Source organism: Rathayibacter sp. AY1B6 (assembly GCF_002932755.1).
GTDB lineage: Bacteria > Actinomycetota > Actinomycetes > Actinomycetales > Microbacteriaceae > Rathayibacter.
The window spans coordinates 55,763-113,433 of record NZ_PSWL01000011.1; the positions used below are offsets into that span (position 1 = coordinate 55,763).

Consider the following 57,671-nt stretch of genomic DNA (forward strand, 5'->3'; position numbering starts at 1 on the left):
CGTGGTCTCGCCGTAGTCCTTCCTCCGCTCCCGCTCCAGCCCCGAGGGCCAGCGCGGCTCAGGGCTGCGGGAGCTCCGCTCCACGACGACCACCGCGTCCTCGCGCAGCAGCGGCAGCACGCCGGCGAGGTCGGCGGCGAGGTCGTCCTCGCCGAGGTCGTAGGGCGGGTCGAGGAAGACCGTGTCGGTGTTGAGGGCCGGAGAGCCGTCGAGGAAGGAGCGGACGGAGCCGGTCACCACCTCGATCCGCGGGGCGGGCCGCTTGTTCTTGGCCGCCGCGGCCGTGATCGCCCGGGCGTTCTCGCCCGCGGTCCGCGCGGCCTTCGGGTCGCGCTCGACCAGGACGACCGCGCTCGCCCCACGGCTCGCCGACTCGAGCCCGAGGGCGCCGGAGCCGGCGTAGAGGTCGACCACCGTCGCGCCGTCGAGGGCGTCCCGGGCCTCGAGGGCCGAGAAGACGGCCTCGCGCACGCGGTCGCTGGTGGGGCGGGTGCCCGCGCGCGGGACCCGGAGGGTGAGCGAGCCGGCGAATCCGGCGATGATCCTGGTCACCGGACCGAGCATAGGGCGGCACCCCTGCCCACGGCGTCCTGCGGCCGCCGAGCGGCTCCCGCCTGGCGGCACACTGCGAACTCGCGGAACCTGGACCCTTTTCCCGTCAGGACTGCGAGAATCCGTAGCTATGACGTCGCTCGAAGACACCCGCTCCGCTGTCGGCCGCCGAGCTGTACCCGAGACGCCCCTGACCCGCGAGGAGTTCACGGCGCACTGCGGCGCCGTCCTCGGGAACCTCACCCGCGTGATCGACGGCAAAGCGGCCGAGGTCTCGATGGCGCTGACGGTGTTCCTCGCCGGCGGGCACCTCCTGATGGAGGACGTCCCCGGCACCGGCAAGACGGTCCTGGCGAAGTCGCTGGCGGCCTCGGTCGGCGGCAGCGTGGCGCGCATCCAGTTCACGCCCGACCTCCTCCCCTCCGACGTCACGGGGGTCTCGGTCTACAACCAGGCGACCCGCGACTTCGAGTTCAAGCCGGGCCCGGTCTTCGCGAACATCCTGATCGGCGACGAGATCAACCGGGCCTCGCCCAAGACGCAGTCGGCGCTGCTGGAGTGCATGGAGGAGCGTCAGGTCTCGGTCGACGGCACCACCCACCTCCTCCCGCGCCCCTTCGCCGTGATCGCGACGCAGAACCCGGTCGAGATGGAGGGCACCTACTCGCTGCCCGAGGCCCAGCGCGACCGCTTCATGGCCCGCCTCTCGCTCGGCTACCCCGACGAGCGCGCCGAGCTCGAGATGATCCGCACCCGCGACTCGGCCAGCCCGCTCGAGGAGCTGCGGCCCGTCGTCGGCCTCGCCGAGCTCGAGCGGATGATGGCCTACGTGCGCTCCGTGTACGTCGCACCGCCCGTGCAGGAGTACGTGGTGGCGATCATGCAGGCGACCCGCGTCGACCCCGAGCTGCGGCTCGGGGGGAGCCCTCGCGCCACGCTCCAGCTGATCGCCGCCGCGAAAGCGCTCGCCGCCCTCAGCGACCGCGACTTCGTCGTGCCGGACGACGTCGACGCGCTCGCCGTCACCGTCCTCGGCCACCGCCTCCTGCCCGCGACGCGCCTCCCCGGCCGCTCCGGCGCCGGATCCTCGCACTCGGTCACCGAGATCGTGCAGCGCATCGTCGCGGCCACCCCCGTCCCCTTCGGCAACCGTGGCGACTGAGGCCCGCCCGACCGAGACGCCGTCGTCCCGTCTCGGCGGACTGCCCGCGCTCCGCGGGGTCGCGCTGACGCTGCGCGGCTGGGCGCTCGTGCTGCTGGGCGTCGCGGGAGTGGTGATCGCGCCGCTGTCGGAGTTCCGCGAGCTGCTGTTCGTCGGCCTGGTGCTGCTGGGCCTGCCCCTGGGCGCACTCGTCTCCCTGCTCCTGGCGCCGGCGTCGTTCCGGGTGCAGCGCCGCTTCGCTCCCCAGACCGTCGCGGCCGGTGACGTGGTGGAGGTCGACGTGCTGCTCGAGAACCGCGGCCGCGCCGTCCGCAGCGGCGCCCGCGCCCACGACCGCCTCGAGCGCGTGGAGCGCGGGGTGGTCGTCGGCCGGCCGGTCGCCGAGGGGGTCTTCGGGCTCCCGGGCGTCCCGTCGGGCGGGCGTGTGCGCGCCCGCTACCGTCTGCTCGCCGAGCGGCGCGGGATCCACCGCATCGGCCCGCTGCGCCTGGTGCGCGGCGACGGCCTCGGGCTCGCGCTCCGGGAGAGCGTCGTGGGGGCGGTGCAGCCGTTCGTCGTGACTCCGCGGGTCGTGCCGCTCCAGAGCGACGTGCTGGACGCGCACGGAGCAGGCGGATCGAGCCCGGTCGCGCACGCGACGGCCGGCGCCGGCACGGACGACGTGATCCCGCGCGACTACCGCCCGGGCGACGCGATGCGCCGGGTGCACTGGCGGGCGAGCGCCCGCTCCGGCGAGCTCATGGTCCGCCAGGACGAGCAGAACACGGATCCCCACGCGTGGATCCTCCTCGAGACCCGCGCCGAGCGCGTTCTCGAGCGGCGCGGTGACGACCGGCTCGAGTGGGCGGTGTCGATGACGGCCTCCCTCGCGGTCCACCTGCTCGACCGCGGCTTCGAGACCCACCTCGTCGAGACGGGTGCGGACGGCGAGCCGGAGCACTCGGAGGACGAGCGCGAGGTGGCGCACGACGTGCTGCTGCGCCTGGCCGAGCTGGCGCCCTCGCGCGAGTCGGTCGACGCGGTGACCCGGATCTCGGCCGACATGCGCGACACCGGGGGAGTGCGCCCGGTCTTCGCCGTGCTCACCCGCCTCCTCGAGTCGGACCTCGACGCCCTCTCCTCCCTGGCGGCGCAGTCGCGCCCGGCGATCGCCTTCGTCGTCGCCGGCACCGTCGAGGAGGAGGCGGCTCTCGCCTCGCTCGGCTGGTACGCGGTGTCCGTCGACCCGAGCGCCTCCGTCGAGGAGGCGTGGGCGCAGGCTCTCGCTCTGCGGGTGGTGGCGTGAGCCGCCGCGTCGAGAGCGATCCGCGCGCCGGGTCGGCTCCTCTGAGCGGTCTGCTCTTCCTCGCGATCACGGCCGCCGCCGCCGGGATCGGGCGGCTCCTCGTCGGCGTCGACTGGCTGGTGCTCCTCGCGAGCGCGGTCGCCGTGGTGCTCGGCGTCCCGGCCGCCGCCCGGGCTCTGCGCGTGCACCCCGTCGTCCCGCCGATCCTCGGCACGCTGACGATGGTCGGCGTGCTGACCGCGATGTTCGTGCCCGGTCGGGCCCTGCTGTTCGTGATCCCCACGCCCGGCGCCGTCGCGCAGGCGGAGGCGCTCGCGCAGGGCGGCTTCCAGTCCATCGCCCAGCAGGGGCTCCCGGCCGTCGCCGACGACGGCATCTCGTTCCTCCTGATCGGCGGGGTGGTCGTGCTCGCCTGGGCGGCCGACCTGTTCGCCTTCTCCGTCCGCCTCCCCGCCCTGGCCGGGCTGTTCCCCGCGGCTCTGCTGGCGGTGCCGGCGATCGTGGACCCCTCCGAGGTGTCCTGGGCGAGCCTCGTCGTCACCGCGCTCGCCTACGCGGGCGTGCTCGCCGCCACTGCCGCCCCGCGCCGCTCGAGCGGCCCGAGCGCGGCCTCGGCCGTGCTGCCCGCCTTCGCGGCCGTGACCGTCGTCGTCCTGGGCGCGGGAGTCGTCGCCGGGTCGGCGGCAGGCTACGCGCGCACCACCGCCCCCTCGGGCGTCTCCGGCAGCCTCTTCAACGGCGCGATCGACCCGGTGGTCGCTCTCGGCGCGGACCTGCGCCGCCCGAACCCCGTGACCGTGCTGCGCTACGCCACCGACTCCGACCTGCCCGTCTACCTCCGTGTGCTGACCGTCTCGGACTTCGACGGTGACGACTGGGCGCCGAGCGAGACGGAGCAGACCGCTCCGATCGAGGCGCCGATCGCGCCCGAGGGGCTCTCCGAGAGCGTGCCGCGCGAGGCGGAGGAGGTCGACGTCTCGGTGGAGACGCTGCGGAGCCAGTGGCTCCCCGTGCCGTATCCGGTCTCGTCGCTGACGGGCGTCGGCGACGGCTGGCTCCAGGACGTGCAGGACGGTTCGATCCGCGGCGACGCGACGACCCGCTCCGGAGACGACTACCAGGTGCAGGCGCTGCGGCTCGAGCCCGACCCGCAGCAGCTGCTCGCCGCGCCCGCGCCGTCCGGAGTCGACCGGTACCTCTCGCTCCCCGACGACGTGCCCGAGATCGTCCGCACCACCGCCGAGGAGGTCACGGCGGAGGCTCCGACCGCCTACGACCGGGCGCGCGCGCTGCAGACGTACTTCCGCTCGTCCGAGTTCCGCTACTCCGAGGACACCCCGGTGGAGGAGGGCTACGACGGCGACGGAGTCGGCGTGCTCTCGGCCTTCCTGACGACGAAGGAGGGCTACTGCGTCCACTTCGCCTCGGCGATGGCGGTGATGGCGCGCGAGCTCGGGATCCCGTCGCGGCTCGCCATCGGCTACCAGCCCGGCTCCGTCGTGCCCTCCGGCGGCAGCGACCTGACCACCTACCGCGTCCTCTCCTCCGACCTGCACGCCTGGCCCGAGCTCTACTTCGAGGGGGTCGGCTGGCTGCCCTTCGAGCCGACGCCCAGCCGCGGGGCCCCGGCCTCGTACACCCTGCCGAGCGCCACGGCGTCCTTGGGCCCCACCGCCCCGGGCTCGACCGCGACCACCGCGCCCGGTGCGACCAGCGCTCCCGCCGCGACGCCCACTCCGACCGCCGCGTCGGCCACGCCGACCCCCGGCGCCGTCGGCGCCTCCAGCACCACGGCTGCTCCCGCGGCGACGCTCTGGGTGCTCCTCCTGCTGCTCGTGCTCGTCCCCTGGCTGATGCGCGCCGTCCAGCGGGCGCTGCGGCGCCGGTCCGCGCGCTCCGGCTCCGTCGAGGCCGCATGGGCCGAGCTGCTGGCGACCGCCCGCGACCTGGGCGTCCCCGTGGAGGACACGGAGTCGCCGCGCGCGCAGGAGGCCCGCATGGCTCCCGCCCTCGACCCCGGAGCAGCGGCACGTCTGCAGGGGCTACGGGAGCGCGTCGAGCGCCGGCGCTACTCGCCGTCCGCGAGCGAGTCGGAGGCGTGGGACGACGCGACCGCTGTGGCCGCCGCTCTCCGCGGCTCCGCGGGTCCCGGTCGGCGGCTGCTCGCAACGGTCGTGCCCCGCTCGGCGCTGGACCCGGTCGCCCGGCTCGCGCGTCCGAGGTCCGACCTATGATCGCTAGGTGATCCCGGACCCTCTCGACGCCTCGCTCGCGCCGCTGATCGGGCCGCGCACGGCGAGCGCGGTCGAGAAGGCCTTCGGGTACCGCACGGTCGGCGAGCTCCTGGGCCACTACCCGCGCCGCTACGCGAAGCGGGGCGAGCTGACGGCGCTCTCGCGCCTCCCGGTGGGCGAGAGCGTGACGATCGTGGCAGAGGTGCGCGAGGTGCGCGAGCGCCCGATGCGCAACCGGCGCGGCACCCTGCTCGAGGTCGTCATCTCGGACGGCTCGGGCACGCTCTCGCTGACGTTCTTCGGACAGCCCTGGCGCGCGGCCAAGCTGCACCGCGGTGTGCGCGGGATCTTCGCGGGCACGGTCTCGATGTTCCGCGACACCCCGCAGCTCACTCATCCCGACTACCGCCTGTTCGACGACGAGGAGGCCGCCGCGACGGAGACGGGAGGCGGTGAGCTCGCGAAGGACTGGGCGGAGCGGCCGATCCCGATCTACCCGGCGACCAGCGCGATCTCGAGCTGGCAGCTCCAGGCCGCGATCGGCGTGCTGCTGGACGGCCTGCGCGACGTGCCGGACCCGATGCCCGAGCAGGTGCGCGCCGGGCGCTCGCTGCTGGGCCTCGGCGAGGCGCTGGAGCTGATCCACCGCCCGCAGCGGGAGGGCGAGGAGTCGCAGGCGCGCGAGACGCTGCGCTTCCACGAGGCGTTCCTCCTGCAGCTCGCGCTGCTCGAGCGCCGGGCGTCGGCGCGGAGCAGCCCTGCCACCGCCCGCGTGCCCGGCCCCGGCGGGCTGCTCGAGCGCTTCGACGCGGCGCTGCCGTTCGCCCTCACCGGCGACCAGACCGCGGTGGGGCACGAGATCGCCGTCGACCTGGCCGCCGAGAGCCCGATGACGCGGCTGGTGCAGGGCGAGGTGGGCTCCGGCAAGACCCTCGTCGCGCTCCGGGCGATGCTCGCCACGGCCGAGAGCGGAGGTCAGGCGGCGCTGCTCGCTCCCACCGAGGTGCTCGCGGGGCAGCACCTCCGCTCGATCGCGAGGACGCTCGGTCCGGAGCTCGCGGCCGAGCTGGTGCCGACCCTCCTCACCGGCGGACTGGGGGCGGCGCAGCGACGCGCGGCCCTCCTCCGGATCGTCTCGGGCACGGCGAAGATCGTCGTCGGCACGCACGCCCTCCTCGGCGACGCGGTCTCCTTCTACGACCTGGGCCTCGTCGTGATCGACGAGCAGCACCGCTTCGGCGTCGACCAGCGCGACGCCCTGCGCCGGAAGGGCGCCACCCCGCCGCACGTGCTGGTGCTGACGGCCACGCCCATCCCGCGCACCGTGGCCATGACGGTCTTCGGCGATCTCGACACCTCGACCATCCGCGAGCTCCCCGCGGGGCGCCCCGGCATCACGAGCCACGTGGTGCCGCTCGCCGACCATCCCGCGTGGATCGCGCGGGCGTGGGAGCGCGCCGAGGAGGAGATCCGCTCGGGCCACCAGGTCTACCTCGTCTGCCCGGCGATCGAGCCGGGGGAGCCCGCCGAGGGCGCGCAGCCGCCCGAGGAGGACGCCGCCGCGCCGCTCACGACCGTCGCGGCGACGCTGGAGGGCGTGCGCGCGCATCCGCTGCTCGGGAAGCGGCGGTCGGCCGCGCTGCACGGGCGGATGACGACGGAGGAGAAGGACGCCGTGATGCGCTCCTTCGCCGCGGGGGAGATCGACGTCCTGGTGTCGACGACGGTCATCGAGGTCGGCGTGGACGTGCCGAACGCCTCGATGATGGTCGTGCTCGACGCGGAGCGGTTCGGGGTCTCGCAGCTGCACCAGCTCCGCGGGCGCATCGGGCGCGGCGGCGTCGCGGGGGTGTGCCTGTTCGTGACGGCGGCGGAGGCGGGGACGGTCGCGCGCGAGCGGGTGGAGGCGGTCGCCGCGACGCTCGACGGCTTCGCGCTCGCCGAGGTCGACCTGGAGCTGCGCCGCGAGGGCGACGTGCTGGGCGACTCGCAGTCCGGCGGGCGATCGTCGCTCCGCCTGCTGCGGGTGGTGCAGGACGCCGACGTCATCGTGGAGGCGCGGGCGCTGGCCGAGCGGCTCCTCGCGGAGGACCCGTCGCTCGCCGCGCACGACCGGCTCCGTGCCGCGCTCGAGCGCCGCGTGCAGGACCGCGACCGGGAGTTCCTCGCCAAGAGCTAGGCGGTGCGCGCCCGCTACTCTGTCGGCATGGCCCGCATCGCCGTCGTCCCCGGCTCCTTCGACCCCGTGACCCTCGGTCATCTCGACGTGATCGAGCGGGCCGCGCGCCTGGTCGACGAGCTGCACGTGGTGGTGGTGCACAACCCCGCCAAGACGGCGCTGCTGCCGATCGCCCAGCGCGTCTCGCTCATCGAGCAGTCGATCGCGGAGGCGGGGGTCGAGGGGCGGATCGTCGTCGCCTCGTGGAGCATGGGACTGCTCGTCGACTACTGCACCGACGTCGGTGCGAGCATCCTGGTGAAGGGCATCCGCTCGCAGGTCGACGTGGCGTACGAGACCCCGATGGCGATCGTGAACCGCAACCTCGCACACGTCGAGACGGTGTTCCTCCTGCCCGATCCCGCGCACGCCCACGTGTCGAGCTCGCTGGTGCGGCAGGTCTCCTCCCTCGGCGGCGACGTAGCCCCCTACGTGCCGCCCGCGGTCGCCGCGTACCTCGCCGCCGGCTGAGGCGCCGCCGATCGTCCACGCGGGCGATCTCGGGCCGTGGACCCGTGCGCCCGCGGCAGCCGGGAGAATGGACCGGTGAGCGAGACGCGCGTGCAGGCCTGGGCCCTCGACGGCATCCCGGAGGTGACTCCCGGCGACGACCTGCTCGAGCTGATCCTCGCGGCCGTCGCCGCCGCCGAGGAGGAGGACCGGCCCGCGGACGGCGACATCCTCGTCGTCACGAGCAAGATCGTCTCGAAGGCGGAGGGGCGCGTCGTCGCCGCGACCGACCGCGAGGACGCGATCACGGCCGAGACCGTCCGCGTCGTCGCCACCCGGGCGCACGGATCCGGCGTCACCCGCATCGTGGAGAACCGACTCGGGATCGTGCAGGCAGCGGCCGGAGTCGACGCCAGCAACGTCGCGGAGGGGACGGTCCTCCTCCTCCCCGTCGACCCGGACGCCTCGGCGCGGGCCCTCTGCGCGGGCCTCCGGGAGCGGCTCGGCGTGGAGGTGGGCGTGCTGGTCAGCGACACCCTCGGCCGCGCCTGGCGGGTCGGGCAGACCGACGCGGCCATCGGAGCCGCGGGCGTCCTCGTGATCGACGACCTCCGCGGCGGTGTCGACGCCCTGGGGCGCACGCTCGGAGTGACCATGCCGGCCGTGGCGGACGAGATCGCCGCGCTCGGCGACCTGGTGAAGGGCAAGGCGAGCGGTCGACCCGTCGCCGTCGTCCGCGGGCTCGCACGCCTGGTGACGGGGGTCGGGAGCCCCGGCGCCCGCACGCTGACCCGCACGGGTCCCGAGGACATGTTCCGCCTCGGCGCCGACGAGGCCTACGCCGAGGGCTTCGCGGCCGGAGCCGCCGCGCGCGAGGAGCGCGCGTGACCGGCTGGAGTGCGGTCGTCGTCTTCAAGGGGCGCGGCGGCTCGAAGACGCGCCTCGACGTGCCGGGCCGCGCGGCGCTGGCCGAGGCGTTCCTCCTGGACACGCTCGCCGCCGTGGCCGCCGCGGAGCCTGTGGCGAGCCTGCTCCTGGTCACCTCCGACGCCGGTGCGGCCGACCGCGCCCGGGCGGAGCACCCCCAGCTGGTGGTGGTGCCCGACCCGGGGACCCTCGACGCCTCGGTGTCCGCGGGAGCCGAGGCCGCCCTGCACCGCCGGCCCAGCGCCCCGGTGATCGTGCTGACCGGGGACCTGCCCGCCCTGCTGCCGTCGGACCTCTCCGAGGCGCTCGCGACGCGGTCGCTCCCGGCCGTCGTCCCGGACCGCGAGGGGAGCGGCACCACCGCGCTCCTGCTGGCGGCCGGAGCCCTCGTCGCTCCGGCGTTCGGCCCGGGCTCTCTCTCCCGGCACCGCGACGCGGGCTGCACCGTCGTCGTGCTGCCCGGCTCGTCGACGCTGCGGCTGGACGTCGACACGCTCGCCGACCTCGGCGACGCGGAGGAGGCCGGCGTCGGCCCGCACACCTCCCACGCGCTGGCCGCAGCGGCCTGAGGCGCCGGGAGTCCGAGCCGCCGCCGCGGTCAGTCGGCGAGCAGCCCCGCCTCGAACGCCGCTGTCAGGCCGGCGTCGATCGCGAGCGGTGCCCCGTCGACCGAGCGGACGGGGATCGCCCGCCGGGTGCTCGACACCAGCCAGGCCGCATCGGCGCCGGTGAGCGCCGAGACCGGCAGCTCGCGACGCGAGGACGCGAGACCGCGGTGCTCGCCCAGCGCGAGGATCCGCTCGACCGTCGTGCCGGCGAGCACGCTGCCCGAGAGCGGGGTCGTGAGCGCCCCGTCGGCGAGGAGCACCAGGCTGGACGTCGCCCCCTCGAGGAGCAGCCCGTCGCTCGTGCGCCAGAGAACGTCGTCCGCGCCCCGCGAGGCCGCCTCGCGCAGCGCCGCCCGGGTGACGGCGCCCGAGGTCGTCTTGACGCCCGGGAGCAGCCACGGCGCGAGCGGACCGCTCGCGTAGCCGCGGTCGAGCACGACGACAGCCGCGCCCTTCTCCCGGAGCGCGCTCGAGTCGGGAGTCGGAGCCGCGCGGACGGTGCACCGGGCGGCGTCGCCCGAGCCGTGCGCGGCGATGAAGCGGATCGTCAGGTCGTCAACCCGGTCGTGCTCCGCCACGGCGAGGTCGACCGCTCGGGACCAGAGCAACGCCTCCGGGATCGCCAGCCCGACGGCCCGGGCCGACCCGGCCAGCCGCTCGAGGTGCTCGGGGAGTGCGCGGGGACGTCCGTCGAGGACCGCGAGGGTCTCGAAGACGCCGTCGCCGCGGAGGTAGCCCGCCTCGTCCACGCGGACGAGCGGACCCTCCGGGTCGCGGAGGACGACGGTACGGGAGGCGATCTCGACGAGGACGGGGGTGCTCATCCGCCCATCCTGCCCCCGGCGGGGTCTCAGCGGGGGAGGAGGCCGCTCGCCACGTCGGACGGCTCCACGAGCTCGCGCCACGGCTCCGGCCGGAGTCCTGCCGCGCCGAGCACGTCGGCCTCGGCGAGGAGGTCCACATCGAGACCGGTCAGCTCGCCGATCGCGGCGACGGGCAGCTGGAACGTCCTGAAGCCGCCGAGCGGCACCAGGCCCTCGCGCACCCGCTCCACGAGCTCGCTCTGATCGAGCAGGTACGCGCTCGTCGCGAGCGTCGATCCGTCCGGGCTCCACGCCGCGATCTTCCAGAAGCGGCGGGGGATGCCCGTGCCGCGGTAGACCGGGTCGTCGTCCGCGAGCACGGGCCCGGTGAAGACGCTCAGGCGGGTGCGCCAGGTCTGCGCGTAGTCGAGCACCAGCGTCTCGAGCCCGAGCCACAGCTCCTGCGACTGGTTGAAGCCGCTCGCCTGGGGCGCGGCGTTCGTGTAGCAGAAGCTGTCGCGGTTGGCCGCGGCGGCCTCGACCCGGTCGCCCCAGACGGGGTCGCGGCGGCGGACGAGGTGGCCGCGGTCGAGGTCGTTGCGGGCGTACACCTCCGGACCCGTCTGCTCGTCGGCGGGGATGCGGTCGTCGAGGTGCCAGTCGTCGCCGCGGCCGAGCTCGACGAGGCGCGCGCCGTCGATGTTCACGGCCGTCGAGACCGCCAGGCGCCGCTCCGGGTCCAGCATCACCTCGAAGTGCGTGTACGGCAGGAGCCGCACGGGGCGCTCGACCCTCAGGCGAGGTGCCGCCGCGGGGACGCCGAGGAAGTCCGCGTCGAAGCTCACTCCTCGACCTCCGCCGTCGGAGTCGCCGTGGGCGTCGCTGTCGGTGTCGCGGTGGGCGTCGCCGGGGGAGCCTCGGTCGCCGGCACTCCCGTGCCGGACGGCGCCGGAGCCGGTGCCTCGGTGGCGGGGGCCGGGACCTGCGAGCCGTTGCTGATCAGCAGGGCGATGTCGGAGTAGCGCGCGACGGTCGTGCCCGCGGCCGGGTCGGTGCCCGCCACCACGCCGGCGGGGAGCGACGAGTCGATGGTCGCCCCCTCCTCGACGTCGAAGCCGAGGTCCTCCAGCGCCTCCGTGGCGTCGTCGATCGAGCGGCCCGAGACGGTCGGCACGGCGATCTGGCGGCCGTTCAGCAGGGCGCTGCTGGGCTCCTCGAAGTCGTCTCCGCCGTACTTCTGGTCGGCGCGGGTCATCACCGAGTTCCAGATGTAGTGGCGGATGTTGGAGGCGTAGGGGCGGCTCTCGAGCTCGGAGTTCGGGAAGCGGACCTCGCGCATCGAGGTGTGGCCGTCGATGTTGCCCACCCAGACCACGGTCGCGACGCGCGAGCTCGCGCCGTCCATCCAGGTCGACTCCGCGTTGTCGGTGGTGCCCGTCTTGCCGATGTGCTCGATGCCGTCGTCCGGGTCGGACTGAGCGGCCGTGCCGCTGGTGACGACGCGCTGCAGAGCGTAGTTCGCGACCGCCGTCAGCTCGGGGCTGAGGGCCTGGTTGCAGGTGGAGGTCGGCGGCTGGACGGCGGCACCGGTCGCGTCGGTGATCGAGTCGATGGCGATCGCGGAGCAAGCGGTGCCGTTGTTGGCGAAGCCGGCGAAGGCGGTGACCATCGAGAGCGGGGAGATGAGCGTGTCCGAGCCGAGGACGGCGGACGGCTTGTAGTCGACCTCGCCGCCGTCGGCCGCCTTCACGCCGAAGCCGACCGCGCGGTCGCGGATGGCGCAGAGGTCGAGCTGCTGCGCCATCGAGACGTAGACGGTGTTGATCGACTGCATCGTGCCGGTCAGCACGCTGTAGCTGCCGTTCTCGCCGTCGTCGTTGTTGACCTCGTACGAGGTGTCGAGCTCTCCGCCCGGCGCGCAGCTGGCGGGGAAGCCCGAGAAGGTGCGCTCGCGGCCGTTGATCGTCTCGTTCAGGGTGCGTCCGCTCGCCAGCCACTGCGCAAGCGTGAACACCTTGTACGTCGATCCGACCTGGAACCCGGCGGAGCCGCCGTAGGCCGTGTCGGTGTTGAAGTTGACGGCGGAGAAGTTGGCGCCGTTCACGGCACCGGCCGCGTCGTAGTCCTTGTTCTGCACCATCGCCAGGATCCGGCCGGTGCCGACCTCCATCGAGACGGTCGCGCTGCCGATGTTGGTGTCGAGGGTGGGGACCTTGGGGACGGCGTTGTTCGTCGCGTTGGCCGCGGTGTCCTGCAGGTCGCGGTCGAGCGTCGTGTAGATCTTGTAGCCGCCGCGCTGGAAGTTCGCGAGACGGGTGTCCACGTCGTCGCCGAAGGCCGGGTCGTTCTGGACGACGCGGGTGATGTAGTCGCAGAAGAAGGCCGCGTTGCCGGCCGTCTGGCAGCCGGTCGGCGTCTGCGTGATCGCGGGGACGACCTCCTCGGCGACGGCGGCGTCGTGGTCGGCCTGCGAGATCTTCCCCTCCTTCAGCATCTGGCCGAGGACGTAGTCGCGGCGGACCGTGTTGTCCGGGATGTTCTCGGGCTGATCGATCCTGAGGCCGTTGGGGTTGTTGACCGTGGCGATCAGGCTCGCGGCCTGAGCCAGGCTCAGGTCGGCCGCGGTGGTCGAGAAGTAGTACTCGGCCGCCGCCTGGATCCCGTAGACCTGCCCGCCGAAGCCGGCGATGTTGAGGTAGCCGAGGAGGATGTCGTCCTTGCTGTACTTCTTCTCGAGGTCGACGGCGAGCTTCATCTCCTTGAGCTTGCGGCTCGGGGTGGTCGCGGTCGCCTCCTCGTAGGCGGCCTCCGAGGCGGCTTCGTCGGTCGCGCTCAGCGACTCCGCCTTCTGCACGAGGACGTTCTTGACGTACTGCTGGGTGATGGAGGAGCCGCCCTGGAGGTCCCCGCCGACGATGTTGCTGAGCACCGCGCGGATCGTGCCCTGCAGGTCGACGCCGCCGTGGTCGTAGAAGCGCGGGTCCTCGGTCGAGACCGCCGCGTCCTTCACGGACTGGCTGACCTGGTCGAAGGCCACCTCCTCGCGGTTCTGCGCGTAGAAGGAGGCGAGCAGCTCGTCCGAGCCGTCGGTGCGCTTCGCGTAGATCTCGGTCTTCTGGGCCAGCTGGCCGAGCTCGAGGTACTCGGGCACCGTCTCGAACAGCCCGATCGGGTTGTTCTCGGCGAGCCCGGTGACGGCGAGGGCGGGGGTGACCCCGACCGTGATCAGCAGGCCCCCGGCGAGGCTGGCTCCGACGATCCCGAGGACCCGGGCGAGCACGCCGCCGCGGGCGGTTCCTTGCGCAGACATGGCTACGAGAGTAGGCGACGAGTCTGGATCCGTCGTGCGGCCGCGCTCGGGGGCCCGGATGCCCGCCCTCCCGGTCCCGGGAGCGGCGGCCGCCGGTACGGTGATCGAGTGAGCAGAGCCCGAGCATGACCACCTCCGCCGACCCCGCTGAGACGCGCCGCCGCGCGGTGCTCGTGGTGGCCGTCCTCGCCTCCTTCGTCGCCTTCCTCGACGGCACCGTCGTCAATGTCGCCCTGCCCGCGATCACCCGCGAGCTCGGCGGCGGGCTCGCGGTGCAGCAGTGGGTGGTCGACGGGTACCTGATCACGCTCGGCGCGCTGATCCTGGTCGCCGGCTCGCTCGCCGACCGCATCGGCCGAGCCCGCAGCATGACCATCGGCCTGATCGGCTTCGGCGTCACCTCGCTGCTGTGCGCGCTGGCCACCACCGCCGAGGTCCTCATCGTGGCGCGGATGCTCCAGGGCGCCGCCGGGGCGATCCTCGTGCCCAGCTCGCTCGCCCTCATCATCGCGACCGTCCACGGCGCCGCGCAGGCCCGGACCATCGGCGCGTGGACGGCCTGGACCGGCACGGCGACGATCGCCGGGCCCGTGCTCGGCGGCCTGCTGGTGGACGCGGGATCGTGGCGGTACGTCTTCGCGCTCAACCTGCTGCCGATCGCGGTGACGCTCGTGCTGCTGCGCAGGCTCGGCGCGGTCGACTCGGGGACCCGGGTGCCGATCGACGGCGTCGGCGCGGTGCTCGGGGTGATCGGCCTGGGAGGGCCGGTGTTCGCGCTGATCGAGCAGGAGCGGCTCGGGATCCGGGATCCGCTCGTGCTGACCGCCCTGATCGGGGGAGTCGCCGCGCTCGTCGCGTTCGTCGTGTGGGAGCGGCGCGCGGCGCACCCGATGCTCCCGCTCTCGCTCTTCGCCTCGCGGAACTTCACCGTCGGCAACGTCTCGACGGCGTTCGTCTACGGAGCGCTCTCCTTCGGCTTCTTCGCGCTGGGCCTGTTCCTGCAGCAGACCCTCGGCTTCTCGGCGACCCTGGCCGGGCTCGCGACGCTCCCGCCGACGATCCTGCTGCTCCTGCTCTCGCAGGTCTCCGGGTCGCTGTCGGCGCGGTTCGGCCCCAGGCTCTTCATGGGCGTCGGACCGCTGATCGCCGCGGCCGGGTTCCTCCTGCTCTCCTTCGTCGACGAGGGCGCGGACTACGCCACGCAGCTGCTGCCGGGGATCCTCCTGTTCGGCTTCGGCCTCGCGGTGACGGTCGCCCCGCTGACCTCGACGATCCTCGGCGCGGTCGAGGACGGGCACAGCGGAGTCGGCTCCGCTGTGAACAACGCGGTCTCGCGCATCGCCGGGCTGGTCGCCATCGCCGCCACCTCGCTCGTGGTCGGCGACTCGCTCGACGTCGAGGGCTTCTCCCGCGCCGCCGTGGCGACCTCCGTCCTCCTGGTCGCCGGCGGCGTCGTCTCCCTCCTCGGCATCCGCAACCCCGCTCCCGCCGACCGCTGACGGGCGCTCGGGGGAGCGGGATCGGCCCCCGCCCGGGGGTGCGGCGCCCCGTGTTCACGCAGCGTCCGCCGATCCTTCGACGGAACGTGGATGAAATAGTTGTCGCTACATGGAATACTGATCGACGTCGATGCGCTTGCATACATCGGACGGGGACGCTCTCCCCGCGACGACCGTCACACTCGAGGAGAAACCATGACCGACACCGTCACCATCCCCGGCTACAAGGCCGGCACCTGGGTCATCGACCCCACCCACAGCGAGGTCGCGTTCAGCGTCCGCCACCTGATGATCAGCAAGGTCAAGGGCAAGTTCGAGCGCTTCACCGCCACGTTCACCACCGGCGAGAACCCGCTCGACTCCAAGGTCGAGGCCACCGCCGAGGTCGCCTCCGTCAACACCAACGAGCCCAACCGCGACGGCCACCTCCGCACCGGCGACTTCTTCGAGGCCGAGCAGTACCCGGAGATCCACTTCGTCTCCACCGCCGTCCGCCCGAACGGCGACGACTTCCTCGTCGACGGCGAGCTCACCATCAAGGGCACCACCAAGCCCGTCACCTTCGAGGTGGAGTTCGGCGGCTTCGGCACCGACCCGTACGGCAACTACAAGGCCGGCCTCACCGCCAAGGCCACCATCGACCGCACCGACTTCGGTCTGACCTACAACGCGGCCCTCGAGACCGGTGGCGTGCTCATCGGCGAGAAGGTCACCATCACCCTCGACCTGCAGGCCGCCCACCAGGCGTAGTCCGAGCCGATCGACCGGAGCCGTCCCTCCCTCCGGGGAGTGGACGGCTCCGTCGTTCCCGGAGCCGGTGCGGGATCAGAGGATGCCGAGCTCCGTCAGCTGCTCGGAGATGCCCGCGCCGTCGGGCGCGAAGACCCAGGTCGTGCCGCTGGTCAGCGAGCGGTCCTCGGCCTTGGAGCGGCCGCCCGCGAGCACCGCCTCGCCGGTGGAGAGCTGGCGGATCGCGATCGCCGCGACCTTGTCGGGGTGCTCGTCCGCGAAGTCGGAGTAGATCTCCTCGTCGTGCTGCCCGTCGTCGCCGACCAGCAGCCAGCGCACGTCCGGGAACTCGGCCGCGAGTCGGCGGAGGTTCATCTCCTTGTGCTGCTTGCCGCTGCGGAACCAGCGGTCGTGCGTGGGGCCCCAGTCGGTCAGGAGCAGCGCTCCGGCCGGGTACAGGTGCCGCGAGAGGAAGCGGGTGAGCGCCGGGGCGACGTTCCACGCGCCCGTGGAGAGGTAGATGACGGGGGAGCCCTCGTACTGCCGGGCGAAGCGGTCGAGGAAGACCGCCATGCCGGGCGTGGGCATCCGGGCGTGCTCGTCGAGCACGAAGGTGTTCCAGGCGGCGACGAAGGGGCGGGGGAGCGCGGTGACCATCACCGTGTCGTCGACGTCCGAGACGACTCCGAGCCGCGACTCCGGACGCACGATGAGGACGGGCGCCTCGACGGGCTTCGAGCCCGCGGTCGAGAAGGTGATGGTGTGCCAGCCGGGCTCGAGCGTGATCGGGAGGTCCGCGTCGACGACCCCGCCGCGGTCGGCCGTCACCCGATGGGTCTGCCCGTCGGCCTCGACGGTCACGACGGCCCCGCTCACGAAGACGCTGGTGAAGCTCCGCCAGCCGCGCACGCCCTCGACGGGGCGGACCTCCTCGACCCCGGGAGGGGTCGGCCGCGTGTAGAGGACGCGGGCCAGGACGCGCAGCTGCGTGGTCGAGCCGTAGCCGGTGTAGGGGATGACCCGCGGGACGTAGCCCTTGCGCTTGACGCGCCTCATCCGGAAGGAGTGGAGTCGATCCTCGAGGCGGGCGGCGCGGTGCATGACCTCGGCCTTGCCTGCGCTCAGGGGCTTGCTCTCGGGCGTCAGCGGCATCCGCCCAGTCTGTCAGACCGGATGCCGGACCGCGGATCGCGCTCTCACGCGATCGTCAGGCGTCGGCGGGCTCGATCAGCTCGGGGCCGTTCACCGAGACGGAGCCCACGGCCGCCCCGACGCCGTGCACCTCGAGCTCCTCGGCCAGCTCGGCCGCGCCCTCGGCGGCCGCGCGCAGCAGCTCGCCGTCCCCGGGGGAGGCCGGGTCCAGCCAGTCCTCGATCAGCTCCGGCTGCAGCAGCACCGGCATCCGCTCGTGCACCTCGGCGAGCGGCCCGGCGGAGGGGCGGGTGAGGATCGTCGCCGAGAGCAGCCAGGGAGCGCCCGGCTGAGCCGAGCGCCACCACTCGTAGAGACCGGCGAAGAGGAGGAGGGAGCCCTCGCCCGGCGAGACGTAGACGGGGGCCTTCGCCCCGTCCGCGCCGACCCGCCACTCGTACCAGCCCGAGGCGGGCACGATCGCGCGCCGGGAGGCGTAGGACTCGCGGAACGACGGCTTCTCGGCGACGGACTCGATCCGGGCGTTGAACAGCGGCGGCCCGGCGGACGGGTCGGCGGCGGAGCGGGGCACCAGGCCCCAGCGGGCCCCGGCGAGCCGGCGTCGCGGCGGGCTGCCCTCCTCGACCCCCTTCATCGACTCCGCGACGACGGCGATCCGCTGGGTCGGCGCGATGTTCCAGGACGGCTCCGGCAGGTCGGCGCCCGGCTCGTCGATGTCGAAGAGCGCCACCAGGTCGGCGGTGGTCTGCGAGAGGACGAAGCGTCCGCACATGGTTTCTCCCGGGTGGATCGGACCCGCGGAGCCGTCGCCCGTCCGGGGGCGCGAAACACGAGGGACTTTCGATGAAACGACCCCGACCGGCGGTCGGCGTGCGTACGATTGTAGGAACCACGACCGAAGGAGCCCGCCGTGCCTCTTGGAAACCTCGTCGACCGACCGTTCGGTGAATCGTCCCAGGTCCGCAACGAGCCGGTGCAGGTGCGCAGCGCCGCCCGTCTCGCCTCGCTGCTCGACGCGGCGGCCGCCGTCGTCGACGAGGTCGGCTTCGACCGCCTGACCACGGCGATGGTGGCCGAGCGCGCGGGAGCGGCGATCGGCACGGTCTACCGCTACTTCCCCGACCGCATCGCTGTCCTCCAGGCGCTGCGCGAGCGGGCCCTCGAGCGCTTCCGCCGACGCGTCATCACCGAGATCCGCGACACCCACCCGGGCAACTGGTGGGGCGCGGTCGACTGCGCGATCGACGCCTTCTGCGAGATGCACCGCAACGAGCCGGGCTTCCGCTCCATCCGCTTCGTCGACACGATCCACGCGCCCGAGGTCGCGGGCGAGGCGTTCGAGGCCGGGTTCTTCGCGCGCCGCTTCGCCGAGATCCTCGCGTCCGAGTACGGCCTCCCGGGCGGCGCGCAGCTGTCCTTCCGCCTCGAGGTGACCATCGAGGTCGCGGACGCGCTGCTCACGCGCGCGTTCCTCATCGACCCCCACGGCGACCAGCGCTTCATCGACGAGAGCCGTTCGCTGCTGCGCCACTACATGACCTCGCACTACGGAGCCGTCGAGGAGTCCTGACCCACCCGGGCTGTCAAGGCCCTAGTCGCTCCCGGAACATCCCGCAACACTTCGCGGTCCGGGTTGGCAGGCGGCTGCTATTGGTGTTTTCCTTGCCGCCTGGCCCCGTTCGGGGCCGCGGGCCGCGCAGCGGCCGGACGCGCGGAGCGAGAGCGGGCACAGTCGTGGACCAGGGACAGATCGGCGTGCACACCGCCGGACGGCGGGCGGCCTCGTGATCGAGTTCCGCAACGTCAGCAAGCAGTACCCGGACGGCACCCGGGCGGTCGACGACTTCTCGCTCGTGCTGCCCTCCCGGCAGACGACCGTCTTCGTCGGCTCCTCCGGCTGCGGGAAGACCACGATCCTCCGCATGATCAACCGGATGATCGAGCCGACGTCCGGCACCATCGAGATCGACGGCGAGGACATCTCCTCTCTGCCCGCCGTCGCCCTCCGCCGCCGAATCGGCTACGTGATGCAGAACTCCGGACTCCTGCCGCACCGCAAGGTCATCGACAACATCGCGACCGTGCCGCGGCTGAACGGGGTCGCCAAGAAGCAGGCGCACTCCCGCGCGCTCGAGCTGATGGACACGGTCGGACTGGACCGCGGGCTCGCCGCCCGGTACCCCAGCCAGCTCTCCGGCGGCCAGCAGCAGCGCGTCGGCGTGGCGCGCGGCCTCGCGGTGGACCCGAACATCCTGCTGATGGACGAGCCGTTCGGAGCGGTCGACCCGCTCGTGCGCGCCGACCTGCAGCGCGAGACCCTGCGGCTCCAGGACGAGCTCGACAAGACCGTGGTCTTCGTCACCCACGACATCGACGAGGCGTTCCTGCTCGGCGACCAGGTCGTCATCCTCGAGAAGGGCGGCCGGATCGCGCAGAAGGGCTCGCCCGCCGAGATCCTGGCGAACCCCGCGAGCGAGTTCGTCGCCGGCTTCGTCGGCGCCGACCGCGGCAAGCGCTCGCTCCGGATCGAGGAGCGCGACGGCGCCCGCATCGTGGTCGACGGCGACGGGCGCCCGACCGGCGTGCTGCGCTCGCAGGACGGCCCCGCCGCGTGAACTGGGTCGTCAACAACACGGACGCGATCGTCGCGAACCTGCTGGCGCACCTGGCCCTGTCGGTTCCGCCGATCCTGCTCAGCTTCCTCGTCTCGCTGCCGTTCGGCTGGTTCGCGAACCGCTACCGCTGGAGCCGCGGAACCTTGCTGACGGGGCTCGGCGTGCTCTACGCCATCCCGTCGCTGGCCATGTTCATCCTGCTGCCGGTCCTGCTGGGCATCCCGCTCCGCTCGACCGCCAACGTGATCACGGGCCTCACCCTCTACGGAGTCGCGCTGATGGTCCGCACCACCTCGGACGCACTGGGCGCGGTGTCGGACGACGTCCGTCAGTCGGCGACCGCGATGGGCTACTCGGGCTGGGCGCGCTTCTGGCGGGTCGAGTTCCCGCTGGCGGGTCCGGTCCTGCTCTCGGGCCTGCGGGTGGTCACGGTCAGCACGGTCAGCCTGGTGACGGTCGGCGCGGTGCTCGGGATCCAGAGCCTCGGCCTGCTCTTCACCGACGGCTTCCAGCGCGGCATCACCGGTGAGATCGTCACGGGCATCGTCCTCACGATCGTCCTCGCGCTGGTGCTCGACGGGCTGCTGGTGCTGATCGGCCGTCTCCTCATGCCCTGGACGGCCCTGGACCGCACGCGCCGCTCGCGCAGGCCGCTCGCGGTCGAGAGGGCGGTGACGTCGTGAACCTCATCGCCGAAGCCTTCGCCTGGATCGCCGATCCCGCGCACTGGACCGGGGTCTACGCGATCCCGACCCGCGTCGCCCAGCACGTCGGCATCAGCCTGCTGGTGCTCGTCATCGCCGCCGCGATCGCGATCCCGATCGGGTACCTGATCGGGCACACCGGGCGCGGCAAGGGCATCGCGGTGCCCGTCGCCGGTGGTCTGCGAGCCCTGCCGACGCTGGGCGTGCTCGTCCTCGCGGCGATGAGCCTCGGGCTCGGACTCGGCGCTCCGGTGATCGCCCTCGTCGTGCTCGCGATCCCGTCGGTGCTCGCCGGCGCGTACTCCGGACTGGAGGCGGTCGACCGCCGCACGGTCGACGCGGCGCGCTCGATGGGCATGACCGAGTGGCAGATCCTGACGAAGGTCGAGATCCCGCTGGGGCTGCCGCTGCTGATCGGCGGACTGCGCTCGGCCGCGCTGCAGATCATCGCGACCGCCACGCTCGCCGACTACATCGGCGCGGGCGGACTCGGCCAGTACATCTTCCGCGGAGTGAAGTCGGGGGACTACCCGCAGATGCTCGCCGGCTCGATCCTGGTGATCGTGCTGACGCTCCTCAGCGAGGTCCTCTTCGCCCTCCTCCAGCGGCTCGCCGTGCCGCGCGGAGTCGTGCTCGGCCTGGCCGGCACCGCCGGCCGCACAGGTTCCCGCACGTCGTCGCCCCGACGACGCGCGGTGGTGGGAATCCCCATCGAAGAAGGGAAATAGCAATGTTCACAGCACATTTCACGAAGGGCCGTGTCGCGCTGAGCGCACTCGCGGTCGGTGCCGTCGTGGCACTGGCAGGGTGTTCCTCGAGCGATCCGCTCGATGAGGGATCGGGTGCGACTGCGGGCAGCGAGACCATCGTGGTCGGCTCGCAGGACTACTACTCGAACGAGATCCTCGCCGAGATCTACGCGCAGGCTCTGGAGAACGACGGCTTCACCGTCGACCGCCAGCTGCGCATCGGCCAGCGCGAGATCTACCTGCCCGAGATCGAGAGCGGATCCATCGACGTCTTCCCGGAGTACGACGGCAGCCTCCTGCAGGCGCTCGAGCCGGACGCGACGGCCACCACTGCCGACGACGTGTACTCCGCGCTCGGCGACGCGCTGCCCGACGGCCTCCGCGCCCTCGACGCCGCCGAGGCCAGCGATCAGAACTCCTACACCGTCACCCAGGCCTTCGCCGACAAGTGGGACCTGACCGACATCGCGTCGCTCAAGAACGTCACCGACCCGATCGTGGTCGGCGGCAACTCCGAGCTGCAGACGCGTCCCTACGGGCCCGACACCCTGCAGTCGAAGTACGGCATCACGACCACCTTCCAGGCGATCGAGGACAGCGGCGGATCGACCACCGTCGACGCGCTCACCAGCGACCAGATCCAGCTGGCGAACGTCTACACGGCCGACCCGAACATCCAGAAGAACGACCTCGTCGCTCTCGAGGACCCGGACGGACTGTTCGTCGCCGACAACGTCGTGCCGATCGTCTCCAGCAAGATCACGGACGACGCGGCCGAGGTGCTGAACGCGGTCAGCGCGAAGCTCACCGCGGACGACCTGGTCGCCCTCAACTCCGAGAGCGTCAACGAGCAGAAGTCCGCGTCCGCGATCGCGGGCGAGTGGCTGAAGTCGGCGGGTCTCGTCGACTGATCCTCCCCGGATCCACGCCCGGAGGCGCGTCACTCGTCGAGGTGGCGCGCCTCCGCTCTGTTCAGGAGCTTCTTCCCGAGGAGCACGAGCAGGGCGAAGACGACGATGACCCCCACGAAGACGTAGCCGGCGCCGTGCAGGCTCTCCGAGAGCTCCCGGTAGCTGCCGGCCGCCGCGGCGCCGACGCCGACGTAGGCGGACGACCAGAGCACGCACGCCGGGATCGTCCAGGCCATGAAGGTCCGGTAGCGCATCCCGCTCATCCCCACCGTCAGCGGGATCAGCGAGTGCAGCACCGGCAGGAAGCGCGAGAGGAACACGGCGAACCCGCCGCGCCGTGCGAGGTAGCGCTCGGCCTTCAGCCAGTTCTTCTCGCCGAGTCGGCGTCCCAGACGCGATGCGCGGATCCGCGGCCCGAACCAGCGGCCGAGCCAGAAGCCGACGGACTCGCCGCAGAGCGCGCCGATGACGACGGTGACGGCCAGCGCCACGAACTGCAGCGGGCTGGTGACGCCGGTCGCGCTGACGATCACGATCGTGTCGCCGGGGACGACGAGGCCCGCCAGGATCGTGGTCTCGAAGAAGATCGCGAGCCCGGCGAGGAGCGTCCGCCAGACCGGGGGGACGCCGACCACGAAGTCCAGGATCCCGGTGAGGGTGTCGTTCACGGGGCGCCCCCGCCCGCCGCGGACTCGATCGGGGGCTGGGGCCGACAGCGGCTCCGGATGCTCGGCATGGCTCGATCGTAGGGGCGCACGGCTGGGCGGCGGCAGGGCTGCGCCCGGGAGGCCGGTGGGCGTGGAGCGCTCAGGGGACGGCGACCCGTGCGGAGGCGGCGGGGCCGGTGCCGTTCGCCGTGACCGCCTGCACGGAGAGGGTGTAGCTGCTGCCCGGGACCAGCTTCGTGAAGGTCTGCGACCGCTGGGTCGCGGCGACCACGGCGCTCCAGGCTCCGGCTCCGCTCGTGTCGGACCCGTCGCGCGACACCCGGTAGCCGGTGACCGCCGAGCCCCCGGTGCCCGCGGGGGGCGACCACGCGAGCGTCGCCGTGCCGTCCGAGCCCGCCGTGGCGGTGACCGCGGTCGGAGCGCCGGGGAGCCCGGTGGCGGCGAGGGTCGCCGTCAGCGTGGTGCTGCTCCCGGGAGTGACGACGCTGTGCGAGGCGGCGCCGCCGTCGGACCAGGAGGAGAACCGGTAGGCCGTGCCCGAGGCGTCGGTCTGGTCCGGGACCTCCAGCTGGAGTGCCGAGCCCGCCCACGAGACGACCGTCGTGCCTCCGGCGACCTCGGTGCCGTTGACGACGACCGTCCGGCCGACGGGAGCGGTGGCCAGGGTGACGGAGACCTTCTGCGGCGAGAACGTCCGCGTCGCCGTGGTCGACACTCCGCTCGAGTCCGTCGCCGTGACGCTGATCAGGAGGTCGCTGTCCGCGGCGGCGGCGAGGTCCTCCGGGCCGGGGGCGACGAAGGAGAGGTCGTTCCCCGTCAGCGGGCCGAGGAAGGGGTGCGTGTGCTGCGCGTGGCGGCGCTGGACGGTCCACGTGAGCGCCGAGGCGGGCAGGGCCCCGTCCTCGGCGTCGGTCGCCGTGGCGCGGAGGCCGTAGCTCCGGCCCGTGACGAACACCCCTCCGTCGGCGGGTGCGGTGATGCTCACGGTCGGCGCGCTGTCTCCCGAGGTGATCCTCGTCGTCGCAGGTGCGGAGACGACTCCCTTCGGATCGCGGACGCGGAGGGACGCGGTCCAGCTGCCGGCGGCGTAGCTGTGGGTGAAGGTCGGGCCGGTCGTGATGCGGTCGGGGGTGCCGTCGCCGAACGACCACAGGTAGGTCAGGGCCCCGCCCTCCGGGTCGCTGCTGCCGGAGCCGTTCAGCCGCGCGGCGAGAGGAGCCGCACCGGAGGAGGGGGCGGCGGAGAGGGCCGCGGTCGGGGCGCGGTTCGCCGCGGCGGTGTAGGCGAGGCGCCGGACCTCGCCGCCGTTCGCGTAGCTCGTGTAGAAGAGGTCCTGGGTCCCGCGCGAGGGGCCGAAGGCCATGGCGACGGCGCTGCTGCCGCCGAGGCCGGTCACCAGGTCGCCGGCCGCGCCGGTGCGGCCGAGGGTCCGGATCTTCCCGCACACGTAGTCGCCGAAGAGGTACGCGCCGTCGTAGGCGGCCGGCCAGACGCCGCGGGGGACGTAGGCGCCGCCCGTGATCGAGGCGCAGCCGCTGCTGTGCGGGTAGTCGAAGACGGGGTCGGTGAGCCCGGCGGGCGCCGCTGTTCCGCAGTTCGAGGACGAGCCGGTCTTCGCGCAGTGGCCCTCGCGGGTGTTCCAGCCGTAGTCGGCGCCGGCGACGCCCTGGTCGATCTCCTCCCAGGCGTCCTGGCCCACGTCGTTGATGCGGAAGACGGTGCCGGTCGCGTTCGGGTCGAACGCCATCCGGAACGGATTGCGCAGGCCGCTCGCGAACGTCTCGCGGCAGCGCACGCCCGCGGCGGCCGGGGCGAGTCGGCAGGAGGCGGTCCCGGTGCCCAGGTACGGGTTGCCGGCCGGGACGCCGCCGGTGAGGGTGACCCGGAGGATCTTGCCGTTCAGGATGTTCGGGTCGCGGGCGGCGTCGTTCCGGCCGCCGCAGCCGCTGCCGCCCGGCGAGCCGACTCCGCCGCGGTAGTCGCAGCCGCCGTCGCCGACGCTGACGTAGAGCAGCCCGTCCTTACCGATGGCGAGGTCGCCGCCGTTGTGGTTGCTCGCGGGGGAGTAGATGCCGTCGAGGAGGACGCGCTCGGAGGCCGGGTCGATGCGGTCGTCGGTGCCGAGCTGGAACGAGGAGACGCGATTGCGCGGAGCTCCCGCGGGATTCACCGTGCCGCCGGCGTTGGTCGGGCACGAGGAGTCGGAGCCCTTCGCGGTGTAGTAGACGACGACGGTCCGGGATCCCGGCGCCGGGTCGACCGCGAGGCCGAGCACACCGCGCTCGCCGTTGGCGCAGATCTTCGAGCGCAGGTCGAGGGCCGGGGTGGCGACCAGGCTGCCTCCGCGGATCACCCGGATCGCGCCGGTCTGCGAGGAGACGAGGGTGCGCCCGTCGGTCGTGAAGGCGAGGGCTGTCGGTGCGGGGACGGCCGCCACCCGCGAGTCGGTGAAGCCGGCGGGGACGACGGGAGCGGCGGACGCCGGAGCCGCGGGCCCGGCGACGAGCGCGGCGGCCGTGACCGCCAGGACGGCGAGCAGGGCGAGACCACGGGGGCGGATCCTCGAGCGGGGCATCGGTGACTCCGAGACGGTCGGCGCTGCTGAGCGAGCGGCGGTCTGCGGCGGTGCAGAGGGCGCTGTCGGCGATGACGCGGGGCCAGGATAGGCGCGCGCGAGGGAGCGGCCGTGTCCCCCTTCAGGGTCAACACTGGGGGCTCCGGGCGCGGTGTCCCCGGACCGCTCACGCGGAGCGGGCCGCAGTGCGGCGGTCCGCCTGCTCACTCCGGAGCGGGCCGCAGTGCGGCGGTCCGCCTGCTCACTCCAGAGCGGGCAGGACCACCGCGCGGACCGCCTCTGAGAACCGGGCGTAGCCGGCCTCGTCGAAGTGCAGGCCGTCGTCGACGAAGAGGGAGGGGTCGACCGCGCCGTCGGAGGTGACGAGCGCGTCGGCGGTGGGGACGAAGGTGACGCGGTCGTCCGTCTCGGCGTAGGCGCTGACCGCGGTGTTCGCGGCGCGGACCTCGGCGCCGACGGAGGCGCGGGCGGGCGTCTCCGCGATCTCGACGTAGAACAGCTCGGCGTCGGGGGCGACCTCCTCGACGCGCTGGAGGTACTCGACGACCGAGTCGGCGGTCTGCGCGCCGGTCCGCGAGCCCTCCTCGCCACTGATGTCGTTCGCTCCCACGTACACGATCACGGCGCGGGGATCGAAGGGGGCGACCATGCGGTCCAGCCACGCGAGGTGGTCGGCGACCGTTGTGCCGCCGATCCCGATGTTGTAGGTCTCGAGCGGGCGCAGGTCCTCCTTGGAGGTCGTCCAGCGGCCGATCGTGGAGCTGCCTGTGAGGACGATGCTGTGCTGCGGGAACCCGGCGGCGAAGCGCTTCTCGAGACCGGCGACGCGCTCGGCCATGTCGACGGAGGAGGTCGGTCCGGGCTCGGGGGAGCCCGCGGCCGGGGCGCCCGCGCCCCCGCCCCAGGAGGCGAGCGAGAGGGCGATGCCTGCGCCGGCGAGGATCAGCGCGAGCACCAGCAGCGCGACCAGGAGGCGGAGGCGGATGCGGCGGGGGCCGGGCGCGGAGCCGGAGGTCGTCGCTCGAGTCATGGCTCGATCTTCGGGCATCGGCGGGCGCGCGTCGTGCACGAGGAGGCCGGCCGAGGATCGGAGCACCCGATGGCCGTCTCCGCGTCACCGGATCGCCGAGATCGGATCCGTCCAGAACGTCACAGAGGATGCACAGCCGTGCCACACTTGCACATCGCCATCGTCATCGTCGCCGCCGGCCGACTTCCGATGGACGATCACGACGAGGACTCATGGCACGCGCACGCATCACCTGGGTGGACACGGCGAAGGGCATCGCGATCATCCTGGTCGCCCTGGCCCACTCCGTGCAGTGGACCACGACCGCCGGGATCGCCCCCGACTCGTGGAACGACATCAACCTGCTCCTCATCACCTTCCGGATGCCACTGTTCTTCCTCGCCTCGGGGCTGTTCGCCGGTTCGGTGCTCACCCGGTCGTGGTCGGAGCTCTGGCGCTCGCGGCTGAGCCTGCTGGTCTGGGCCTTCCTGCTCTGGTCTGTGGTGCGGTTCCTCTTCTTCCTGGTGGTGCCCAACCCGGGCGGTACCGACGAGTCCGACCCGCTGGCGCTGCTCCTCCAGCCGGTGATGCCGCACAACGGGCTCTGGTTCCTCTACGCCCTCACGATCTTCTTCGTGGCCGCCAAGCTCGCGCAGGGCCGGATCGACTGGCGAGTGCAGATCGGCATCGCGACTGCGATCGCCGTGGTCTGGTACGCCGTCCGCTCCAGCACCTCCGAGGGCACCGGGAACATCGCCTGGGACGGCATGGCCCGCTACCTGATGTTCTTCCTGCTCGGCCTGTACCTGCGGAACGCGGTGATCGCGTTCGTGGAGCGCCGCGGGATCGTCAGCGGACTCGGCTTCGGCGTGCTCTTCCTCGTGCTCGCCGGCGTGATCCTCGCCGCCCGCGTCCGCTTCCCGCTGCTGACGATCGGGCTGGTCGTGGTGAGCGTGCTGGCGGTCCTCGCCGGGCTCGTGGTCGCCCGCTTCCTCTCGAACCGGCGCGGCGCGGGCTGGATCACCTTCATCGGTCGCAACACGCTCCCGGTGTACGTGGTGCACGTCCTCTTCGTCTCGCTCGCCACGAGCGCCCTGCTGCTCTTCCAGGGACAGCGCTGGCTCGACGTCATCGGGCCGGTCGTGCCGCTCCTGGTCTGCGGGTCCGGCGTCGCGGCGGCGCTGGGCTACTGGCGCCTCACGCGCGATCTGCCCGTCCTGAAGTACGGCTTCCAGGCGCCCGCCTGGTTCTCCGGCTCCCGCTCGCGCATCGACGCGGGCTGACCGCGGGTCGCCCACCGGCGGCGCCTCCACACGGGCCTCCTCGAGCGCCTGCTGCGGGTGTGTCCGTCGCCGACGGCGCGCCCTGAACGGATTCCCACCGCCGATCTCGCGGATGTGCGCCTGAGAATCCACTGAAGGTGCGTGAGACGATCCCTCAGCGGGTCGCCGACCGCCCGATCGCTCGGCGTCGAGAAATCGGCGGCAGCACGTCCGACGGAGGCGAGCCCTGCTCGGCAGTCGCCGCACGGAAGACTCCCTCGACGTCGAGAGGGTCCGTCTCGACGTCGAGCGACCGGTCGGTGGGAGTGCTCGGCGGGGCTCCCGGGGCCACCCCGGAAAGGGGGTCGCCAGGAGCTCGTGGAAGGCCGCACATCCGCCCCAGTACTGGGATCGGAGGCCGTCGGACCTCTCCCGCCGACCTACTCTCGGAGCTGTGAACGAACTCCTGGATCCGCTCCTGCTGTCGAGATGGCAGTTCGGTCTGACGACGATCTACCACTTCCTGTTCGTGCCGCTCACGATCGGCATGGCGCTCACCGTCGCGATCTTCCAGACCTGCTGGGTGCGCACCGGGAAGGTGCACTACCTGCAGCTGACGAAGTTCTTCGGGAAGCTCTTCCTGATCAACTTCGCGATGGGCGTCGTGACGGGGATCGTCCAGGAGTTCCAGTTCGGGATGAACTGGAGCGACTACTCCCGCTTCGTCGGCGACGTCTTCGGGGCGCCCCTCGCGTTCGAGGGCCTGCTCGCCTTCTTCCTCGAGGCCACCTTCATCGGCCTCTGGATCTTCGGCTGGGACAAGCTCCCCGAGAAGCTGCACCTGGCCACCATCTGGCTGACCACGCTGGGCACCACGCTCTCGGCCTACTTCATCATCGCGGCGAACGCGTTCATGCAGAACCCGGTCGGCTTCCGCATCAACGAGACCAAGGGCCGTGCGGAGCTCACCGACATCTGGGCGCTCCTGACCAACAAGGTCGCGCTCGCCGCCTTCCCGCACACGATCTTCGCCTGCTTCATGGTCTCCGCGGCCGTGATCATCAGCGTCGCGGCCTACCACCTCTCGCGGAACCAGCACCTCGAGACCATGCGTCCGGCCCTGAGATTCGGCGCCTGGATGATGCTCGTCAGCGGCGGCCTGACCCTGTTCACCGGAGACTCGCTCGGCCTGGCGATGGTCGACACGCAGCCGATGAAGATGGCGGCCGCGGAGGCGCTCTACCGGACCTCCACGGGCGTCGACGCCTCCTTCTCCGTCTTCACCTGGGGAACGCCGGACGGTTCGAGCGAGCTGTTCTCGATCCGCATCCCCTACCTGCTCTCGTTCCTCTCGACGCACACCTTCACCGGCACGGTCGAGGGCATCGACGACCTCCAGGCGCAGTACACCCGGGTCTACGGACCCGGCGACTACACGCCGATCATCTGGGTCACGTACTGGTCGTTCCGCTGGATGATGGCGCTCGGCGTCCTCGCCATCGGGGTCGCCGCGGCGGGTCTGTGGTTCACCCGGAAGGGCCGCGAGCCGAAGCAGTGGATGTGGAAGGTCGCGATCTGGGCCGCCCCGCTGCCCCTGATGGCGATGATCGTGGGCTGGGTCTTCACCGAGATGGGCCGCCAGCCGTGGCTCGTGTTCGGGCTGCTGAAGACCGCCGACGGAGTCTCGCCCGGAGTGAGCGGCGTCGAAGTCCTGATCTCGCTGCTCGCCTTCACCGCGATCTACGGCACTCTCGCCGTGGTCGAGTTCCGCCTGATCAAGCGGGCCGCGCAGGCCGGCCCCGACGACGCTCCCGAGGTCGACGAGGAGAGCGGTCGCCCGCAGCTCGTCGGCACCGTCTACTAGGAGGCACCTCCATGGATCTCGCCGTTATCTGGTTCTGGATCGTCGCGTTCTTCTTCATCGGCTACTTCGTCCTCGACGGGTTCGACTTCGGCGTCGGCATGTCGCTCCCCTTCCTCGGGCGCGACGACACCGACCGCCGCGTGCTGATCAACACGATCGGCCCGGTGTGGGACCTCAACGAGACGTGGGTGATCGTCGCCGGCGCCGCCCTGTTCGCCGCGTTCCCGGAGTGGTACGCCACGCTCTTCAGCGGGTTCTACCTGCCGCTGCTGCTCATCCTGCTCGCGCTGATCGCCCGCGGTGTCTCGTTCGAGTACCGGCACCAGCGTCCGGAGGCGCAGTGGAAGCGGCGCTTCGACACGATGATCGTCGTCGGCTCCGCGGTGCCCGCCTTCCTCTGGGGCGTGGCCTTCGCGAACATCGTGCAGGGCGTCCCGATGGACGCCGACCACAACTACATCGGCACCGTCCTGGACCTGCTGAACCCCTACGCGCTCCTGGGCGGAGCGACGACCCTCCTGCTCTTCTTCACGCACGGAGTCGTCTTCGTCGCGCTGAAGACGGAGGGGGAGATCCGCGAGCGGGCGCGCCGCCTGGCGACCCGCGCGGGGCTGCTCACCGTGGTCGTCGCCGCGGTCTTCCTGGCCTGGACCAACCTCGGCCAGGGGAGCACCGCCTCCTGGGCGCTCTCGGCGGGGGCGGCCGCCACCCTCGTCGGCGGCTGGCTCGCCCTCACGCGGGGCCGGGAGGGACGCGCCTTCGCGCTGCTGGCCGGCACCACAGCGCTGGCCGTGCTCGCCCTCTTCGCGACGCTGTTCCCCGCGGTGATGCCCGCCTCGAACGTCCCCGCCTACGGGCTGACGATCGAGAACGCCTCCAGCACGCCCTATACGCTGACCGTCATGAGCTGGACCGCGCTGGTGTTCGTGCCGCTCATCGTCGGCTACCAGGCCTGGACCTACTGGATCTTCCGCAAGCGCATCAGCCGCGCGCACATCCCGGTCGACGCCCACTGACGTGAAGCCCCTCGATCCGCGCCTGCTCCGCTACGCCCGGGCGGCCCGCGTGTTCCTCCTGCTCGGCGGGGCGCTCGCGCTGGCCAGGACTCTCGCGATCGTCGCCTTCGCGTGGCTGGTGGCGCAGCTGGTGGCCGGTGCGGTGGACGCGAGGAGCGCCGACGACCTCGCGCCGCTGCTGGCCGCCCTGCTCGCGGTCGTCGCGGTGCGGGCGGGTCTCGCCTGGGCGACCGAGGTGAACGCGGTGCGCCACGGAGCAGGAGCGAAGGCCCAGCTGCGGCAGGCGGTCCTCGCCGCGCTGGTCGAGCTCGGCCCGGCGGGCCGCTCCGAGGGCGGCTCGGGCGGGGTCGTCGCGCTGCTGGGCGGCGGTCTGGACGCCCTCGACGGCTACTTCGCCCGCTACCTCCCGCAGCTGATCGCCACCGCGGTGGCGACGCCGCTCCTGACGCTCGTGGTCTTCCTCGCCGATCCGCTCAGCGCGCTGTTCCTGGTGGTGACCCTGCCGCTCATCCCGGTCTTCATGGTGCTGATCGGCTGGGCGACGCAGGCCGTGCAGGCGCGGCAGTGGGAGCGGCTGCAGGCCCTCGCGTCCGGCTTCGTCGACACCGTCGGCGGCCTCGCGACCCTTAAGATCTTCGGGCGGGCCGAGCGGCAGGCGACGCGGATCCGCGCGCTGACCGAGGACTACCGCGTGCACACGATGAAGGTGCTGCGGGTGACCTTCGTCAGCGGTTTCGTGCTCGAGCTCGCCGGCTCGCTCTCGGTCGCACTGGTCGCCGTCTCGATCGGGCTGCGGCTCGTCGACGGCTCGCTGGGGCTGGCCGTCGGGCTGTTCGTCCTGGTGCTGGCGCCCGACGTGTTCCTGCCGGTGCGCCAGGTCGGTGCCGAGTTCCACGCGGCGGCCGACGGGGTGCAGGCGGCGGACCGCGCCTTCGCCGTCCTCGAGCGCGCGGCGGCCCTGCCCCCTCGCGGGAAGGCCCCGGCGGCGAGGGGGGCGCTCGAGCTGCGGGGACTCGCGGTCGACGACGGACGCGGGCGGACGCTCGCTCCTGTCGACGCGGTGCTCCCCGTCGGATCGATCACCGTGGTGACCGGGCCCAGCGGATCCGGGAAGTCGACGCTGCTCGCCGCTCTCGCGGGCTTCGTGCCCTTCTCGGGCACGCTGCTGCTCGGCGGGTCGCCGGTCGCGGATCTGCGGTCGACGCTCGCCTGGGCGGGCCAGCGGCCCGACCTGCTCGCGGGGAGCGTCGCGTCCGCGGTCGGGCTCGGAGCGCTCTCGCCGGACCCCGAGCGCGTGCGGCGGGCCCTGGCGATCGCCGCGGCCGACGTCGACCCCGAGCGCCGGCTCGACGCCGAGGGGACAGGCCTCTCGGGCGGGCAGAGCGCCCGTGTCGCCGTCGCCCGCGCCGTGCACCGCCTGCTCGAGCGCGAGTGCGCCGTGCTGGCCCTGGACGAGCCGACCGCCGCCCTCGACGAGGAGTCGGAGCGGGCCGTGCTCGCCGGGCTCAGGACCCTGGCGGAGAGCGGGACGATCGTGATCATCGCCAGCCACCGGCCCGCGACCGTCGCGGCGGCCGACGCCGTGATCCCCCTGGCGCCGTCGGGGGTGGTCGCGAGGTGAACCGCTCCGACGTCCTCCGCGCCGCGATGCCCGGGCCGCGCCGCTTCCTGCCGGGCCTGTCGTTCGGGCTGCTCTCCTCCGCCTCCGTCGTGGCGCTGCTGGCCTGCTCGGCCTGGCTGATCGTCCGCGCGGCCGAGCAGCCGCCGATCCTGTTCCTCTCGATGGCCGTCGTGGGCGTGCGGGCCTTCGCACTGGCGCGGGCCTTCTTCCGCTACCTCGAGCGGCTGACCGGCCACGACGCCGCCTTCCGCGCGCTCGCAGAGCTCCGGGCGGGCGTCTACGGGCGCCTGGTGCCGGTCGCGCCGGACGGGCTGGGCCGCGTGCGCCGCGGCGATCTGATCTCACGGGTGGTGTCGGACGTCGACGCCCAGCAGGACGTGCCGCTTCGCGTCGTGCAGCCGCTGATCGTCGCGGCGCTGGTCGCGACGGTCTCCGTGGTCGGCGTCTGGCTGCTGCTGCCGGCGATGGGCGCCGTGCTGCTGGCGCTGCTCGTCCTCGCCTTCGCCGGCGGGGCGCTGGGCGCCGGCCGGCTCTCCGCGCAGGCGGACCGCGAGCTGGCGCCGCTGCGCGGGGAGCTCGCCGAGCGCCTGAACCTGCTGGTCACCCGCCTCGACGTGCTCATCGCCTTCGATGCGGCCGGTGACGCTCTGGCGGACGTCGCGCGCGCGGAGGAGTCGCTCGCCCGGGCGGCGCGACGACGGGCCGCGTCCGCCGGACTGGCCGCGGCCGTCCTCGCCCTCTGCTCGGGCGGTGCGGTCTGGGCGGGCCTCACGCTGGGGATCCCGGCGATCGGCGACCTCGGCGGTCCGGCCCTCGGAGTCGTCGCGCTCGTGCCGCTCGCGGTCTTCGAGGTCGCCGCCGCCGCGCCGCTCGCCGTGCAGGCGGCGCGCACCGCGCTCTCGAGCGCTCAGCGCCTGGCCGATCTGGACGCGGAGGCGGCGTCGCCGGCGCTCGCGACCGATGCGGAGGTGGACCCGCACGCGCCGGCCCCCCGGGGTGCCGGCATCGTCCTGCGCGACCTGTCGGTGAACTGGCCCGGTGCGCACTCGCCGGCGCTCAGCGGCGTCTCGCTCGACCTGCTGGAGGGTTCCCGCGTGCTCGTCACCGGCGGCAGCGGCTCCGGGAAGACCACGCTCGCGCACGCTCTGGTGCGCTTCCTCGACCACACCGGCAGCTACGTGCTGGGCGGAGTCGAGGCGCGCACGCTGCCGCAGGCGGAAGTGCGGAAGCGGGTCGGGCTCGTGGAGCAGCAGCCGTACCTCTTCGACGACACGATCCGGCAGAACCTCCTCTTCGCGCGGCCCGAGGCCGCCGACGCCGTGCTCGAGGCGGTGCTGGAGCGGGTCGGGCTCGGGCCCTGGGCCGCTGCGCGGGGCGGTCTCGACGCGCGGGTGGGGGAGCGGGGCACGCTCGTCTCGGGCGGCCAGGCGCAGCGGATCGCGCTCGCGCGCGCACTCCTGGCCGACTTCCGCGTGCTGGTGCTGGACGAGCCGACGGCGTCGGTGGACGCTCCCGTGGCCGATGCGCTGCTCGCGGATCTGCTCCGCGCCGCCGAGGGGCGGACGGTGGTCCTGATCGCGCACCGCGTCGATCCCGGCCTGGTGTTCGACACGCGGATCCGGGTGGCGGACGGCACGGCGATCCAGGAGCACGGGGCCGCCTGAGCGGGGGTCCGGCTCCGCGAGGGCGATCGGGTCGAGGGGCCCTCAGCCGCGGTCCGACCGGGCTGGCGCCCGCGCCAGGGAGGCCGCGCGCGCCAGGCGCCCGCCCTCCGCCTCCCAGCGGTCGAGTACCGCGTCCGCCCGGGTCCGCGCCGCACCGCGCAGCCCGGCCAGGAGCGGAGCGACGACGTCGCGGGCCAGCGGGTCGCTCAGCTCGTCCACGCGGGAGTCGCGGACGAAGCCCTCGAGCCGGGTGAGGTCGGAGCCTCGCAGCCACTCGGCCCGCGACTGCAGCAGCACGACGGCCGCCAGCCGCGGCTCGAACACCGCCGTCTCCCAGAGCTCGGAGGAGAGGGCGGTCACGTCGTCGTGCTCGAGCGAGCGGAACTTCCTCAGCGCGTCGCGGACGGTGCCGCGGACCGCCCCGACGGAGGCTCCCGTCGAGTCCAGCCCCGCGCCCAGGCGCTCGCGCACGTCCTGCGCGCGCCAGACGTCGCCCTCGTACTCCAGGGCCGAGCGGATGAAGTCGCCGGGGTCGCTCACCCCTCCATCATGCGTCGCGCGTCAGCCCCGGCTGGCCCAGACGGCCCGTCCGAGGCCGTCGTACTCGACGAGGCGGCCGTCGTTCTGCAGCACCAGGCGGTAGGGCAGGGCGACGCCGCTCTGGCCGATGCCGAACGAGATCCTCGGGAACCGCAGCCAGAGGATCCGGGAGTCGGCCACGTCGAGCCGGCCCTCGGAGCTCATCGAGAAGGCGGCACCGGAGGCGGAGGAGGTGTTCGTCGCCCAGTCCGCGCCGTTCGGCCCGTAGACGACGAAGTTGCCGTCGCGCTGCATCTCGGCCCGCCACTGCCCGCTCGCCGAGGTCAGCCGCGAGCCCGCGACGACGAGGCCGCTCGGGGAGAGCGAGTCGCGCACGACGAGCGCAGCACTGCTCCAGAGGACGCCGAAGTCGTCCGCGATCCGGAGATCGCCCTCGCGGAGGACCATCGTGGCGCCCGGCTCGCCGGACGTGTCCGAGGCCCACAGGGGTGCGCCGTCCGCGGCGTAGACCACGGCGTTCCCGTCGTCCTGCATCCGGAGGACGTTGCCCCGGCCGCGGGTGCCGCTCGCCCAGAGAGCTCCGCCCTGCCCGTAGACGACGAGGTTGCCGTCCGCCTGCATCACCGCCGTGGTGCCTCCCTGGGTGGCGAGCCGGTTTCCCGCGTAGAGGGTGCTCCCGCGGCGGAGGGTGTCGGTGCGCGGCTCGTCGATCCGCCCGCCGATGCTGCTGGCCCAGGCGGCCGAGCCGCTGCGGCGGTAGATCACGAGATTGCCGTCGTCCTGCATCCGCAGCTCGCCGCCCGGGTCGGCCACCGTGCCGCTCGCCCAGACGGGGCGCCCGTCCGCGGCGTACACGACGAGGTTGCCGTCGTCCTGCATCCGCAGGCTGTCGCCGCGCCCCTGCGTGCCCGACGCCCAGGTGGGACGGCCGCCGGCGGCGTAGACCACGGCGTTGCCGTCGTTCTGCATCACGAGGGAGGAGGCGCCGTCGGGGGACACCAGGCGCTCGCCGCGCGCGAGCTGCTCGCCGGCGCGGAGGACCGCGGCGGAGGCGACGGCGGAGGGCGCCGAGGGCGGGACCTCGAGCGCGGAGGCGGACAGCGACCCCAGCAGGAGGGCGCCTGTGGCGGCGATCGCCGCGAGGGAGACGGCCAGGGAGCGGCCGGAGGGGAGGTGCGTCATCGCAGGGGTCCTGTCGAGGAGGGCGGCGGGGTCGGGGGGATCGTCCCACGGCGGGGGAGACCACGACGCCCCCCGGTCCGGGGACCAGGGGGCGTCGTGGCGGACGGGCGTCAGCCGCGGCTGGCCCAGACCGCGCGGCGGCTGTCGTACTCGACGAGGTTGCCGTCGTCCTGCATGACGAGCTTGTACGGGCCGACCGACGCGGCGGGCGGGACGACCGACCATCCGCTCGTCGTCTCGGTGCCCACGGCGATCTGCCCGCTGGTGTCGATGGCGAAGAAGCCGCCGGCGCGGGTGGTCTTCGACGCCCAGATCGGGCCGTTCTTGCCGTAGACGACGAAGTTGCCGTCCGCCTGCATCACCGCCCGGTAGACGCCGTTCGCGGAGCGGAGGAAGCTGCCCGCCTCGAGCGAGTTCGCCGCGTAGAGCGTGGTCGAGGGGAAGGCGGCCTGGCTGGTCCAGATCACGTCGTCGGACGAGTTCACGATGATCAGCGAGCCGGCGTTGTTGATGCCCAGGCGGAGGTCCTTGCCGCGCGTGCCCGAGAACCACTTGACGGAGCCGTCGGAGCCGTAGATGACGGCGTTGCCGTCCTTCTGCATGGTGATGCGGTTGCCGGAGCCGCCGGTGCCGGTGCCCCAGACGGCGCCCTGGGGGCCGTAGCCGACGAAGTTGCCGTCGTTCTGCATGACGGCGCTGAAGCGGCCGTCGGCGGAGGTGAGCTGGTGGACGGGGCGGAGGGTCTGCTCCGTGAACAGCGTGTCGGTCACCGGCTCGGCGATGACGCGGCGGACGCTGCTCGCCCAGGCGGGCGAGCCGTTCTCGCGGTAGACGACGAGGTTGCCGTCGGGCTGCATGATCACGGAGGCGCCCGCCTCGTTGATCGTGTTGGTGCTCCACACGGGGCCGCCCTTGGCGGAGTAGACGACCATGTTGCCGTCGGTCTGCATCACCAGGTGGTCGCCGCGGCCCTGGGTGTTCGTGGCGAACGTGGGGCGGCCCTGCGGGTCGTAGACCACGGCGTTGCCGTCGGTCTGCATCCGGAACGAGTAGCCGTTCGTGCCCGAGACGATCCGCTGGCCGGCGGCCAGCTCCTCACCGCCGACGAGGGCGTTGTAGTAGCTGACGGCCGCGCGGGCGGTCTGCTGGGCGGCCTCGGGCGACTCGCTCGCGGGGGCGAGGCCGGCCGGCGCCTCCTCGGAGGAGGAGAGGGGCTTCTGCGGGTTCTCCGCGGCGAGCGCCGGTCCGTCCACCCAGGCGGTCGCCAGCCGCAGACCGTGCAGGGCGTTGGCCGTCCAGACCTCGCGACCTTCCAGCGACTCCGGCTCGGCCGGGGCCTCGATCACGTCCACACCGAGCGCGCCGGCGAGCACCGAGACCGTGCGGGCCGTCACGCTGCGCACGCGGGTGCTCGTCGCCGGGGGCACGACCAGCGCGTCGCCCAGCCACCACAGGATCGCGCTGCTCGCTCCGTCGATGACGGCGCCCTGGGCGTCGAGCAGCACGGCCTCGTCCGCTCCCGCGGCCAGCGCGCGCGTGCGCAGCAGGGCCAGACGCGCGATGTCCGGGCCCTTCCAGGAGGGGGTCCGGCGCGGATCCACGGGGCTCGTCCACAGCACCACGGAGCGGGTCGTCGACGGGGCGGGTCGCAGCCGGAGCCGCAGGGCGCCTCCCGAGAGCTCGACGCGCGGGAAGGAGCGGCCCTCGCGGGGGAGGGCGGCGATCGCGGCGTCGAGGAACGTCTCGACGTCCGGGTGCCCGCCCGCCGAGGCGACGGAGGCGGAGAAGCGCTCGCGGTGCAGGTCGAGCCCGCGGACCCGTCCCTCGTCGACCAGCCAGGAGTCGGCCGCGTCCAGGGAGGCGCCGGGCGGCTCGGGAACGCTCGCCAGGGCCCGCCCGTCCCACTCCCGAACCTGCTCGCCGTCCACGACCGCCTACGCTAGCCCAGTGGTCTCGGAGGATCGGCACGTCCGCTCGATCGAGCTGCCCTGGGTCGATCCGGAGCTCGTGCACCACGCCCTGTTCGCCACGGCCGAGGCGTCGTTCTGGCTCGACTCGGGCGTCGGAGCGACGAGCGGCCGCTCCTATCTCGGGGCGTGCGCCCGGGAGGACGTGCTCCTCGTCGGAGCCGGCGGCGACGTGGCGGCGGCGCTCGCCGCGGTCGACGACGAGGCCGCCGCGGGCGACCGCGCGCTCGGCCGCTACGGCTGGATCTCCTACGAGGCGGGAGCCGCCTCCGTGTCCCTGCCGACGGCGCCGACCGGCCCCGGGGATCCGCCCGCCCTCGCCCTGCTCCGGGGCGACCCCGTGCTCGAGTTCGACCACGGGGCCCGGACCGTCCGCCTGGTCGCCACGGGAGACGCGCAGGAGCTCGCCGCCCGCGTGCTCGACCTCGTCGGCGCGCCCGCACCCGCGGATCCCGCGGATCCCGAGCCCGCCGGCGTCCCGGTCCGCCGTCACTCCGCCGCCGAGTACACGGCCCTGATCGGCCGCTGCCAGGAGGCCATCCGCGCGGGCGACGCCTACCAGCTCTGCCTCACCGACGAGATCGTCGTCGAGGGCCGGTTCGATCCGGTCGAGGCGTACCGTCGCCTCCGCCGCTCCAGCCCGAGCCATCACGGCGGGCTGATCCGCCTCGGCCCGCTCGCGCTCGTCAGCGCCTCGCCGGAGCGGTTCCTCACCGGCGGCGCCGACGGACGCGTCGCCACGCATCCGATCAAGGGGACGCGCCCCCGGGGCCGGGACGCCGACGAGGACCGAGCGCTCCGGGACGAGCTCGTCTCGAGTGTGAAGGAGCGGGCCGAGAACGTGATGATCGTGGACCTCGTCCGCAACGACCTCGCCCGGATCGCCGCCCCCGGCTCCGTCGTCGTCGACCGCCTGCTCGAGGTGGAGAGCTACCCGCACGTCCACCAGCTGGTCAGCGAGGTCTCGGCACGCCGGGCGCCCGGCGTGGGGATCGCCGAGCTCGTCGCGGCCCTCTTCCCGGCCGGCTCGATGACGGGAGCGCCCAAGCGCCGGGCCGTGGAGCTGCTGCGCGAGTGGGAGGGCGGCCCCCGCGGCGTCTACTCCGGCGCCTTCGGCCGCCTGGGCTCGGACGGGTCGCTGGACCTCGCGATGACGATCCGCACCCTCGTGCTCGACGGCGAGCGCGCCCGCCTCGGGACCGGCGGCGGCATCACCGCGCTCTCGGTGCCGGAGGAGGAGGTCGAGGAGACGCGGCTGAAGGCGCGGGCGCTCCTCGCGGTGCTGGGCGCCGCCGAGGAGTGAGCGGGCGCCGCGTTCGTCTGCCGTGCGCGCCGGGCCAGTAGGGTTGATGGTCGAACGCAGCCGCCCACGCGTGTGCGTTCTCCCCCTCCTTCAGAAGTGAGAAGCACCTGTGGCAGAAGACACCTCCCGGCAGACCGGCGCGAGCGACGAGGAGCGCTACGACTTCCGAGCGCTCCAGGAGAAGTGGCTCCCGATCTGGGAGGAGACGCGCCCGTTCGCGACGGACGACCCCGACGACAAGCGCCCCCGCAAGTACGTGCTCGACATGTTCCCGTACCCCTCGGGCGACCTGCACATGGGCCACGCCGAGGCGTACGCGCTCGGCGACGTCATCGCGCGCTACTGGCGCCAGCAGGGCTTCAACGTCCTCCACCCGATCGGCTGGGACAGCTTCGGCCTGCCCGCCGAGAACGCCGCGATCAAGCGCGGACTGAACCCGGTCACCTGGACCTACGACAACATCGAGCAGCAGAAGCGCTCGATGAAGCGCTACGCCGCGTCCTTCGACTGGGACCGCGTGCTGCACACCTCCGACCCCGAGTACTACAAGTGGAACCAGTGGCTGTTCCTCAAGATGTACGAGAAGGGCCTCGCCTACCGCAAGGACAGCTGGGTCAACTGGGACCCGGTGGATCAGACGGTCCTGGCGAACGAGCAGGTCCTGGCGGACGGCACCTCCGAGCGCTCCGGCGCGGTCGTGGTCAAGAAGAAGCTCACGCAGTGGTACTTCAAGATCACCGATTACGCCGACCGCCTCCTCGACGACCTGAACCAGCTCGAGGGCTCCTGGCCGTCGAAGGTCATCGCCATGCAGCGCAACTGGATCGGCCGCTCCATCGGCGCCGACGTCGAGTTCGAGATCGAGGGCCGCGACGAGCGCGTCACCGTCTTCACGACGCGACCCGACACGCTCTACGGGGCGACCTTCATGGTCGTCGCGCCCGACTCCGACCTCGCCTCCGAGCTGGTCGAGGGCTCTGAGCCCGCGATCCGCGACGCGTTCCGCAGCTACCTCGAGACGGTGCAGAAGTCGAGCGAGATCGAGCGCCTGACCGCCGACCGCCCCAAGACCGGCGTGTTCCTCGGCCGCTACGCGGTGAACCCCGTGAACGGCGAGCGGCTGCCGATCTGGGCCGCCGACTACGTCCTCTCCGACTACGGCCACGGGGCCGTCATGGCCGTGCCCGCGCACGACCAGCGCGACCTCGACTTCGCCCGCGCGTTCGACCTGCCCGTGCGAGTGGTCGTCGACACCACCGCCTCGGTCACCGGCGCGATCCCGGTCATCCCGGAGGACCCGGAGGAGCTGGCCGCGCTCGAGAAGGAGTACTCGCTCGACCCGGCCACGACCGGCGAGGCGCTGACCGGCGACGGCCGCCTGATCAACTCCGGGCCGCTCGACGGGCTGTCCAAGCGCACCGCCATCGAGCGCGTCATCAGGATGCTCGAGGAGCGCGGCCGCGGCCGCTCGGCCAAGAACTACCGCCTGCGCGACTGGCTGATCTCGCGGCAGCGCTACTGGGGCACCCCCATCCCGATCATCCACGGAGCCGACGGCGAGCTCGTGCCGGTGCCCGAGGACCAGCTGCCCGTCGTCCTGCCCTCCACCGACGGCCTCGACCTGCAGCCGAAGGGCTCGTCGCCGCTCGGGGCGGCGGAGGACTGGGTGAACGTGCCTCACCCGGTGGACGGCTCGCCCGCGCGCCGCGACCCGGACACGATGGACACCTTCGTCGACTCCTCGTGGTACTTCCTCCGCTTCCTCTCGCCGAAGGACGACACGCAGGCCTTCGATCCGAAGCTCGCCGAGAAGTGGGCGCCCGTCGACCAGTACGTCGGAGGCGTGACGCACGCGATCCTGCACCTGCTGTACGCGCGCTTCATCACCAAGGTGCTGTTCGACCTGGGCTACGTGTCGTTCACGGAGCCGTTCACGGCGCTGCTCAACCAGGGCATGGTGCAGATGGACGGCGCGGCGATGTCGAAGTCGAAGGGCAACATCGTCCGCCTGTCGGACCAGCTGGACGAGTTCGGCGTCGACGCGGTGCGCCTGACGATGGCGTTCGCCGGCCCGCCGGAGGACGACATCGACTGGGCCGACGTCTCGCCCGGCGGCAGCGCGAAGTTCCTGGCCCGCGCCTGGCGCCTGGCGAAGGACGTCACCTCGAAGCCCGACGTCGAGTGGAGGACGGGTGACGCGGCTCTGCGCCGTCAGACCCACCGCTTCCTCGCGGAGTCCCCGTCGCTGATCGAGGCGTTCAAGTTCAACGTCGTGGTCGCGCGGCTGATGGAGCTCGTCAACGCGACCCGCAAGGTCGTCGACTCGGGCGCCGGAGCCGGGGACCCCGCGGTCCGCGAGGCGGTCGAGGTGGTCGCGATGGCGCTCAACCTGTTCGCGCCGTACACGGCCGAGGACATGTGGCACCGCCTGGGCTACGAGGGCACCGTCGCGCACGCGCTGTGGCGCAAGGCCGACCCGTCGCTCCTGGTGGAGGAGAAGGTCACGGCGATCCTGCAGGTCGACGGCAAGGTCCGCGACCGGCTCGAGGTCTCGCCGAAGATCTCCTCCGACGAGCTCGAGGAGAAGGCGCGGGCCACGGCCGGCGTCGCGCGGGCTCTCGTCGGCCGCGAGGTCGTGAAGGCCATCGTGCGGGCGCCGCGCCTGGTGAACCTGGTGACGAAGGCGGTCTAGCCGCTGATCCGTCCCGACGGGGCTCCTCCTCTCGTGGGAGGGGCCCCGTCGTGCGCTCAGCGCCGGTGCTGCCCTCTCCTCCACAGGGAGGCGATCCTGCGGGCTCTCCCCGGATCGGTGTCGGCTGCCGCTCCGGACCTCGACGCGGGTCCTACCGTCGGCGGATGCCAGAGACCACGGACGACGAGCAGCTGACAGCGCTGCTGCGCCCCCGGCGCGCCCGCCCGCGCTGGCGGGTGGGGGTGGGAGCGGCGGTCGTGCTCGTGATCGGCGCCGCGGTCGTCGCGGTGCTGCTCGCGGGAGCGCGGTCGAGCGGTCACGAGCGGGTCCTGGAGCCCGCCGTGGCGACGAGCGCGCCCGCTGCCGCGGCGGCCGAGTCGCTGTACGTGCACGTGGCCGGCGAGGTCGCCTCCCCGGGGCTGTACGTCCTGTCGCCCGAGGCGCGGGTGGCGGACGCGGTCGCCGCCGCCGGAGGGTTCCAGGAGTCGGCGGAGCGCGCGGCGGTCAACCTGGCCCGGAGGCTCGTCGACGGCGAGCAGATCGTCGTGCCGGCCGTGGGAGCGGCGCCGGCCGCGGCGGGAGCGGCTCCGAGCGGATCCGCTCCGGGAGGAGCCTCCGCGGCCGGATCCGTGCTGAGCCTGAGCACGGCGACGGCCGCCCAGCTGGAGGAGCTGCCCGAGATCGGCCCGGCGACCGCGAAGAAGATCGTCGCCCACCGGGAGGCGAACGGCCCGTTCTCCTCCGTCGACCAGCTGCTCGAGGTCCCCGGGATCGGCGAGAAGACGCTCGCGGCGTTCCGCGACCAGGTCGCGCCGTGAGGAGCGTGCGGGCGGTGGACCTGCGGCTCCTGCCGGCGGCGGTGGCCGCGTGGACCACGGCGTGGGCGGCCGGGATGCTGCCGGTCGCGGCGGTGCTCGACGGGGGCCTCGTGTGGTGCGCCGCGGGCTGGATGCTCCTCGGGGCGGCGTGCGTCCTGCTCCGGCGCGTGCTCGGCGGACAGCTGATCGGAGCGGTGCTCGTCGCGGGCGCGGGTGCCGCCCTCGCCCTCACCTCCGTGGTCGCCGTGGCAGCCGGTGACCACCCCGCGTCGCTGCGGGAGGCCCAGGAGGACCGCGCCCTCACCCCGGTCACCGTCCGCGTCGACACGGGTGCCCGTCCGCTCGCCACCGGAGGTGTGTGGTTCGAGGCGACGGCGCTGCGGGTGGGGGACGCGTCGACCGCGGCCCCCGTCCGTGTGCTGCTCGCCGATCCCGGCGGCCGGCTGCCGGTGGGCGCCGAGCTCGACCTGCAGGCGCGCGCCGGGGTGAAGGAGGCGCCTGTCGGCGAGGCGACGATGCTGAGGGCGGCGTCCGTCCTGGACCGGCGCGGTCCCGGGGGAGCGGCGGCCGTCGCGGAAGTGCTGCGCTCGCGCTTCCTCGAGCGCGCGGCGGTGGTCGGCGGCGACGTCGCGGGGCTGCTTCCGGGCCTCGCGACCGGCGACACGTCCGCGCTCGATGCGGGACTCGAGGAGGCGATGCGCACCGCGTCGCTCACCCACCTGACCGCCGTGTCCGGCGCCAACTGCGCCGTGGTGGTGGTCGCCGGCTGGACGATCGCGGCGCTCCTCGGCGCCGGGCGCCGCCTCCGGACCGTCGCCGCCCTCGCCCTGCTCGCCGCCTTCGTCGTGCTGGTGACCCCCGAGCCGAGCGTGGTGCGGGCCGCAGTGATGGCGACGGTGGTCCTCCTCGCGCGGCTCGGGCGGCGCTCCGGAGCGGCGGTGCCCGCCCTGCTCGCGACCGTCGTCCTGCTCGTGGCCGCCGACCCCTCGATCGCGGGGAGGCTCGGCTTCGTGCTGTCCGTCCTCGCCACCGCCGGACTCCTGCTGCTCGCCGAGCCGATCGCGGGCGCCCTCGGCCGAGTGCTGCCCCGGCCTCTCGCCCTGGTGCTCGCGGTGCCGACCGCGGCGCAGCTCGCCTGCCAGCCCGTGCTGCTGCTCGTTGACCCGTCGGTGCCGGTGTACGGAGTGCTCGCCAACCTGCTCGCCGAGCCCGCGGCACCCGCCGCGACCGGGCTCGGGCTCATCGGCTGCCTGCTCGCTCCGTGGTGGCCCGGAGCCGCCGACGCGGCGATCCGTCTCGCCGCCGTCCCCGCCTGGTGGATCGCCTCGATCGCCCGCGCCGTCGACGCGTGGCCCGCCCCGAGGATCGCCTGGTGGCCGGGAGTGGGAGGAGCGCTCGCACTCACCGTCCTGACCCTGCTCGCCCTCGTGCTGGTCACGCAGTCGCCGCGGCTCGCGCGCGTGCGCCGGATCGCCGCCGTCGGTCTGGCGTGCGCGATCGCGGCCGCCGGCGGCACCACCGTCGCCACGCCGCTCCTCCGCGCGGCCTCGGTGCCCGAGGACTGGCGCGTCGCGATGTGCGACGTCGGGCAGGGCGACGCGGTCCTCCTCCGTGGAGACGCGGGGGTGCTGCTCGTCGACACGGGGCCCGAGCCCGCCCCGCTCGACGCCTGCCTCCGCCTGATGGGAGTGGACCGGATCCCGCTGCTGGTGCTCACGCACTACGACCTCGACCACGTCGGCGGGCTCCAGGCCGTCCTCGGACGGACCGACGCCGCGCTCGTCGGACCCGCCGCGAGCCTGGACGACGAGCGCGACCGGGCGGCGCTCACCGGCGCGGGGGTCGCACTGCAGGAGGCGGTCCGCGGCGACAGCGGCTCTCTCGGCTCCCTGCGCTGGCGGGTCGAGTGGCCGGAGCGCCGGAGCGCGCTGCGGGGGAACGAGGCGAGCGTGACCCTCCGTGTCGACATCGGCCCGGACGCCCGCGGCGGCCCCCTCTCCGTCGCGCTGCTGGGGGATCTCGGCGAGCAGGAGCAGGGGCGCGTCTCCCGGCTGCCGGTCGGCCGGGTCGACGTGGTCAAGGTCGCGCACCACGGCTCCGCCGACCAGTCGCCCGCGCTCTACGAGGCGCTCGGCGCGGGCCTCGGACTGATCTCCGTCGGAGCGGAGAACGACTACGGGCATCCGAATCCGTCGCTCCTCGCCCTCCTGGCCGAGCGCGGGGTCGAGGCGCTGAGGTCGGATGTCGAGGGTACGGTCGTGCTCGCGTCCCGCAGCGACGGGATCGCGGTCTGGTCGAGCGGCGCGACGGCGCCCGCGGCCGCCTCGGGGCGCCGTGAGCGGGCCGTAGGGTGGAGGGCGCTCGGACGGGCGCGGCACGGAAGGACACGGCATGGCAGGCAGGGCCCCGGCGCGCGCGAAGGCAGCGCCCTCGAAGGCGGCGATCCCGCAGCTCGCCTGGAACCAGACCCGGCCGGCGCCGATCGTGCTGATCACCGGCCCGGAGCAGTTCCTGGCCGACCGCGCGCTGCGCTTCCTCCGCGAGTTCCTCCGCGCCGAGGATCCGAGTCTCGAGGTCAGCGACATCGATGCCGGCGGCTACGCGCCGGGGGAGCTGCTGACCCTCGCGAGCCCGTCCCTCTTCGACGAGCCCCGCCTCATCCGCGTCTCGAACGTCGAGAAGTGCTCGGACGCGTTCCTCCTCGAGACCCTCGACTACCTCTCGGCGCCCGCGGACGGGGCGACCCTGGTGCTCCGCCACGGCGGCGGCAACCGGGGCAAGAAGCTCCTCGACGCGATCCGCTCGGGCACGGGCGGCGGCATCGAGATCGTCTGCGCCGAGCTCAAGCGCGAGAGCGACAAGGTCGACTTCGCGATCGCCGAGTTCCGAACGGCGGGCCGCACGGCGACCACCGGCGCCGTCCGCGCTCTGGTGTCGGCGTTCTCCGACGACCTCGACGAGCTCGCGTCGGCGTGCCAGCAGCTGCTGTCCGACGTCACCGGCGAGATCACCGAGGCGACCGTCGCCAAGTACTACGGCGGCCGTGTCGAGACGACGGCCTTCACCGTCGCCGACTCCGCGATCGCGGGCCGTCACGGCGAAGCGCTGCTCGGGCTCCGCCACGCCCTCGCCTCCGGCGCCGATCCGGTCCCGATCGTCGCCGCGTTCGCGAGCAAGCTCCGCACGATGGCGAAGGTCGCCGGCTCGCGCGAGGGCTCGGGCCAGGTCGCCTCGCGTCTGGGCCTCGCTCCGTGGCAGGTGGACCGGGCCCGGCGCGACCTGCAGGGCTGGACCGGCGAGGGCCTCGGCACCGCGATCCTGACGGTCGCCGACGCCGACGCCAACGTGAAGGGCGCCACCCGCGACCCCGTCTACGCCCTCGAGCGCATGGTCTCCGTCGTCTCCGCCCGGGGCCTCTGACCCGCCTCGGAGCCCTGCTCTCACGATCCGCTCACGGGATCGCCCCGTCGCCGGTGGGTCTCGATACGCCACTGCGCGGCTACTCGACCAGCAAGGAGTGGCTGAGCGATCGGCAGGGGAGCCGCTGTGGCGATCTGTTCGGCGTTGGTGGGTCTCGATACGCCGCTGCGCGGCTACTCGACCAGCGAGGGGTCGGAGGGTCACCGGCGATCCGCATGCGAGCGGATCGTCGTACCCGGAACGCAGGACGCTCCTCCCACCGCGACCATCCCTGGTAGCCGACCGCGCGACGGCCGACGAGGAACGAGGAGGCCGTCGACCGCGAAGCGGAAACGACGAAGGGCCCGGCCAGAGGCCGGACCCTTCGTCGTTGCAGCTTCGCGCAGTACTACAGCGCGGCGACCTGCTTCGCGATGGCCGACTTGCGGTTCGCGGCCTGGTTCTTGTGGATGACGCCCTTGCTGGCGGCCTTGTCGAGCTTCTTGGCGGCGAAGGCGAGGGCGGTGCCGGCCTTCGCGGTGTCGCCGGCAGCGACGGCGGTGTGGACCGAGCGGATGGCGGTCTTCAGCTCGCTCTTGACGGCCTTGTTGCGCTCGTTCGCCTTCTTGTTGGTGAGGTTGCGCTTGATCTGCGACTTGATGTTTGCCACGTGGATTACCTTCTTCTCGGATGTGCGTGTGTGCAGCCGGCTACTCGACGGAGTGCCCCTTCCGCGGGCGTCTGAACGCCCTGCGGTGCGACTGGAGGTCGCCGGCTTCTGATCACTCCACGCCTGCCGGGTGTCCGGAGGGGGAGCGCAAGCCAACAAGGAACTTTAGCGCACCCGTCGTCACCCTTCAAGCGCGCCGCGCCCGCGGGTGCACCACCGCCCGTGTCGGGGCCGCCGGTACGACACGCCGGGGGAGGCGCACCGCCGTGGCGTCTCGCGGCCCGGGCTCGCCGGTAACGTGACGCCGGTGCCCCGTCTCGCCGATCACCTCTCCGCGGTGCCGCCCTCGGGCATCCGCCACCTGTTCGAGATAGCGCTGCGGCTCGACGGAGTCACCCTCCTCGCGGTGGGCGAGCCCGATGTGCCGACCGCGCCGCACATCATCGAGGCGGCACGGGCGGCGTGGGCGGCCGACGACACCCGCTACGGGCCCAACGGCGGGGTCCCCGAGCTCCGGCGCGCCATCGTGGAGAAGCTGGCGCGCGACAACGGCATCGAGGCGGACGTCGAGCAGGTCTGGGTGACCGTCGGCGCCACGCAGGCGCTGCACCAGGCGATGACGCTCCTGCTCGGACCCGGCGACGAGGTGCTCATCCCCGACCCGGGCTACACCGTCTTCACGACCAACGCGCGGACCATCGGCGCCGTGCCCGTGCCGTACACGCTGCGCGCCGAGAACGCCTTCCTCCCCGATCCCGACGAGGTCGAGCGCCTGATCACCGACCGGACCCGCGTCCTGATCGTCAACAGCCCGTCCAACCCGCTCGGCGTGGTGTTCCCGAGGGAGGTCCTCGAGCGCCTGCTCGACATCGCCCGGCGCCACGACCTGTGGGTGCTCAGCGACGAGGTCTACGAGTACTTCACCTACGGGCGCCCGCACGTGAGCCTCGCGGCGATCGCCCAGGAGCGCGGGGACGACGCCGACCGCGTCCTCAGCGTCTTCTCCTTCTCGAAGACGTACGCGATGACCGGCGTCCGCGTCGGCTACCTCGTGACGCCTCCGGGCTTCACGTCGATCATGGTCACGGTGCAGGAGGCGGCGATCAGCTGCGTCGCCACTCCGGACCAGCGCGCCGCCCTCGCCGCTCTGACCGGGCCGCAGGACGCGGTGGCCTCCGCCTCCGACCACTACCTCGCCAACCTGCGGCTCGCGACGGGCGTGCTCGACGAGCGGGGGATCGCCTACCGCGAGCCCGAGGGCGCGTTCTACCTGTGGATCGACATGGCGCACGCGACCGGCGGGGACGTCGCCTCGTGGGTCGAGTCCTTCCTCCTCGGGACCCTCGTCGCCGTCGCGCCCGGCAGCGCCTTCGGCCGCACCGGCGAGGGCTGGATCCGCGTCTGCCTCGCCGCCGATCCCGCCGCGCTCGAGCACGGGCTCCGCGCCCTTCCGGCCCCGGTGCGCGGATGAGCGCCGCCGAGGTGCTGGTCCGGCGCGTCCGGGCGGAGGAGTACGACGAGGTCTCGCGCCTCCGGCTCGCCGCCTACGCCCACGACTACGAGCTGGGGGAGGAGTACGCCGCCGACGTCGCCGCGGTCGCCCGGCACGACGTCGAGGGCGAGGTCTGGGTCGCCGTCGAGGGCGACGGGCGGATCCTCGCCACCGTCACCACGGCGCGCCCGGGCGCGAACCTCTACGAGCTCGGCCGGCCCGGCGAGCTGGACTGGCGACTGCTCGCCGTCGCCCCGGAGGCCCGCGGGCGGGGCCTCGGGCGGCTGCTCACCGAGTTCGTCGTGATGCTCGCCGTCGAGCGGGGCCTCCAGCGGGTCGTGATGAACAGCGGCACGCTGATGACCACCGCGCACGCCCTCTACGAGAGCATGGGCTTCGTCCGTCTCGGCGAGCGCGAGAACCCGCCCGGGGTCGAGCCCACCCGCACCTACGGACTCGATCTCTAGCGGCCGGTCCCGGCCCCCGCCGCCGGGCATGGGACACTGGTCCCACGATGTCTCCACGTGCACACACCGGGCTCGAGCCCGCCGCGACCGATCCGGCGTCCATCCGCAACTTCTGCATCATCGCCCACATCGACCACGGCAAGTCCACCCTCGCCGACCGGATGCTCGGCATCACGGGTGTCGTCGAGGACCGGGCGATGCGCGCGCAGTACCTCGATCGCATGGACATCGAGCGCGAGCGCGGCATCACGATCAAATCGCAGGCCGTGCGGATGCCGTGGGAGCGCGACGGGCGCACGTTCGCCCTGAACATGATCGACACTCCGGGCCACGTCGACTTCTCCTACGAGGTGAGCCGCTCGCTGGCGGCGTGCGAGGGCGCGATCCTCCTGGTCGACGCGGCGCAGGGCATCGAGGCCCAGACGCTCGCGAACCTCTACCTCGCGCTCGAGAACGACCTCACGATCATCCCGGTCCTGAACAAGATCGACCTGCCGGCCGCCGACCCCGAGAAGTACGCGAAGGAGCTCGCGAGCCTCATCGGCGGCGACCCGGACGACGTCCTCCGCGTCTCCGGCAAGACCGGCATGGGCGTCGAGGCACTGCTCGACCGCGTGACCGAGCTCATCCCGCCGCCCGTCGGCGACCTCTCCGCCCCTGCGCGCGCCATGATCTTCGACTCCGTGTACGACGCCTACCGCGGCGTCGTCACCTACGTCCGCATGATCGACGGCAAGCTCTCGCCGCGCGAGAAGATCCAGATGATGTCGACCCGCGCCACTCACGAGATCCTCGAGATCGGCGTGTCGAGCCCCGAGCCCGTCGCGACGCAGGGTCTCGCGGTCGGCGAGGTGGGCTACCTGATCACCGGTGTGAAGGACGTCCGCCAGTCGAAGGTCGGCGACACCGTCACCACCGCGTCCAAGCCCGCGACGCAGGCGCTGCCCGGCTACACCGAGCCGCTCCCGATGGTCTTCTCGGGCCTGTACCCGATCGACGGCAGCGACTACCCGGACCTGCGCGAGGCCCTCGACAAGCTCAAGCTCTCGGACGCGGCGCTCGTGTACGAGCCCGAGACGTCGGTGGCGCTCGGCTTCGGCTTCCGCTGCGGCTTCCTCGGCCTCCTGCACCTCGAGATCATCACCGAGCGCCTGCAGCGCGAGTTCGGTCTCGACCTCATCACCACGGCGCCCTCGGTCATCTACGAGGTCTCGACGGAGGACAAGAAGACCGTCACCGTCACGAACCCGAGCGAGTTCCCCGTCGGCAAGATCGCCGCCGTCACGGAGCCGATCGTCAAGGCCGCGATCCTCGCGCCGAAGGACTACGTCGGCACGATCATGGAGCTCTGCCAGAGCCGCCGAGGGACCCTGATCGGCATGGAGTACCTGGGCGAGGACCGGGTCGAGATCCGCTACCACATGCCCCTCGGCGAGATCGTCTTCGACTTCTTCGACAACCTCAAGTCGAAGACCGCCGGCTACGCCTCGCTCGACTACGAGCCCGCCGGCTCGCAGGAGGCGGACCTGGTGAAGGTCGACATCCTGCTGCAGGGCGAGCAGGTCGACGCGTTCAGCGCCATCGTGCACCGGGAGAAGGCCTACGCCTACGGCGTGCTGATGACGGGACGCCTGCGCAAGCTGATCCCGCGGCAGCAGTTCGAGGTGCCGATCCAGGCCGCCATCGGCGCCCGGATCATCGCCCGCGAGTCGATCAGCGCGATGCGCAAGGACGTCCTGGCCAAGTGCTACGGCGGCGACATCACCCGCAAGCGCAAGCTCCTCGAGAAGCAGAAGGAGGGCAAGAAGCGGATGAAGATGGTCGGCCGCGTCGAGGTCCCCCAGGAGGCGTTCATCGCCGCGCTCTCGGGCGACGTCGAGACCAAGGACAAGAAGTAGCGCGACCCCCGTCGAAGGCGTCCGTCCTCCCTCCCGGACGGGTGACACACCCCCCGTCCGGGATATCGTGTCCGCGGGGATTGCGGCGGCTCACAGCGGACCGATAGCTTTCGGACGCCAGGACGCGGCCGTGGATCGAAACCGATCCGCACGGGGGGCTGCAGCGTCGACGACCGGTCCTCCACCATGACGAAGGGTGGTAGTCCGTGGTGCCTACGAGCACGAGGAAGCGCTGGATCAGGACGGGGGCGGCGCTCGCGAGCATCGCGGCCGTCGCAGCGGGATCGCTGGTGGCGGCGGGACCGGCCTCCGCAGCGAACAAGGTGATCCCGGTCGCGCCCGCGCCCTACTTCTGGTCGGACAGCGCCCAATTCGGCACCGACGTGCCGCTTCCGGTGGCCGCAGACGCGACCACGCTGACCGTCGAGCTGCCCGACTCCACCGCTCCCGACACCTTCACCGAGTGGTCGTACCCCGGCTACCGGGTCGTGGAGTGGCGGCTGGGCAGCACCGCGACGGACCTCGCGAGCGGCGAATCCGTCGTCGACACCGCCACCAACTCGATCGAGATCCCGATCGGGCGCGCCGCCGGCTCCTTCGGCGGCACCTCGCTCTCGCTCCTCCTGAACGGCGCCGAGGACGAGGCGGACGACGCGTACGCTCCGGCCGGCGTCGACCGGACCGGCTTCGTCCTCGCCCTCTCCGCCACCCTCGCGGTGACGGCCGCGAGCGGATCCACGGATGCCGACCTCGACCTGTCGACGTCCGCCTCCTCCGACCGCGCCGTCGGCGGCGAATTCTGGGCCGGCGGCGGCACCGTCACCGAGGCCGGCGCGGGCGACGTCATCGTCCTCGACTCCGGCGTCCCCGGCTTCTTCGACCTCGCGGGCCTCAGCGCCACGGTCGGCACGGAGGACGGCGGCCGCCTGAAGGCCGCTCCCACGGTCGTCGAGGGCGGACGGGGCGTCGCGATCCGCCCGACGCAGGAGTTCTTCGACCGCTACCTCAACTTCAGCGACACGTCGCCCCTCGGCGCGCCGTCCGTCGAGGTGAAGGGCCTCAGCCGGGGCGGCGAGCAGCCGGCCGGCACCGGCGTCGTCGTGCGCGCGCCGCTGCGCGTCGTCCCGTCGACGACCACCCCCACCCCGACGCCGACCTCGGGCACCGGCCCGGAGGTCGTCCGCCTCGCGGGCACCGACCGCCAGGGCACCGCCGTCGAGATCTCGAAGGCGACCTTCACCACCCCCGGCGTGCCCGTCGTCTACATCGCCACCGGCGCGAACTTCCCCGACGCGCTCAGCGCCGGACCCGCCGCCGCGAAGCAGGGCGGCCCTCTCCTCCTGGTCGACCGCGACTCGGTGAGCCAGGTCGTCCGCGACGAGCTCACCCGTCTCGCGCCCCAGCGGATCGTCGTCGTCGGCTCCGACCTCAGCGTCAGCGACGCCCTCGCCACCGACCTCGGCCAGTACGCGAACGGGAGGATCTTCCGCCTCGGAGGCACCGACCGCTACGACACGTCGCGGAAGATCATCGAGAGCGCCTTCGGAGGCGGCTCGCCGAAGGGGGCCTGGCTCGCGACCGGCGAGAAGTTCCCCGACGCGCTCAGCGCCACCGCCGCCGCAGGCAAGAACTCCGCCCCCGTCGTCCTCGTGAACGGCGGCCTCCCGGCGGCCGACCCGACCACGGTCGGGATCCTGCGGGGGCTCCGGCCTCCGGTGCTCACCATCGCGGGCTCCGAGCTGTCGGTCAGCGCGGGCATCCAGAACTCCCTCACGGTGCCGGCCGGACCGGCCGTGACCCGCATCGGCGGAGTCGACCGCTACGACACCTCGGAGCAGCTCAACCGGGCGGCCTTCCCCCGCGGGTCGAAGACCGTGTTCCTGGCCACCGGCGAGAACTTCCCCGACGCCCTGGCCGGAGCCGCGGCCGCCGGGCGCACGGGGAGCCCCCTCTTCGCCGTGCCCCCGACCTGCGTTCCGGTCAAGGTGCTGCAGGACATCAAGTCCGGCGGAGCGACGCGCGTCGTCCTCCTCGGCGGCACCGGCACCCTGTCGGCGGCCGTCCAGAAGCTGACTCCCTGCAGCTGACCCGACCCGCACCACGACGAGGGCCCTCCTCCCGCTCCGGCGGGGGAGGGCCCTCCGTCGTTCCCGGCTCGGGGCGACGACGGTCGGATACGCTGGGTCGGATGGACAGCACCACCCGGCACGCGGACTCGACGCGCGCCGCGCTCGAGGAGTCCGGGAAGAAGGTCGGGACGTGAGCATCCGCCGCTCCAACTTCGAGGGCCAGCCGCAGGTCACCTACGCGGCCGTCGGCGGCACGCTGGCGCCCGACCTGCTCGAGTACCCGCCGGACGGCTTCACGGCCGAGCGCTTCGAGGCCCGGCTCGGCTCGGGCGACGAGCGCTTCGCCATCACCACCGCCTCCCTGATGACGTGGGGCGTGCAGCGCGGCAGCGGCATCGAGGTGACCGACATCACCAGCGGCAGCGGCGTGCAGTACACCGGAGTCAACTTCGACGCCGCGGGCACCCCGATCGACCTCGTCAGCCGGCCGACGGAGGAGCACTTCGCTCCCGACGGCACCCCCTACATCACCGCGGGCGTGACCGCCGTGCTCCGCGTGACACTGCTCGGCCGCGTCTTCGACGCCCCGGTGCGCGTGGTCTACGTCGTCGACGAGCCCGACCAGGTCGGCTTCGCCTACGGCACTCTCGAGGGCCACCCCGAGAGCGGCGAGGAGTCCTTCGTCGTCGAGAAGCGCGCGGACGACTCGGTCTGGCTCGTCATCCGGGTCTTCTCGCGTCCCTCCACCCGCCTCTACCGCCTGGGCGCGCCGGTGCTGCGCGCCGTGCAGAAGCGCCAGGTGGCCAAGTACCTGCGCGCGCTGCTGCCGGCGCGCGTCAGCTGACGTGGGGAGCGCCCTCCCGATCGCCGATCCTGCTCCGCTCGACGGCGGACTGCCCGCGTCCGTCGTCGACGGCGTGGAGCAGCGCGACCTCGGCCTCTACGTGCACGTGCCGTTCTGCCGGGTCCGCTGCGGCTACTGCGACTTCAACACCTACACGGCGACCGAGCTCCGCGGAGCGAGGCAGCAGGACTACGCCGACGAGGCGATCACCGAGATGGCTCTCGGCGCCGAGGTGCTCGAGCGCGCGGGCCTGCCCCGGCGCCCCGCCCGCACGGTCTTCTTCGGCGGCGGGACTCCCACGCTGCTGCCCGCCGGCGACCTGGTGAGGATGCTGGCCGGCCTCCGCACCCACTTCGGGGTCGCGCCCGACGCCGAGATCACCACCGAGGCGAACCCGGACTCCGTCGACGCCGCCTACCTCCGCGCGCTGGCCGAGGCGGGCTTCACCCGCGTCAGCTTCGGGATGCAGTCGGCCGTGCCGCACGTCCTCGCCACGCTCGAGCGCACCCACGACCCGGAGCGGGTCCCGCTCGTGGTCGAGTGGGCGCGGGAGGCCGGCCTGCAGGTCAGCCTCGACCTCATCTACGGCACACCGGGGGAGTCGCTCGCCGACTGGGAGCGGTCGCTCGACTCCGCTCTCGCCAACCGGCCGGACCACCTCTCGGCCTACGCCCTGATCGTGGAGGACGGCACGAAGCTCGCCCGGCAGATCCGCCGCGGCGAGGTCGCGACCCCCGACGACGACCTCACCGCCGACATGTACGAGCTCGCCGACGCGCGTCTGGCCGCAGCCGGGTACTCCTGGTACGAGGTCAGCAACTGGGCGCGCGACGACGCGCACCGCTCCCGGCACAACCTCTCGTACTGGCTCGGCCACGACTGGTGGGGCGTCGGCCCCGGGGCGCACAGCCACGTCGGGGGCGTGCGCTGGTGGAACGTGAAGCACCCGGCGGCCTACGCCGACCGGCTGAGCACCGGAGCCTCGCCCGCTGCCGGGCGGGAGACGCTCGACGCGGGCACGCGGCGGGTGGAGGACGTGCTGCTGCGCTCGCGCCTGGCTGACGGGCTGCCGATCGACTCGATCGACGCCGGTCGGCGCAGCGAGGTGGCGGGGCTCATCGCCGACGGCCTCGTCGACGGCCGGGCGGCGCTCCGGGGGCGGATCGTGCTGACCCTGCGCGGCCGTCTGCTGGCCGACGCGGTCGTGCGGCGCCTCACCGACGGCTGAGGCCGGATCCCGGGGCGGCAGGCGCACGGCCGCCCCGGTGCCGCGGCTACTTGAAGAACGGGATGCTGATCGGGTACGTGTAGTACTCGCCCGCGCTGGCGCGCACCGAGGCGATGATCGCGAAGACGATCACCAGGATCGGCACGACCAGGAACACGATGAAGCCGACGAGCACGAAGGACAGGATCGTCCCTGCGACATAGGCGATCAGCGTCGTCAGGTGGAAGTTGAGGGCCGTCTTGGCGTGCGCTTCGAGGAACGGTCCGCGCCCCTTGAAGACCAGGAAGACGATCAGCGAGGGCAGGAAGCTGAAGAAGATGCCGGTCACGTGCGTGACGATCGCCCACGTCTTCTCGTCCGCCGGGTTCAGCGGCGGAGCCGGGGTCCCGTAGACGGGGGGCGGGGGAGGGGTGGCCGACATGATGGTCTCCGTTCCGAGGGCGGCGACGGGCGTCCCCCGTGCGCTCGGCGTCCATCGTGGCATGCGGCGACCCCCTGCGCACCGGGCCGCGCGGGACCTCCTCCTCGGGGATGACGGGGCTCCTCCCCGCAGATCTGCAGGAGTGCACCCCGGCCGATCCCCGCGCAACCCCGCCGGGCGGTCCGCCTCCCGGTTATGATTGGCACTCAGAGTTGCGGAGTGCCAGGCTCCGCGCGGCCTCAGCGCCGCAGACGGTCGTGCCCGCGGGCACTCGGAGTCCGGCGGGAGGTCGGTCGTATGGTCACGGAGCGCGGTCTCCAGGTGCTGCGCGTGATCGTGCAGGACTACGTGGCGAACCGGGAGCCGGTGGGCTCCAAGTCGATCGTCGAGCGCCACGCGTTCGGCGTCTCGGCCGCCACCATCCGCAACGAGATGGCCCAGCTGGAGGAGGAGGAGCTGATCGCGGCTCCGCACACCTCCTCCGGACGCGTGCCGACCGACAAGGGCTACCGCCTCTTCGTCGACCAGCTCGCCGACCTGCGCCCGCTCACCTCCGCGCAGCGCCAGGCGATCGAGACGTTCCTCGGGCAGAGCCCGGACCTCGACGAGGTGCTGGTCAAGACCGTCCGCCTGCTCTCGCAGCTCACCAACAGCGTCGCGCTCGTGCAGTACCCGTCGTTCGGAGCCGCGCGGCTGCGCCACGTGGAGCTCGTCGCCCTCGCGCCCCGCCGCCTCTTGTCGGTGCTGATCACCGACACCGGCCGGGTCGACCAGCGCGTGCTGGAGACCCCGGAGGACGTGGACGACGCGCTCCTCGGCGAGATCCGGGCGAAGCTCAACACGGCCGTGCTCGGCCTGGGGCTCCAGCAGGCGGCCGAGACGCTCGGATCCGTCGCGGAGCGCTTCAGCCCCGAGCGGCGCCAGGTGCTGACGCCGATCGTGCAGACCCTGCTCGAGCAGGTCGGCGCCAATCGGCAGGACCGCCTGGTCATGGCCGGCGCCGCGAACCTCGTCCGCACCGAGGAGGACTTCTCGGGCAGCATCTACCCGGTGCTCGAGGCGATCGAGGAGCAGGTGGAGCTGCTGCGCCTCTTCGCCGAGATGACTCCGGACCCCCGGGGCATCTCGGTGCGCATCGGCCGCGAGAACGCGCCGTTCGGCCTTCAGGAGACCTCGGTCCTCACGAGCGGCTACAACACCGCGGGCGGCCAGATCTCGCGCCTGGGCGTGCTCGGACCCATCCGGATGGACTACTCCGGCAACATCACCGCGGTGCGCGCCGTCGCCCGCTACCTCTCCCGCCTCCTCGGCGAGGAGTAGGCCCGACCTCCCGGCCCCCGCCGGTTCCCCCGGTGCGCCGTGCCCGGCCCACCGACCCACGAACGAAGGACGAAGCCACCTGTGGCCGATCACTACGAAGTGCTGGGCGTCGACCGCGACGCCTCCGCCGACGAGATCAAGAAGGCGTACCGCCGACTCGCCCGCGAGCTGCACCCCGACGTCAACCCGAGCGCGGACGCCTCCGAGCGCTTCAAGCTCGTCACGCACGCCTACGACGTCCTGAGCGACGCCCAGCAGCGGGCGCAGTACGACCGCGGTCCCCAGGAGGGCTTCGGCGGCGGCGCCCAGGGCTTCGGCGGGTTCGGCGACATCTTCGAGACCTTCTTCGGGCAGGGCGCGCAGGGCTCGTCCCGCGGACCGCGCTCCCGCCGCGAGCGCGGCCAGGACGCCCTGCTGCGCGTGGAGGTCTCGCTCGACGAGGTCATCTTCGGAACCCACCGCGACCTCGAGGTCGACACGGCGGTGCTCTGCGAGACCTGCCAGGGCTCGTGCTGCCAGCCCGGCACCTCGCCGGTGACCTGCGACATCTGCCACGGCTCCGGCCAGATCCAGCGCACGGTCCGCTCGCTCCTGGGCAATGTGATGACGGCCAGCCCCTGCGGCACCTGCCGCGGCTACGGCACCGTCATCGCGACCCCCTGCTCCACCTGCCAGGGCCAGGGACGCGTCCGCGCCCGCCGCACCATCCCCGTCGACGTCCCCGCGGGAGTCGACACGGGCCTGCGCCTGCAGATGCCCGGCAGCGGCGAGGTCGGCCCGGCCGGCGGACCCAACGGCGACCTGTACCTCGAGATCAAGGTCAAGCACCACGACGTCTTCAGCCGCAACGGCGACGACCTGCTCTGCACCCTCGAGGTGCAGATGACGGACGCGATCCTCGGCTCCACGGCGTCGCTCAAGGCGCTCGACGGCGACATCGAGATCGAGATCAAGCCGGGCACGCAGAGCACCGAGATCGTCACGATCAAGGGCCGCGGAGTCACGCGTCTGCGCGGCAGCGGACGCGGCGACCTCCGCATCGGCATCCAGGTCGTCACCCCGACGAAGCTGGGCCACCGCGAGCGGGAGCTGGTCCAGGAGCTGGCGAAGCACTACAAGCCCCAGAAGCCCGCGCTGACCCACTTCCAGCAGGGCCTGTTCTCCAAGCTCCGCGACCGCTTCCTGGGCTGAGCCCGTGGCGCACCACTACATCGACGAGTCGCTGGACTCCGACGGCTTCGTCGTCGGGGGCCGGCTCGCGCTCACCGGCGCGGAGGCACGGCACGCCGCGACCGTCAGCCGGATCCGCGCGGGCGAGAGCGTCCGGGTCGGCGACGGGCGCGGACTCGTCGCGACCGCGGTCGTCGAGAGCGCGGAGCCGGCGCGGGTGGTGCTCGTCGTGGAGTCGGTGCAGGAGTCCCCGGTGCCGTCCCCGCGTCTGGTCCTCGTGCAGGCGCTCGCGAAGGGCGATCGCGACGAGCTCGCCGTGCAGGCGGCGACCGAGCTCGGGGTGGACGAGGTCGTCCCGTGGCAGGCCGCGCGGTCGATCTCGCGGTGGTCGGGCCCGAAGGAGGAGAAGGGGCGCGAGCGCTGGCGCGCCATCGTGCGCGAGGCGAGCAAGCAGTCGCTGCGCCCCCGGGTGCCCGAGGTCGCGCCGCTCGAGCAGGTGCGCGGTCTCGTCGCGCGCGCCGCGACGTCCCGCGTGCTGGTCCTCGAGCCCTCGGCGCACGCGCGGCTCTCCCAGGTGGTCCCGGACGGACGCGACCTGGTGCTC

General features: G+C 73.1%; 46 protein-coding genes and 1 pseudogene (2 of these 47 running past the window's edge). 33 read left to right on the forward strand and 14 right to left on the reverse strand.

What is annotated here, in order from left to right:
- Positions 1-552: the 5' portion of an RsmD family RNA methyltransferase gene (locus C5D08_RS07765; RefSeq protein WP_104276583.1), read on the reverse strand. It extends 57 nt beyond the left edge of the window; the window shows 552 of its 609 coding nt (coding positions 1-552); the start codon lies at positions 550-552; its stop codon lies off the left edge, out of view.
- A gap of 130 nt (positions 553-682) precedes the next feature.
- Between C5D08_RS07765 and C5D08_RS07770 the strand changes: the two genes are divergently transcribed.
- The 7 genes from C5D08_RS07770 to cofC all read left to right on the forward strand — a co-directional run bounded on the left by C5D08_RS07770 (position 683) and on the right by cofC (position 9,397).
- A complete protein-coding gene (locus C5D08_RS07770) occupies positions 683-1,714 on the forward strand; it encodes a MoxR family ATPase (RefSeq protein ID WP_104276541.1) in 1,032 nt (343 codons plus the stop codon).
- Entirely contained in the window at positions 1,704-2,999 is a 1,296-nt protein-coding gene (locus C5D08_RS07775) for a DUF58 domain-containing protein (RefSeq protein ID WP_104276542.1), read from the forward strand. The genes C5D08_RS07770 and C5D08_RS07775 overlap by 11 nt, the downstream gene beginning before the upstream one ends.
- The gene (locus C5D08_RS07780) at positions 2,996-5,233 is read left to right on the forward strand and encodes a DUF3488 and transglutaminase-like domain-containing protein (RefSeq protein WP_104276543.1); all 2,238 of its coding nucleotides are present in this window, start codon (positions 2,996-2,998) and stop codon (positions 5,231-5,233) included. Before C5D08_RS07775 ends, C5D08_RS07780 begins: the two co-directional genes overlap by 4 nt.
- A 7-nt stretch (positions 5,234-5,240) precedes the next feature.
- Positions 5,241-7,412: an ATP-dependent DNA helicase RecG gene (locus C5D08_RS07785; protein ID WP_374953931.1), complete on the forward strand. Its 2,172-nt coding sequence runs from the start codon at positions 5,241-5,243 to the stop codon at positions 7,410-7,412.
- Positions 7,413-7,439: 27 nt separating this feature from the next.
- Positions 7,440-7,922 carry a pantetheine-phosphate adenylyltransferase gene (gene coaD / locus C5D08_RS07790; protein WP_104223138.1) on the forward strand — a complete coding sequence of 161 codons (483 nt, stop codon included), beginning with the start codon at positions 7,440-7,442 and terminating at the stop codon, positions 7,920-7,922.
- A 75-nt stretch (positions 7,923-7,997) separates the two neighbouring features.
- The gene (locus C5D08_RS07795; RefSeq protein WP_258064989.1) at positions 7,998-8,789 is read left to right on the forward strand and encodes a coenzyme F420-0:L-glutamate ligase; all 792 of its coding nucleotides are present in this window, start codon (positions 7,998-8,000) and stop codon (positions 8,787-8,789) included.
- Positions 8,786-9,397 (forward strand): 2-phospho-L-lactate guanylyltransferase, encoded by a 612-nt coding sequence (gene cofC / locus C5D08_RS07800; RefSeq protein WP_104276544.1) that lies wholly within the window; start codon positions 8,786-8,788, stop codon positions 9,395-9,397. Before C5D08_RS07795 ends, cofC begins: the two co-directional genes overlap by 4 nt.
- Before the next feature lie 29 nt (positions 9,398-9,426).
- Here cofC and C5D08_RS07805 read toward each other — a convergent pair whose 3' ends face one another.
- The 3 genes from C5D08_RS07805 to C5D08_RS07815 are packed head-to-tail and all read right to left on the reverse strand — an operon-like array spanning position 9,427 to position 13,549.
- Positions 9,427-10,260, reverse strand: coding sequence for an aminotransferase class IV (locus tag C5D08_RS07805; protein WP_104276545.1), 834 nt, complete (start codon positions 10,258-10,260; stop codon positions 9,427-9,429).
- A gap of 26 nt (positions 10,261-10,286) precedes the next feature.
- Positions 10,287-11,084: a DNA/RNA non-specific endonuclease gene (locus C5D08_RS07810; RefSeq protein WP_308471629.1), complete on the reverse strand. Its 798-nt coding sequence runs from the start codon at positions 11,082-11,084 to the stop codon at positions 10,287-10,289.
- Positions 11,081-13,549 carry a penicillin-binding protein gene (locus tag C5D08_RS07815; protein ID WP_104276546.1) on the reverse strand — a complete coding sequence of 823 codons (2,469 nt, stop codon included), beginning with the start codon at positions 13,547-13,549 and terminating at the stop codon, positions 11,081-11,083. The genes C5D08_RS07810 and C5D08_RS07815 overlap by 4 nt, the downstream gene beginning before the upstream one ends.
- Positions 13,550-13,674: 125 nt before the next feature.
- Between C5D08_RS07815 and C5D08_RS07820 the strand changes: the two genes are divergently transcribed.
- Positions 13,675-15,048 carry a DHA2 family efflux MFS transporter permease subunit gene (locus tag C5D08_RS07820; RefSeq protein ID WP_104276547.1) on the forward strand — a complete coding sequence of 458 codons (1,374 nt, stop codon included), beginning with the start codon at positions 13,675-13,677 and terminating at the stop codon, positions 15,046-15,048.
- A gap of 195 nt (positions 15,049-15,243) precedes the next feature.
- Positions 15,244-15,798, forward strand: coding sequence for a YceI family protein (locus C5D08_RS07825; protein ID WP_104237910.1), 555 nt, complete (start codon positions 15,244-15,246; stop codon positions 15,796-15,798).
- 75 nt (positions 15,799-15,873) lie between these two features.
- Here the strand turns inward: C5D08_RS07825 and C5D08_RS07830 are convergent, their stop codons facing one another.
- Positions 15,874-16,929, reverse strand: coding sequence for an App1 family protein (locus C5D08_RS07830; RefSeq protein ID WP_258067355.1), 1,056 nt, complete (start codon positions 16,927-16,929; stop codon positions 15,874-15,876).
- Between the two features lie 55 nt (positions 16,930-16,984).
- Entirely contained in the window at positions 16,985-17,701 is a 717-nt protein-coding gene (locus tag C5D08_RS07835) for an SOS response-associated peptidase (protein ID WP_104276548.1), read from the reverse strand.
- Between the two features lie 138 nt (positions 17,702-17,839).
- On the opposite strand from C5D08_RS07835, the gene C5D08_RS07840 reads away from it, so the two are divergent.
- The 5 genes from C5D08_RS07840 to C5D08_RS07860 all read left to right on the forward strand — a co-directional run bounded on the left by C5D08_RS07840 (position 17,840) and on the right by C5D08_RS07860 (position 21,908).
- Positions 17,840-18,499 (forward strand): TetR/AcrR family transcriptional regulator, encoded by a 660-nt coding sequence (locus C5D08_RS07840; protein WP_104276549.1) that lies wholly within the window; start codon positions 17,840-17,842, stop codon positions 18,497-18,499.
- 214 nt (positions 18,500-18,713) lie between these two features.
- Positions 18,714-19,544, forward strand: coding sequence for an ABC transporter ATP-binding protein (locus C5D08_RS07845; protein ID WP_104276550.1), 831 nt, complete (start codon positions 18,714-18,716; stop codon positions 19,542-19,544).
- The gene (locus tag C5D08_RS07850; protein ID WP_104276551.1) at positions 19,541-20,227 is read left to right on the forward strand and encodes an ABC transporter permease; all 687 of its coding nucleotides are present in this window, start codon (positions 19,541-19,543) and stop codon (positions 20,225-20,227) included. The genes C5D08_RS07845 and C5D08_RS07850 overlap by 4 nt, the downstream gene beginning before the upstream one ends.
- Positions 20,224-20,976 carry an ABC transporter permease gene (locus tag C5D08_RS07855; protein ID WP_104276552.1) on the forward strand — a complete coding sequence of 251 codons (753 nt, stop codon included), beginning with the start codon at positions 20,224-20,226 and terminating at the stop codon, positions 20,974-20,976. Before C5D08_RS07850 ends, C5D08_RS07855 begins: the two co-directional genes overlap by 4 nt.
- Before the next feature lie 2 nt (positions 20,977-20,978).
- Positions 20,979-21,908: an ABC transporter substrate-binding protein gene (locus C5D08_RS07860; protein ID WP_104223111.1), complete on the forward strand. Its 930-nt coding sequence runs from the start codon at positions 20,979-20,981 to the stop codon at positions 21,906-21,908.
- A gap of 29 nt (positions 21,909-21,937) precedes the next feature.
- Here C5D08_RS07860 and C5D08_RS07865 read toward each other — a convergent pair whose 3' ends face one another.
- The 3 genes from C5D08_RS07865 to C5D08_RS07875 form a co-directional block, all read right to left on the reverse strand.
- Complete coding sequence (locus C5D08_RS07865) at positions 21,938-22,576, reverse strand: DedA family protein (protein ID WP_104276553.1); 639 nt, start codon at positions 22,574-22,576, stop codon at positions 21,938-21,940.
- Between the two features lie 139 nt (positions 22,577-22,715).
- Positions 22,716-25,151, reverse strand: a complete 2,436-nt coding sequence (locus C5D08_RS07870) for a PQQ-dependent sugar dehydrogenase (protein ID WP_104276554.1) — start codon at positions 25,149-25,151, stop codon at positions 22,716-22,718.
- 241 nt (positions 25,152-25,392) lie between these two features.
- A complete protein-coding gene (locus tag C5D08_RS07875) occupies positions 25,393-26,181 on the reverse strand; it encodes a GDSL-type esterase/lipase family protein (RefSeq protein ID WP_181109954.1) in 789 nt (262 codons plus the stop codon).
- A 212-nt stretch (positions 26,182-26,393) separates the two neighbouring features.
- Between C5D08_RS07875 and C5D08_RS07880 the strand changes: the two genes are divergently transcribed.
- From C5D08_RS07880 to cydC, 5 genes are all read left to right on the forward strand, one after another.
- Positions 26,394-27,443, forward strand: coding sequence for an acyltransferase family protein (locus C5D08_RS07880; RefSeq protein ID WP_181109956.1), 1,050 nt, complete (start codon positions 26,394-26,396; stop codon positions 27,441-27,443).
- A gap of 433 nt (positions 27,444-27,876) precedes the next feature.
- Positions 27,877-29,286 carry a cytochrome ubiquinol oxidase subunit I gene (locus C5D08_RS07885; protein WP_104276557.1) on the forward strand — a complete coding sequence of 470 codons (1,410 nt, stop codon included), beginning with the start codon at positions 27,877-27,879 and terminating at the stop codon, positions 29,284-29,286.
- An 11-nt stretch (positions 29,287-29,297) separates the two neighbouring features.
- Positions 29,298-30,302, forward strand: coding sequence for a cytochrome d ubiquinol oxidase subunit II (gene cydB, locus C5D08_RS07890; protein ID WP_104276558.1), 1,005 nt, complete (start codon positions 29,298-29,300; stop codon positions 30,300-30,302).
- Between the two features lies 1 nt (position 30,303).
- A complete protein-coding gene (gene cydD, locus C5D08_RS07895) occupies positions 30,304-31,923 on the forward strand; it encodes a thiol reductant ABC exporter subunit CydD (protein ID WP_104276559.1) in 1,620 nt (539 codons plus the stop codon).
- Positions 31,920-33,587 carry a thiol reductant ABC exporter subunit CydC gene (gene cydC, locus C5D08_RS07900; protein ID WP_104276560.1) on the forward strand — a complete coding sequence of 556 codons (1,668 nt, stop codon included), beginning with the start codon at positions 31,920-31,922 and terminating at the stop codon, positions 33,585-33,587. The genes cydD and cydC overlap by 4 nt, the downstream gene beginning before the upstream one ends.
- Positions 33,588-33,629: 42 nt before the next feature.
- Here cydC and C5D08_RS07905 read toward each other — a convergent pair whose 3' ends face one another.
- The 3 genes from C5D08_RS07905 to C5D08_RS17195 all read right to left on the reverse strand — a co-directional run bounded on the left by C5D08_RS07905 (position 33,630) and on the right by C5D08_RS17195 (position 37,237).
- The gene (locus C5D08_RS07905; RefSeq protein ID WP_104276561.1) at positions 33,630-34,127 is read right to left on the reverse strand and encodes a DNA alkylation repair protein; all 498 of its coding nucleotides are present in this window, start codon (positions 34,125-34,127) and stop codon (positions 33,630-33,632) included.
- A 21-nt stretch (positions 34,128-34,148) separates the two neighbouring features.
- On the reverse strand, positions 34,149-35,309 hold the full coding sequence (locus C5D08_RS07910) for a hypothetical protein (protein WP_104281521.1): 1,161 nt from the start codon (positions 35,307-35,309) through the stop codon (positions 34,149-34,151).
- A 110-nt stretch (positions 35,310-35,419) separates the two neighbouring features.
- Positions 35,420-37,237: an aminotransferase class IV gene (locus C5D08_RS17195; RefSeq protein WP_104276562.1), complete on the reverse strand. Its 1,818-nt coding sequence runs from the start codon at positions 37,235-37,237 to the stop codon at positions 35,420-35,422.
- A gap of 19 nt (positions 37,238-37,256) precedes the next feature.
- Here C5D08_RS17195 and C5D08_RS07920 point away from each other — a divergent pair, with 19 nt between their 5' ends.
- The 5 genes and pseudogenes from C5D08_RS07920 (at position 37,257) to holA (ending at position 45,509) form a co-directional block, all read left to right on the forward strand.
- Positions 37,257-38,579, forward strand: coding sequence for an anthranilate synthase component I family protein (locus C5D08_RS07920; RefSeq protein WP_104276563.1), 1,323 nt, complete (start codon positions 37,257-37,259; stop codon positions 38,577-38,579).
- A gap of 109 nt (positions 38,580-38,688) precedes the next feature.
- Positions 38,689-41,271 (forward strand): leucine--tRNA ligase, encoded by a 2,583-nt coding sequence (leuS, locus tag C5D08_RS07925; protein ID WP_104276564.1) that lies wholly within the window; start codon positions 38,689-38,691, stop codon positions 41,269-41,271.
- A gap of 164 nt (positions 41,272-41,435) precedes the next feature.
- Entirely contained in the window at positions 41,436-42,089 is a 654-nt protein-coding gene (locus C5D08_RS07930; protein ID WP_104276565.1) for a ComEA family DNA-binding protein, read from the forward strand.
- 515 nt (positions 42,090-42,604) lie between these two features.
- Positions 42,605-43,906, forward strand: a pseudogene (locus C5D08_RS17530) (ComEC/Rec2 family competence protein); the annotation flags it as partial.
- Positions 43,907-44,480: 574 nt separating this feature from the next.
- Complete coding sequence (holA, locus tag C5D08_RS07945; protein ID WP_104276566.1) at positions 44,481-45,509, forward strand: DNA polymerase III subunit delta; 1,029 nt, start codon at positions 44,481-44,483, stop codon at positions 45,507-45,509.
- A 388-nt stretch (positions 45,510-45,897) separates the two neighbouring features.
- Here holA and rpsT read toward each other — a convergent pair whose 3' ends face one another.
- Entirely contained in the window at positions 45,898-46,158 is a 261-nt protein-coding gene (rpsT, locus tag C5D08_RS07950; RefSeq protein ID WP_104276567.1) for a 30S ribosomal protein S20, read from the reverse strand.
- 307 nt (positions 46,159-46,465) lie between these two features.
- Between rpsT and C5D08_RS07955 the strand changes: the two genes are divergently transcribed.
- The 6 genes from C5D08_RS07955 to hemW all read left to right on the forward strand — a co-directional run bounded on the left by C5D08_RS07955 (position 46,466) and on the right by hemW (position 54,156).
- Positions 46,466-47,629 carry a pyridoxal phosphate-dependent aminotransferase gene (locus C5D08_RS07955; protein ID WP_104276568.1) on the forward strand — a complete coding sequence of 388 codons (1,164 nt, stop codon included), beginning with the start codon at positions 46,466-46,468 and terminating at the stop codon, positions 47,627-47,629.
- Positions 47,626-48,117, forward strand: coding sequence for a GNAT family N-acetyltransferase (locus tag C5D08_RS07960; protein WP_104276569.1), 492 nt, complete (start codon positions 47,626-47,628; stop codon positions 48,115-48,117). Before C5D08_RS07955 ends, C5D08_RS07960 begins: the two co-directional genes overlap by 4 nt.
- A gap of 47 nt (positions 48,118-48,164) precedes the next feature.
- Positions 48,165-50,015, forward strand: a complete 1,851-nt coding sequence (gene lepA / locus C5D08_RS07965) for a translation elongation factor 4 (RefSeq protein WP_104276570.1) — start codon at positions 48,165-48,167, stop codon at positions 50,013-50,015.
- Positions 50,016-50,221: 206 nt separating this feature from the next.
- Positions 50,222-52,102, forward strand: coding sequence for a cell wall-binding repeat-containing protein (locus C5D08_RS07970; RefSeq protein WP_104276571.1), 1,881 nt, complete (start codon positions 50,222-50,224; stop codon positions 52,100-52,102).
- Between the two features lie 172 nt (positions 52,103-52,274).
- A complete protein-coding gene (locus tag C5D08_RS07975; protein WP_244229440.1) occupies positions 52,275-52,928 on the forward strand; it encodes a DUF1990 family protein in 654 nt (217 codons plus the stop codon).
- Position 52,929: 1 nt separating this feature from the next.
- Complete coding sequence (gene hemW / locus C5D08_RS07980) at positions 52,930-54,156, forward strand: radical SAM family heme chaperone HemW (protein WP_104276572.1); 1,227 nt, start codon at positions 52,930-52,932, stop codon at positions 54,154-54,156.
- Positions 54,157-54,202: 46 nt separating this feature from the next.
- Here hemW and C5D08_RS07985 read toward each other — a convergent pair whose 3' ends face one another.
- Complete coding sequence (locus C5D08_RS07985) at positions 54,203-54,577, reverse strand: DUF4870 domain-containing protein (protein ID WP_104276573.1); 375 nt, start codon at positions 54,575-54,577, stop codon at positions 54,203-54,205.
- A gap of 297 nt (positions 54,578-54,874) precedes the next feature.
- Between C5D08_RS07985 and hrcA the strand changes: the two genes are divergently transcribed.
- The 3 genes from hrcA to C5D08_RS08000 form a co-directional block, all read left to right on the forward strand.
- On the forward strand, positions 54,875-55,897 hold the full coding sequence (gene hrcA, locus C5D08_RS07990) for a heat-inducible transcriptional repressor HrcA (RefSeq protein ID WP_104276574.1): 1,023 nt from the start codon (positions 54,875-54,877) through the stop codon (positions 55,895-55,897).
- A gap of 81 nt (positions 55,898-55,978) precedes the next feature.
- Positions 55,979-57,088, forward strand: coding sequence for a molecular chaperone DnaJ (gene dnaJ / locus C5D08_RS07995; protein WP_104251191.1), 1,110 nt, complete (start codon positions 55,979-55,981; stop codon positions 57,086-57,088).
- A gap of 4 nt (positions 57,089-57,092) precedes the next feature.
- Positions 57,093-57,671, forward strand: the 5' portion of a protein-coding gene (locus tag C5D08_RS08000; RefSeq protein ID WP_104276575.1) for a 16S rRNA (uracil(1498)-N(3))-methyltransferase. Its footprint extends 156 nt past the window's final position; the window shows 579 of its 735 coding nt (coding positions 1-579); its start codon is at positions 57,093-57,095; its stop codon lies beyond the right edge, outside the window.

Coding starts and splice junctions, on each gene's coding strand:
- C5D08_RS07770 (WP_104276541.1), top strand. CDS start 683: ATGACGTCGCTCGAAGACACCCGCTCCGCTGTCGGCCGCCGAGCTGTA.
- coaD (WP_104223138.1), top strand. CDS start 7,440: ATGGCCCGCATCGCCGTCGTCCCCGGCTCCTTCGACCCCGTGACCCTC.
- C5D08_RS07805 (WP_104276545.1), bottom strand. CDS start 10,260: ATGAGCACCCCCGTCCTCGTCGAGATCGCCTCCCGTACCGTCGTCCTC.
- C5D08_RS07815 (WP_104276546.1), bottom strand. CDS start 13,549: ATGTCTGCGCAAGGAACCGCCCGCGGCGGCGTGCTCGCCCGGGTCCTC.
- C5D08_RS07820 (WP_104276547.1), top strand. CDS start 13,675: ATGACCACCTCCGCCGACCCCGCTGAGACGCGCCGCCGCGCGGTGCTC.
- C5D08_RS07825 (WP_104237910.1), top strand. CDS start 15,244: ATGACCGACACCGTCACCATCCCCGGCTACAAGGCCGGCACCTGGGTC.
- C5D08_RS07830 (WP_258067355.1), bottom strand. CDS start 16,929: ATGCCGCTGACGCCCGAGAGCAAGCCCCTGAGCGCAGGCAAGGCCGAG.
- C5D08_RS07835 (WP_104276548.1), bottom strand. CDS start 17,701: ATGTGCGGACGCTTCGTCCTCTCGCAGACCACCGCCGACCTGGTGGCG.
- C5D08_RS07860 (WP_104223111.1), top strand. CDS start 20,979: ATGTTCACAGCACATTTCACGAAGGGCCGTGTCGCGCTGAGCGCACTC.
- C5D08_RS07870 (WP_104276554.1), bottom strand. CDS start 25,151: ATGCCCCGCTCGAGGATCCGCCCCCGTGGTCTCGCCCTGCTCGCCGTC.
- C5D08_RS07875 (WP_181109954.1), bottom strand. CDS start 26,181: ATGACTCGAGCGACGACCTCCGGCTCCGCGCCCGGCCCCCGCCGCATC.
- C5D08_RS07880 (WP_181109956.1), top strand. CDS start 26,394: ATGGCACGCGCACGCATCACCTGGGTGGACACGGCGAAGGGCATCGCG.
- cydB (WP_104276558.1), top strand. CDS start 29,298: ATGGATCTCGCCGTTATCTGGTTCTGGATCGTCGCGTTCTTCTTCATC.
- C5D08_RS07910 (WP_104281521.1), bottom strand. CDS start 35,309: ATGACGCACCTCCCCTCCGGCCGCTCCCTGGCCGTCTCCCTCGCGGCG.
- C5D08_RS07930 (WP_104276565.1), top strand. CDS start 41,436: ATGCCAGAGACCACGGACGACGAGCAGCTGACAGCGCTGCTGCGCCCC.
- holA (WP_104276566.1), top strand. CDS start 44,481: ATGGCAGGCAGGGCCCCGGCGCGCGCGAAGGCAGCGCCCTCGAAGGCG.
- C5D08_RS07960 (WP_104276569.1), top strand. CDS start 47,626: ATGAGCGCCGCCGAGGTGCTGGTCCGGCGCGTCCGGGCGGAGGAGTAC.
- lepA (WP_104276570.1), top strand. CDS start 48,165: ATGTCTCCACGTGCACACACCGGGCTCGAGCCCGCCGCGACCGATCCG.
- C5D08_RS07985 (WP_104276573.1), bottom strand. CDS start 54,577: ATGTCGGCCACCCCTCCCCCGCCCCCCGTCTACGGGACCCCGGCTCCG.
- hrcA (WP_104276574.1), top strand. CDS start 54,875: ATGGTCACGGAGCGCGGTCTCCAGGTGCTGCGCGTGATCGTGCAGGAC.